Source organism: Alkalibacterium thalassium, from assembly GCF_900101165.1.
Classification (GTDB): Bacteria; Bacillota; Bacilli; order Lactobacillales; family Carnobacteriaceae_A; genus Alkalibacterium; species Alkalibacterium indicireducens.
The window spans coordinates 1-46,177 of sequence record NZ_FNFK01000012.1 but is presented as its reverse complement, the minus strand read 5'-3'; the positions used below and the strand labels follow the sequence as shown (position 1 = coordinate 46,177).

The following is a 46,177-nucleotide window of genomic DNA, read 5'->3' as shown; positions in this document are numbered from 1 at the left end:
TGGTCAAGTGGTTTAGATACGGTCGGAGCACGGGAGTGCGTTGTCCAACGATTACGTTCTTCGATAAGAGAACGGGTCAATTCACGATATTTTTCAAGCATTTCCTGTTGTCTGATATTTTCTTTCAGGCAATAGTAGATAATTTCAAACTGACAGTTTATAATAGGGGTATACAGCACTTGCTCTTCCTTCTTTCTGGGGATAGTTTGGTAGTCGGATACCTACTATTTTACCGATAAATGAGGGAGGGGCAAGTGTTTTTTGTCTTTTCCTTGATAGAACAACGGTTATAGACCTTTAAGAACAAAAAAATTTGACAGTAACGTATAACGAAAAAGGGGGATGTCTATGGGGGAACAAGGAAATAGAGCTGAAGCACATAAAGAACTGACGGATACTTTTTATCTCTTTAACGAGGGTACACTTTTTGACAGCTATCTGACGATGGGCTGTAGTGCCCAGGCTGAAGGCTTCCGCTTCAATGTATGGGCTCCGAATGCTCAAACCGTTTATCTTGTTGGAGATTTCAATGACTGGGCAGAACTGGATGAGATGGAAAAAATAGGAGAAACGGGCGTTTTCTATCTTGATATGCCAAAAGCACAAGAAGGACATCATTACAAGTACAAAATTGTTCAGGCTGACGGCACGACGGTCTACAAAATCGACCCGTATGCCCTGGCTTTTGAAGTTAGACCCAAAGATGCTTCTGTGGTAAAAGGACTTCCAGACAGACAGTGGAAAGACGGATTATGGCTTGCTAATCGTAGACGTCGAGAGATTTACAGTCGACCTCTTAACATATACGAAGTACATCTGAGTTCATGGAAACATCATGAAGATGGATCGTGGTATACGATAAGAGAACTTCAGGATGAACTCATTCCATACGTTAAGGAAATGGGTTATACACATATAGAATTCATGCCATTAATGGAACATCCTCTTGATGCAAGCTGGGGTTATCAGGCTACTGGCTTTTTTGGTCTCTCTTCGAAATTCGGAACGATGGAAGAGTTTCAGGATTTCGTTGAAGCAGCTCATCAGGCAAACCTCGGTGTGCTGATGGACTGGGTACCTGGACACTTTAACCGCAATGCTTATGGCATGGCCTATTATGACGGCACACCTCAATTTGAGTATGCTGATCAGAATCGTGCAGACAATAACAGATGGGGGACGCTTAATTTTGATATCGGAAAAAGTCAGGTCAGAAGCTTTCTCATTTCCAACGCGCTTTTCTGGATCGAACAGTTTCATCTGGATGGGCTGAGAGTGGATGCCGTCAGCAATATGCTTTATCTGGACTATGACTTGGGTGATTGGATACCTAACGATGAAGGGACCAATGTAAACAAAGAAGGTGTCGAATTCCTTCAACTGCTCAACAAAAAAGTCTTTGAACGTCATCCAGATGTGCTGATGATGGCTGAAGAAAGTACAGCCTGGAACAAAGTTACTCATCCGGTTCACGAAGGCGGACTGGGTTTTAACTATAAATGGAATATGGGGTGGATGAATGACACCCTCAAGTTCTTTGAAATGGATCCAATACACAGAAAAGACCACTTTAATCTGATTACATTCTCTTTTATGTACACCTTTAATGAAAACTTCATCCTTCCTTTTTCTCACGACGAAGTGGTACACGGGAAAAAATCTATGATGCATAAAATGCACGGAGACCGCTACAATCAGTTTGCGGGGTTAAGAACGATCGAAACATATCGCATGGTTCATCCGGGTAAAAAGCTGCAGTTCATGGGAGCGGAGTTCGGACAGTTCCTCGAGTGGAGGTTTGATCAGGGATTGGAATGGGACAGCCTGAATGATGATATGAATGCCCGCCATTTAGAGTTCACAAGACAACTGAACGCGTTCTATCAGGAACACCGGGCATTGTGGGAACTTGATCATTCTTCTGAAGGCATCCAGATACTTGATGCCGATAATAAAGCGGAATCTGTGCTTTATTTCATCCGGCAAGGTAAAAATCCAAGAGACTTTCTTATTATCATGTGTAATTTTGTTCCAGTGGAAAGACAGAATGTCCGTATAGGGGTTCCTTATAAAGGACAATATGAAGAAGTATGGAATACAGAATGGGCAGACTTAGGCGGCACATGGACAGAGCCTCAAGGGGTCAAGCGTACACTGGAGGCTGAAGTGCATGGACAACCACACGCACTGGAATTTATCCTCCCTGCATTAAGTATTGTCGTTTTCAAACCTAAGAGAGTATATGGGGTAAATAAAATAACTAAATAAGTACACAATTACATTACCTTAAGGAGGGAAGGAAGGTCTTCTGACACTTCCGAACAATATGAAAACTGAAACAGTTGCAATGATCTTAGCTGGTGGACAGGGATCGCGCCTAGGTAAACTGACCAAGCAGATCGCCAAGCCCGCTGTACCTTTCGGCGGAAACTACCGCATCATCGACTTTGCCTTATCAAACTGTGCAAACTCAGGGATCAATGATGTAGGAGTGGTGACGCAGTACCAGCCGCTTGTCCTGAATGATCATGTAGGAAATGGATCGAGCTGGGGTCTTAACAGACATAACGGAGGAGCCACCATCCTTCAGCCGTATTCAAGCGTCGATGGAGAGAAATTCTTTAAAGGAACAGCACATGCTGTCTTTCAGAATATGGACTTTATCGATCAGAAAAATCCCGATTATGTTGTAATCCTATCAGGAGACCACATCTATAAGATGGACTATGAGAAAATGCTCGATTACCACAAGCAGCAGGCTGCTTCTCTTACAGTAGGGGTCATGCCTGTACCTTGGGAAGATGCCTCACGATTCGGTGTTATGGCTACAGACCGAACAGATCGAATCATCGAGTTCCAGGAGAAACCGGATAATCCAAAATCAAACCTGGCATCTATGGGGATCTACATCTTCAGCTGGCCACGTCTGAAACAGTACCTTGTTGATAATCAGTCTAAAAATAGACAGATGGAAGACTTCGGGCACCACGTGATTCCGGCGTATCTTAGAAACAGTGAAGCCATCTATGCTTACTCGTTTGAAGGATACTGGAAAGATGTTGGGACACTTGAAAGCTTGTGGAGCGCCAATATGGAGTTCCTGGACCCTGAACACGACCTTAATATCCGAAATCGCGACTGGAGAGTCTACTCCAAGAGTCCGAATACGACACCACAGTTTCTGACATCCTCCGCAAAAGTCAAGGATTCCATGATCACTGACGGGTGCTATGTGGCAGGCGAAATCAATCATTCCATTCTGTCGCATAATGTTAAGGTTGGAAAAAACTCAGTTATCACTGATTCTTTTATCATGCCGAATGCAGTGATTGGAGAGAATGTCAGAATCGAAAAAGCGATTGTTGGTGAAGGCGCACATATATTTGATGATGCCGAGCTAATCGGGACTGAAGACGACATTGCCGTTGCTGGATACGGAGAAGAAATAGGAGGGTATTCCGATGAGAAATAGAATCGCACCTATACTGAATTTAGTAGAGTATGAAGATAAGCTGAAACCACTGACTAATAGAAGACCGGTTGCCTCACTGCCTTTCGCATGCCGGTACCGCTTAGTCGATTTTCCGTTTTCCAGCTTATATAATGCCGAAGCAGAATCTGCTGCCTTATTCATTTCCGGTTCAGGCCACTCCTTATATGATCATATCCGTTCCGGATCGACATGGGGACTGGATTCTCTAGCCGGTGGGGGAGTATTTACACATTCTCAAGTAAAACTGAAAGCTGACCGAAGCACGGAATCAAAACACGACCGCTTCTATTATGAAGATCACTATAATTACGTCACTCGTGCCAAAGCAGACTATGTCGTTATGATGGGTTCAGCCTTCCTTTCGAATATTCAGATCGAATCGCTCATGCATTACCATGAAGATAAAGACAGCCAGGTCACAGTTGTCTACAAGAAAGTGAACAGAGACGAACTGAGTAGTGACACGGTCTATTCTGCACTTGATCTAGGCGATGAAGAAGGCTGCGACATTAGTGGTGTTACAGCTATATCCGATGTTAAGGAAGACCGCTTCAACTTAAATATGGAAACAATGATCTTAAGCAAGAAGACTTTCCTTGATTACCTGTACAGAGCAAAACTGGCGGAACTGGATATTAATGTGAACAATTTCATCCAGTTCAGTTTAGATTCAGGTTGTTCTGTGTATGGCTACGAGTATGCTGGTTACCTTAAAGTCGTCGAAGACATCAAGAGTTATTATGATGCCAATATGGATATGCTTCATGAGGACAACTTCAATTCTCTCTTCTATCGTGCTGACCCAGTCAGAACACGGTCTAAGAATTCGGCACCAACTTATTATGGACAAACTGCAATGATAGAAAATGCACAGTTTGCTAATGACTGCGAAGTCTATGGTACAGTTAAGGATTCGCTGATTTTCCGTAAAGTGAAGATAGCTGAAAATGCACATATTGAAGACTCAATAATCATGCAGGATTCCTGTATTGAAGAAGGGGCCTACTTAAAACACGTCATTCTGGATAAGCATGTTTATGTGAAAAAAGGCGTCCGTCTGGAAGGGACAGCCGAGAATCCTATAGTTATCGCCAAAGACGGCGTGATTTATGCAGAAGGAGAGGTCAAGGAGGAGTGAGTAAGACAATGAAACTACTATTTGCTGCTTCAGAGTGTGCCCCTTTCTTTAAAACTGGCGGACTAGGAGACGTCATGGGCTCTCTTCCAAAGGAACTGGCGAAAGAAGGGAACGATGTCCGCGTCGTTCTTCCTTATTTCGTTCAGAAACTGGATGATGAGACTAATGAGGAACTGGAAGATATCTGCTCATTTATCGTCAAGGTAGGGTGGAGAAACCAGCATTGTGGCATCAAGCAGCTGGTCAGAGATAAGGTGACCTATTACTTTATAGATAATCTCTTTTATTTTGACAGGGAAAATCTGTATGACTATGGAGACGATAGTGAACGGTTTGCATTTTTCCAGCAGGCGGCCATTGAAATGCTCGAACAGATAGGCTTCATTCCGGATATCCTTCATGTGAATGACTGGCAGACTGCGATGATGCCTGTGCTGCTTAAAGATAAGTACAGCTGGATCAATACATTAAAAGATATAAAAACTGTCCTGACGATTCATAATATTCTGTTTCAGGGTGTCTATGATCAGTATGTACTGTCCGATCATTTTGATATTGGATATGCTGCTTTTCACGAGAGAGGACTGAAGTACGGTGACAATGCGTGCTGGCTGAAAGGCGGCATCTACTACGCAGATCTGGTTACCACAGTAAGTCCGACATATGCGAATGAAATTCAGACACCCGAGTTCGGTTACGGGCTGGACGGGGACTTGAGAAACATTCAGCACAAGCTTGTCGGGATCGTTAATGGCATCGACTATGATACCTATGATCCCCAGACAGATTCAGTCATACCAGCCACATTTTCAAAAGACAATTTGTCTGGAAAAGTAAAAAGCAAGCTTGCTCTACAGAAAAGAGTGGGTCTTCCGGAAGATAAAGAAGTTGCTTTAGTAGGAATCGTTACTCGTCTGGATGAACAGAAAGGCGTGGAGCTGATCGTCGATGCCATGGAAGAACTGATGAAGCACCGCCATATGCAGATGGTGTTGGTCGGAACGGGCAAGCCGTATTTTGAGGATGCGTTCAGATACTATACTGAAACCTACCCGGACAAGTTCAGCGCTATTATCGATTTCGACAGTGAACTGGCCCAGTGGATCTACGCAGGATCAGATCTGTTCCTGATGCCATCACTGTTTGAACCATGCGGACTATCTCAGCTGAACTCACTTAGATACGGTACCTTGCCGATCGTCCATGAAACCGGAGGACTGGTGGATACGATTCAGCCACATAATGAGTGGACAGATGAAGGAACAGGGTTCAGTTTCCATGATTTTGATGTCCTGACGATGTTGAGCACGATCGACCGTGCCCTGACTGTTTATTATGATAGACCTGACAGTTTTAATACATTGCAGGTCAGAGCAATGGAAACAGATAACAGCTGGAAACAATCGGCTCAAAAGTATCTAGATCAGTACCGCTATCTGATTTATTAATGGTAACTGATTTAGAACTGTATTAGAACGATCATGTTTAAGAGTCGATTTTCTGTCAATTAGAAAAATATTAACAAACGAAAATAGTATGGCTTTAATGAAGTTATACTATTTTCGTTTATTTGTACTTAGATTGTAAAATGAAGACGATGCCTGTATAAACAGATTAGAGATTTCTTTTCAAATTTTAATCTATGGGGTATACTCGGGATAGAGAAGATGGAGGAATGTTTATGGAAATAACAGTTAAACAGTTTGTTAAAGAATTTAAACAGCAGTTTCAAAGCATGTATGCATACAGTTACGAAGAAGGATCAAACGAACAGCTTTACAATGCTTTAGGATTGCTCGTAAAAAATTATATTTCAAGTCACTGGAAAGAGACAAGAGAAAAGTATATTAAAAATAGCGTTAAGCAAGTGTATTATTTTTCTATGGAATTTCTTCCGGGGAGACAATTAAAAAGTAATGCTTACAACCTGGGGCTTTTAGATGTAGTTAAAGAAGGTTTGAGCGAACTGGATTTATCATTTGATCAGTTGGCAGAAGCAGAAGCCGACCCTGCATTAGGTAATGGTGGCTTGGGACGTCTGGCTTCCTGCTTTATGGATTCACTGGCTTCTTTAGGTATGGCAGGTAACGGGAATGGTATTCGTTATCAGTACGGCTTGTTCAGACAAAAGTTTGTCGATGGTTATCAGGTTGAACTGCCTGAAAACTGGTTAAGATACAGAAATGTATGGGAAACGAGAAATGACAAATCTACTTGTATGGTGAGGTTTGGTGGGAATGTCTGGCTTGAAGAAAACCATCAGGGCCATCTGGTTCCGCATTATGAGAATACGTTGAATGTACTGGCAGTGCCTTATGATACGCCTATGGTTGGCTATAGAAACGACACAGTTAATAATCTTCGTCTATGGTCAGCTGAGATCCCGGTAGAGGAAGAAGCGAACTATCATACGATTGAAGAAACAGAGCCAATCAAGGAAATCACTCAAGTCCTATACCCAGATGATTCCAACTATGAAGGCCGTCTGCTTCGTCTAAAACAGGAATACTTCATGGTATCGGCGGGAGTACAGTCCATTATCAGACACTTCCGTAAATATAATGTTCCGCGTAAGAACATTCCGGATAAAGTGGCTATCCATATTAATGATACTCACCCTGCATTAGTTGTGCCTGAATTGATGCGTATCCTTATCGATGAAGAACACTTGTCATGGGAACAGGCTTGGGAAATCACATTCAAGACATGCAGCTATACTAACCATACCATCCTTCGTGAAGCACTGGAAAAATGGCCGATCGATATGATGAAAGAACTGCTGCCTAGAATCTACATGATCATCGAAGAAATCAACAATCGCTTTGTTGAAAATACTATGCCATTATATGGAGAGCGCATCACCTGGCAGACAGCCATTTTGCAGAATGGAGTCGTCAACATGGCTCACCTAGCAGTGATCGGCAGTCACAGTGTGAATGGGGTAGCTAAACTTCATACTGATATTCTCATGAATGATGTGCTGAAAGATTTCTTTGAGTTATATCCTGAACGTTTCAACAATAAAACTAACGGGATTACTCAGCGAAGATGGGTTCACTTAGCCAATCCTGATCTGACTCAACTTATAGACGAAAAAATTGGGGAAAACTGGAAGCTTACTCCATCAGAACTGAAAGTATTTAAAGGCTTCGAGAAAGATAAGGATACATTGAATAAGCTGACGGATGTAAAGCTCAAGAATAAAAAACGTCTGGCTGCTCACATCAAGGAAGTCAAAGGAATTACAGTCGATCCGAATGCTTTGTTCGATGTCCAGATCAAGCGTCTGCATGCTTATAAGCGACAGCATTTGAATCTGCTTCATATCCTGCACCGCTATCTTGAAATCAAAGAGAACCCATCTGTTGACTACGTTCCTAGAGTCTTCATATTCGGCGCAAAGGCTGCACCAAGCTACCATTATGCGAAGCAGATCATTAAAGTGATCAACTCTCTGGCTGATCTGGTGAACAACGATCCTGATGTCGGCGACAAGCTGAAAATTGTCTTCTTTGAAAATTACGGTGTGTCTCTAGCGGAGAAGATTATTCCGGCTGCAGACATCAGTGAACAGATTTCACTGGCAAGTATGGAAGCGTCAGGAACAAGCAATATGAAACTGATGGCTAACGGGGCTTTAACATTGGCTACATTGGATGGAGCCAATATTGAAATTAGAGACTTTGTCGGAGAGGACAATCTGTTTGTCTTTGGTTTATCCAGTAAAGAAGTATACAAATTGAAAGAAAATCAGTCTTATCAGGCAAGAGAACTTTATGAGTCTGATCAGAAACTCAAGAATGTTCTAGATGCACTGACTAATGGAACGATTCCGAATCTACAGGATGAAGGCTACGCATTATTTGATTCACTCGTAAACTTTAATGATGAGTACTTTGTATTAAAAGATTTTGCATCTTACGTAGAAGCTCAAAATAAAGTCGATGATCTTTATAAAGATCAGTCTGAGTGGGCACGCAAATCTCTGCTGAATATTGCTTCTTCAGCTCCATTTTCAGCTGACTATACAATTCAGCGCTATGCAGATGATATCTGGAAAGTGAGATCTTGCGTTGAGGAAGATGAAGGGGTCCACCTAGTGGATGAACCCTTGTATTAAAAGGATTCCTCATTCAGTGATGTGAAGAATTCTAGGTTTGTTTCATCATGTGCTGATTAGTCAAAATAAAAGCCGTCAAATCGAGTCAGGAAATTTCCACTCGATTTGACGGCTTTTTCTATACTCAAATTAGAAATTTAGTGTATGGGTATGGACATTTCAGCTTTTGGATTGGATGAGTAGGCTGTATGATGAGTCTTAGAACACACTCACTTACAATCTCGACTTCGAGTAAGGCGTATCTAGCTGACCGACTCAATGCCACCAGTCTCCTCACTCAGAACACCTCATAATAACGATCACTCAGACCGGCCACTTTTCAATCTCATATGCCATATTCCAGAACATCCATTCCAGCTGACAGCTTTTGACAAAAGCTTCCTTCATGCGGGCTTTCTCAGCGTCTGAAGCTGACTCTGCATATGCGTCAAGTCGTGTTCGAAATGTACTGATAATCGTATCCACTTCGTTTTTTGCATAGAAGGAGACCCATTTAGAAAAAGGATGAGTATCATCTATAGAAAATGTTTCTTTCAAGTGATGGGCAATTTCCAGATAGGTCCATGGACAAGGGAGCAGCACAGCGAGGATTTCGCCGAAACTTCCTCGTTGAGCGACATCAAGCATATGACGGGTATAATGATGTGCAGATGGGGCCAGCGGTTCATACTGTAAATCTTCATATCTGACACCAGCTACCTGACAGAAATTAGTGTGAGGATGTACCTCAGCATCCAGAATAAAAGTGATCTGATTGTTAAAAACTGCCATATCTTCTCTAAGTACACTTTTTGAAATAGCTATACCGTATACTTGATTAAATGTATTTAAATATTCGAAATCCTGTTTGACATAATGTATAAGCTGCTCAGCTTCAAGCTTTCCAGATCCTATTCCTTGTACGAATGGATGTTTGAATATAGCTTGAAAAATTGAATCAGCGTCTTGCCTCAATTCTTGGGTAAATGACATGGGTTAACCTCCAATAGTATGGTAATTACAATTTGCGGACTTTATGGTCTCTGCTTAAAAGAACTATATCTGACGGGCAGACGAACCAAAAGAACAAGACGAACAAGAAGAACACCGACTGAGAAAAGCGGACTGATACAGGAAGTGAAGGGCGCGAAAAGAATGGGAATGGATCTACGCATTTAACCTTAGTTGTATAGTTAAGTTATCTGACTGCAAAAAAGCCGCACTGCTAATTTGCAGGGCGGCTTAACTTAAAAGTCATAATGAACGCTGGAGAGGCATCTAAAACACTCCATACATAATGATCTAAGCTCCACTTCCCTACGCTGGAGTTAACCAGATCAGGTTCCAAGGGTCAAAGCATTGCTTTTCTCAGCCGTCAGCGGCTCCCCTAGTGAAAGAGATATTCAATTATCTTTCAAAGTCATTATGGCATATGTGTCCTCGTATCGCAAGAAAAAAGGAACAGAACTAAATGATTTACCCAATCAGCCAGAAGTATCCGATGACGACGAAACCTACAGCTATCCTGTACCAGCCGAATGAGCTGAAGTCATTTCGACGGATATAGTTCATTAGGAATTTGATTGCAAAGATTGATACCAGGAAAGATACAATACAGCCGACGATCAGAATGAGCAATTCTTCTAATGTAAAAGTAAAGCCGAATCCCAGCAGTTTGATCAGACTTGCACCCATCATCACGGGTATGGACAGGAAGAAAGAATATTCAGCAGCAATCGGACGGGCTGTTCCAATAAGGATGGCCCCGACAATAGTTGCACCTGAACGGGATGTACCTGGTATCAGAGCAAGCACCTGAAAGAATCCAATCATGAGGGCGACTTTATAATTTAAATCTTCCCAAGTTGCTATCGTTGGAACCTTTCCTTCATTACGTTTCTCTATTACGATAAATGCGACCCCATAGATGATGAGGGCTACTGCTACTGTAATCCAGTTATAGAAAAGGTCATGGATGGCATCTTCAAACAGTATGCCGAATACTCCTGCAGGAATGATACCGATAAGTACTTTGTACCAGATATGCCAGGTTTCTTTTTTCTGCAGATCATTTTTACCTGAGTCAAAGGGGTTAAGTTTTTTAAAATAAAGCAGAACTACCGCCATAATGGAAGCCAGCTGAATGACTACAAGGAACATTTCCTTGAATTCGTCAGTAGTATTAAGTATGAGAAACTCGTCTACCAGGATCATGTGTCCGGTGCTGCTGACAGGAAGCCATTCTGTAATTCCTTGTACTACGCCCAGTATGATGGACTTTACTAATTCTAATAACACAGTCATATCTCCTTTTAGTTAAATTCAACTCTTCCATTTTAACAAAAACAGGTGTTAAAAAACCATAAGAATATGAAGAATTCTTTACAAAATCTTTTTAGTTTTTGTTTACACTAGGATGTGTTACTATTATTTATAGAATAAGTATCGGAAATTATGTATACTGTCAGCACAAAATATTAAGAAAGTAGGGAGAAATATGGGAGTATTTGACTTTTTAAAAGGAAAAGGAAATGAACCTAAAGAAACGAAAGTCGTATTGAGCAACCCTGTTAATGGAAAAGTTATTCCAATCGAAGAAGTGGATGATCCAGTCTTTTCACAGAAAATGATGGGAGACGGGTTTGGTGTTGTACCAAGCGATGGCGACATCTATTCACCAGGTTCAGGTAAGGTTGTTAGTGTCTTTCCGACTCAGCACGCAGTTGGACTTGAGTTGGATAACGGTATAGAAGTTCTGATTCACATTGGTATCGACACTGTAGAACTTGAAGGCGGACCATTTGACACTTTAGTCAAAGAAGGCGACACGGTTACACCGGAAACTAAAATTTCTACAGTAGACCTTGAAGGCCTGAAAGCTGCCGGTAAAGAAAATACAGTCATCATCGTTTTCACCAACATGGATCAAGTAGGAGATTATGACCTGTCAACTACTGGAGAAACCCAAAAAGGCGCAGAAATCGGTTCTGTTTCTTCTAAATAACACACTAAAAAGCCTCGGGAAGGATATTCTCGAGGCTTTTTTTTGATCTCTAGTGTGTATAAATACCAGCGTTCATCACATTTGTGCCAGGCAGTTCAGCTGATCGGAAAATTTACAATCAGAATCAGCGAGATAAATCTGACTAATGCTCAATCAGTTCTGTGGCCGAACAATGGTAAATACTTTTCCTATTTCAGAATAGGCATTTCCAGACAATCGAGCCACTGGTTCAAGGTGTTCGGGGAGGATATATTCCTTCTCAGAATCATATACGGCTGGATCGATGTGCACATCGGTCACTTTAAGAAGGAAGTGGTCGGTTACAACCTCTCCAGATTCGTCTACGATGGGAATATGCTGATACAGAGTGGTTTCAAAGCGGATCAGGGCTTCTCTGATTCCAGGGACTTTAACGGACGAACTGTCGACTAATGAGAGATCTGTCCGGTCCAGCTCGCTCTCATCAGAGGCAAGAGGAGCAGATGTCTCATTCATATCTGTAGTTAGTGATTTACTCACGATATGAACGACAGCTTCTTTCTGATCGATGATGTTCAAAGCTGTGTCTTTAGCTTTTCCGTTTGAGCGCAGGATAGAGACAGTAAGAAGTGGGATCTGATTGGACGCTACACTAAAGAAACTGAAGGGGGCAGCATTAACAACGTCATCTTCTTCATTAAGTGATGTAATCCAGGCAATTGGTCTGGGAATTACGCTGCCAGTTAGAAATTTATACTGCTGTTTGGCGGATAAGTCGGGTGTTTTAAAATGATGCATGTAAGAGATACTCCTTTTCATAGTCATAATGTAATGGTACTGAGTTAAGTATATTCTGAATTCAAGATTCTTTCCAGTTTTTACGGTCCTTCAGTTTTGAGATCTATAAATGGAAAGAAGTGATAGAGCCGATTTTTGTATATCAAATTCTGAAGAATAAAATCAATACAATAAAAAAGAGAGGGAACCCCTCTCTTTCAAATGAATTGTTTTGTATCAGGATCAATCGACTTATACGAACTGAACGCAGATGACTTCAGGGGCGTAGACATCTTTTTGAAGCAAGGTCAGGCTTCCATCAGAAGTGTCTCGTTCAAATAAAGTCAGGTTATCAGTATCCTGGTGCCCGACGACGACATAAGATTCCGTTGGGTCCAGATTAAAGTCACGTGGAATCTCTCCTTCAGTCGGTACATAGTCATTCAGCGTCAACGTACCGTCCACATTGATAGAAAATATGGCAATGGAGTCGTGTCCACGGTTTGATGCATAAACGAATCGGCCGTCTGAAGAAACTCTTATCGCTGCTCCACCGTTGAAAGCTGTATGGTCTTCAGGAATAGAAGAAACTGTCTGAAGGTGACTGAAAGAGCCGTTTTCAGAATCGTAAGACAGAGTCAGAACCTCACTGCTAAGTTCTCCAAAAACGTAGGCAACAGCTTGGTCAGGATGAAAGGCTATATGACGCGGCCCAGTGCCGGGAGCTGTTTCAAAAACTGCCACTTCTGTCAGCTTATTATTTTCTGTAAGAGAATAAGTGTAAACTTCGTCTGTTCCGAGATCACAGGCCACCAGATACTTCTTGTCTGGAGTCAGATCGAAGTAGTGAGCATGAGGGCCATCCTGATTTTCATGGGCGGATTGACCTGAATGCACTGATTTATCCAGTAGTTCCAGTTTGCCTTCATCAAAAACTTTGATGACAGCAACTTCTCCTTTATGATAATTGGCAGTATAGAGGAGCCCTTTATCTTCATCATAAGATACGTAGCAGGGAGGAGCGCCTTCTTCGAGCCATTCATCTACAAGCTCATATTCACCAGATTGGGACTGTTTGAATGAAGCAATGCCCCCTGTTCCGTTATCCTTTTTGGTAACAGAAAACAGCAGGCTGTAATCCTCAGATCCGTCAAGATAAGTTGGGCTGCCTAACGAAGCTTCATCCTTGAGGTTCTCAAGCTGTTTTGTTTCAGAGTTGAGTTCTATGCTGTAAATCCCTTTACTTTCTCTTTTGGTATACGTTCCCAGAATTAATTTATCAGTCATTCAGGGACCTCCTTCTTAAATTAGGTTCTTAAATAAGTATAACAAACTATTTACTGACCGTGAAAGAAAAGAGCATGTTGTCTTCGAATAGAATTTTTTCAGTAATTTAGATACCTAAAAATATATAGAATATGCTAAACTGATAGTGTAGACAGAAAGGAGCGTGGGTATGGACAAGGATATGAATGAGAAAAAATCGAACCAGTGGAGTAAGACCTGGTTCTGGAAAAGAGTCATCAACAATAAAATAGTTTCAGGCTTAGTCATAACTTTTCTTCTGTTTGTCAATATTTATATGCTCACCCGTATCTCCTTCATCTTCAGACCTGTAGGCATCATTTTAGGAATCGTAGGTCCACCGCTTATTTTTGCGGTCATTTTCTACTACCTGTTAAATCCAATCGTCGACTGGCTGGAGAAAAAAAGATTTTCAAGAAACACTGCCATAGCCTTCATGTTCAGCATGCTCATCCTGCTGATCGTAGGGGGCATTAACTTCATCGTACCGATCATCAGAGAACAGCTTAATTCTCTGATAACCAACTGGCCCGTTTACTGGAATAACTTGATGCTTCAGCTTGACAGTCTTTTGAATACTCAGGCCTTCACTGATTTTAGGGATCAGCTGAGCGAAACAACGGTACTTGAAACAGTGACTAATCAGACGACGAACTTACTGAATGCAACAATGGGGAGCATAGGTTCATTCATTGGTACAGTTACTCAAGTCTTCATAACTTTGTTTACTATGCCGTTTGTTCTCTATTATCTTCTGAAAGACGGGAAAAAAATACCGCCTTTCGTATCTAAATACATTCCAATTCAGGCTAGAGAAAAAACCAATCAGCTGTTCTCGGAAATCAACAAGCAGGTCAGCTTCTATGTTAGAGGCCAGCTGATCGTAGCTATTTCAGTTGGTTTCATATTCTGGATCGGTTTCACCATCGTGGGACTAGATTTTGCGCTGACACTAGGTGTTTTTGCAGGGTTTCTGAATCTGATTCCTTATCTCGGGTCATTTGTAGCGAGCATTCCTGCACTGATCATCGCTATCGTCGATTCACCTTCTATGTTGTTCAAAGTTCTGATTGTTTTGGGGGTAGAGCAGATTCTGGAAAATCGGATCATCTCGCCTCAGATCATCGGGAACACATTGAATATTCATCCGGTCAACATCATCTTTCTGCTTCTGATTGGTGGAAGGCTATTCGGTCTGATGGGAATCGTATTCGGTATACTGGGATATGCAATCATCAAAATTATCGTGTCCATGGCATTTGATTGGTACCGCGCCACTACAGGATGGTATGACGTAGAAGAAGCACCTGTCAATACACAGGAAGCGCTTGTCAAAGTAAAAAATAGAGAGGATACCTGACAGTTCACTTCTTGAAAAAGTCGTGAACTTTCTTTTTCAGGTTGATTTATGACACCATGTCACATATAATACCATATTATGACAGTATGTCATTTTTACTTCACAATGGAAGGACTGAATAGTGTGCCATCCCAGACATTTTTTAATTTGTCGGAAGAAAAAAGACAACGGCTAATTGCCGGTGCGATGAAGGAATTCTCTGAAAAATCATTGAACGATGCCTCTATTTCAAATATTGTCAAGAACTCAAACATCTCACGAGGAAGTTTTTATCAATATTTTGAAGATAAGAAAGACCTTTACTTTTTTCTGATAAGCAAGTTCAGATATAATTACAGGCAGCTGATGTTTAAAAGCTTTGAGGAAAAAGACGGAGACTTCTTTGAAGGATATAAAGTGTTTGGTGAAAAATACATCAAATATATTATGGAATCAGAAAAGTTCGGATTTTTTGAGAATATGTACATGCACATGAATTATCAGATCAATCAGGAAGCCCGAGTTGATTTTGACAAGACAGGCTATCAGAAACTTCCTGACGGGAAACGGATACTTGATGTCGTTGACCAATCTCAGTTGAAGATGGAAACTGAAAAAGAAGTGATCGATATTTTGAGATATATTCTGAGTATGCTGAACGACACCATTATGGAAGGGTTCTGGAAGGAATTGTCCGTTTCTAGCACACAGGAGCTGTTTATTAAACGGCTGAGCTGGATTACGTATGGTGTGAAAATAAACAATAAAGAAGAGGATTAATTATGTTAAAACTAGCAAGATGGATGAATCCCTGGCGCGTAGCTTTAAGTCTGTTTTTTATGGGACTTCAAGTAGTTGGGATGCTGGCGATGCCGACGATTACTGCAAACATCATCGACTTTGGTGTTGCTGAAGGAGACATTGGCTACATTACCCGAACAGGTCTGCTGATGCTTGGCTTTACTTTTCTAACCATCGTTTCCGCATTACTGAATGTCTATTTCGGGGCGAAAGAATCTCAGGGACTTGGGGATACGATACGTCGTAAAGTCTATAAAATCGTGACGTATTTTACAAATGAAGAGCTGGACCGCTTTGGGACATCCACTCTGATCACCCGAACGACTAATGATGTCATGCAGATTCAATTTGTCATGATGATGGTCATTCGAATCATGACGCTGGCTCCATTTTTAATGGTCGGTGCCGGTATCATGGCCTATTCTAGAGAACCAGATCTGGCTTTTGTATTCCTTATCTCCATGCCGATACTGATTGGTCTGCTGTTTCTTATCTTGAGACTGACCAGTCCGATCTTTAAATCTCTGCAGCTGAAGACAGACAACTTGAACCGTGTCTTCAGAGAAGGACTCACAGGAATTCGTGTCATCCGGGCTTTTAATAAGGATGATTATGAAAAGGAGCGGTTCGATGAAGTCAACTGGGACTTTGCGGCGACATCAATCAAAGCACAGACCATCCTGGCATTCATGATGCCGTCGATGGTGTTTGCTGTCAGCATTACCAACATCATGATCATCTGGTTCGGCGCACAGTTCATCAGTGAAGGAAATATGCAGGTAGGTAACCTTGTGGCTTTCATGACTTACGCCATGCAGATTCTTCTTGGAATCATGATGGTATCATTCGTCCTGTTCTTCCTGCCAAGGGGGCAGATTGCAGCTGCGCGTGTGCTGGAAGTACTGGATACACCTAATATCATTAAAGACCCGGATGACCCGAAAGACTTATCAATAGATAGAGAAGTCTCTCTTCGCTTCAATCACATCAATTATCGTTACCCTGGAGCAGAAAAACTGGCGCTGGATGATATCGACTTTCCCCTTAAAAAAGGGGAAAGACTGGCGATCATTGGAGGAACAGGGTCAGGGAAAACGACTCTGGCCAATCTGATTCCTCGTCTCTACGATGTAGAAGATGGAGCGATCGAAATCAACGGAATCGATATCAGAGAGGTCGAGCAGGGAGCCTTGAGGCGCCTGATCGGTTTTGCTCCTCAGAAAGCTCTCCTTTTCTCTGGAACGATCAGAAGCAATCTTAAGTACGGCAAGCCTGATGCTACAGATGAAGAAATCTGGCATGCTCTGGATATTGCCCAAGGAAAAGACTTTGTTGAGAACTTGCCTAAGGGACTTGATTCGAGAGTCGAGCAGGGCGGCGGAAACTTCTCCGGAGGACAAAGGCAGCGTCTAAGTATTGCCAGAGCACTTGTTACTAAAGCAGACATCCTGGTATTCGATGATTCATTCTCGGCGCTCGACTTCAAGACAGACGCTAAGCTGAGAGAAGCATTGAAGCCGGAAACAAGAGAATCGGCAGTCGTGATTATTGCTCAGCGCATCAGTACAGTAGTGGATGCTGACCAGATCATTGTGCTTGATAGAGGGAAAGTAGTCGGAAAAGGCACACATGACGAACTGAAGCGCTCAAACAAGATTTACAAGGAAATCATGGATTCTCAGATGAAAGGAGAGGACATCTAATGAAAAACCAGACTAAAAGCGCAGCCCATATGAAGGCTAAAAAAGCTAAGGATTTCTGGGGAACGACATTCAGGCTGGTCAAGTACATGTCCACTCGTTTCTGGGGTCTGATTCTGACATTCGTTCTCGTCATGGCTGCTACAATCATGGGAACCATTGCCCCATATATCCTAGGACTGGCAACAACCGAAATATACAGAGGCCTGCAGGAAGGAACGTCCCTTCAGGAAGCTGGCCAGTCGATTCAGCAGTTCCCGATCGACTTTACACTGATTAGAAATATTCTGATTACAGTAGGAATTGTCTACATTACTCAGTCAATCTTTCAGTACTTCCAGTCATTCATAACGGCCCGTATAGCACAGAAAACTGTATATGACTTGCGTAAAGAGTTGAAAGAAAAAATGTCCACTCTACCGATCAAATACTATGATACACATTCCAATGGAGATATCATGTCCCGTGCGATCAATGACATGGACCAGATTGCGAATACTCTTCAGCAGTCTTTGTCTCAGTTCATCATCAGTGTGGTCCAGTTTGTAACAGTGCTGACCGTGATGACTGTCATAGATATTCGTCTTACACTGGTAACCATCGTCACTGTACCAATCAGTTTCCTTCTGATTGCCTGGGTAGCACCTAAGTCGCAAAGACAGTTCGCAAGTCAGCAGAGAGAACTCGGCGTTTTGAATGACCAAGTGGAAGAGACATTTTCTGGACATACGATCGTTAAGACATACAACCGGGAAGAAGATGAAATCGAAAAATTTGTCGTTCAGAGTTCCAAGCTTAATGAAGCATCATGGAAAGCCCAGTTTCTTTCAGGGATCATGATGCCTCTGGTCAGCTTCTCAAGGGACTTAGGCTACTTCGGTGTAGCGATAGTCGGTGGGATCGGTGTAGCTAACGGCACAGTCTCACTCGGTAACGTACAGGCATTTATTCAGTACGTCAATCAGTTCTCACAGCCCGTCAGAGAGATCGCCAACTTGGCCAACACGATTCAAGTGACCATTGCCTCCTGTGAAAGGGTCTTTGAGATCCTGGATGAAGAGGAAATGGAAGAAACAGTATCTGGACTTGAACCTAAAGCAGATTCTCCTTATAAAATTGAGTTTGAACACGTACAGTTCGGTTACGGCGACAGCAGTGAAGATGAGTTGCTAATGACTGATTTCAACCTGACAGTCAATGAGGGAGAAATGGTTGCTGTTGTCGGCCCAACTGGGGCAGGGAAATCGACCCTGATCAATCTGCTTGAACGGTTCTACGATGTCAAAGGAGGTAGCATCCGTTATGAAGGTGTGGATATAAGAGACATCGACCGGGCAGAACTTAGAAGTCGATTTTCAATGGTGCTTCAGGATACCTGGCTCTTCAATGGAACAATCTGGGATAACATTGCATACGGTAGTCAGGATGAAGAGAATTTGACTGACGAGCAGATCCTTGAGGCGTCCAAAGCGGCTCATGTGGATGATTTCGTCAGAAGACTTCCTGATGGATACAACACCGTTCTGAATGAAGAAGGAACGAATATCTCTCAAGGGCAACGTCAGCTGATTACGATCGCAAGGGCTTTTCTAGCTGATCCGGACATCCTGATTCTTGATGAGGCAACATCATCCGTCGATACGCGTACAGAAATACTCATACAGAAAGCGATGGAAAATCTTCTGCAGGACCGGACTAGTTTCGTTGTCGCCCATAGACTTTCCACAATCAGAGATGCTGATAAGATCATTGTCATGAATCATGGTGATGTGATTGAAACTGGAAATCATGATGAGCTGATGGAACAGAACGGCTTTTATGCTGATCTTTACAACTCTCAGTTCCAGTCTCCAGATGAGCAGCTGAAAGCTGTATAATGAAAAATGAATAATTTATCTGACCGTAACTTGAACCTGACATTATGTAAGGGTTCAAGTTACGGTTGTTTTTTTAGGTTCTACGTCTAATAGTTTAGGTCATAGAACCTAAAAAGGACAAGCCACGACTGCATGTCGGTGGTCCGTCCTTTTTGCGTGCTTAAAAATAAGCCGATCTAGGCCTCTTTACCAGGTTGTGATGCAAGGATGTGAAGCTGTCCATTTAGTTCCCAATTTTTTACAGGTTCAGGAAGGATGAAATGGTCGCCTCTTTTGAGTGAATAGGATACATCATCAACAGTCAGATCACCTTCTCCATCGAGCACACTGTAAAGCGAGTAGGGAGCATCAGCTGTAAAAGTCTGGTGCCCATCGATTTTCCAGTTTTCAACTTTGAAGAAAGGATTTTTGACAAGTGTAGTCTGACTGAATCCATCTGTATTTGCTGATTCGAAAGTCAAGTCAGGATCCTGATGAGGGACAGTGGTTACAGCAAGCGAATCGATGATGTGAAGATCGCGTGTTTCGCCGTTGTCCTGCACTCTGTCATAATCGTAGACTCTATAGGTAGTGTCGCTTGACTGCTGAGTTTCGAGAATCATGATACCCGAACCGATCGCGTGGATCGTTCCACTCGGGACATAGAAGAAATCTCCGGCTTTTACTGGAATGCGTCTCAGCAGATCGTCCCACTGTCCATGATTAATCATGTCTACCAGTTCGTCTTTTGTCTGTGCATGGTGGCCGTAGACAATTTCGCTGCCTTCTTCTGCGTCTAGAATGTACCAGCATTCAGTCTTTCCTAGTTCCCCTTCTTTTTCAAGACCATACGTGTCGTCAGGGTGAACCTGGACTGATAAGTCGTCCTGCGCATCGATGATTTTAGTCAGGAGCGGAAAAACTGAATTCCCCTGATGACCAAATAGTTCTTTATGCTCTGTCCACAGATTATCCAGTGTCATCCCTTTATATGTTCCATTCATTACCGTACTTGGCCCGTTTTTATGGGCACTGATTGCCCACAGTTCCCCCGTCTTGTCACTGGGAATAGTGTAGCCAAACAGATCCTTCAATTTTTGCCCGCCCCATATCTTTTCTTTAAACACACCTTGTAAAAAAATCGGTTCCTGCATTGTTAATCTCCTCTCGTTCCATTTCATTCAGTTTAGCATAGAAAAGAGCCCGTGTAATAGAAACCTTTTATTTACTTTTACCTTAAGACCACGCTTGTACTTTTTAGTGTATTCACTTATAATTTATAAGGATTGATACCTTTTCGTTCGATATAATTATGACTAATTCAGTATAATAGAGAAAGTAGGTTTTTTTATGGCGCAGCTGTTTTTTCGATACGGGGCTATGAATAGTGGCAAATCGATCGAGATCTTAAAAGTTGCTCACAACTATGAGGAGCAGAATAAACCGGTAGTATTATTTACCAGTAGTTTGGACGACCGTGATGAAGTGGGGGCAATATCGAGTCGGATCGGCATCAAGCGCAAAGCAATCCCTGTCAATGACGATACTGATATCTTTGAAACGGTGAAGAGTATGGACAAATCCATCGCCTGTGTACTGATTGATGAGGCTCAGTTTCTTAAAAGAGAGCACGTGAATCAGCTGGCTCATATCGTTGATGAACTGTCGATTCCGGTCATGGCATTTGGCCTAAAAAATGATTTCCGGAATCAGCTTTTTGAAGGGTCACAACAGCTGCTGATACTTGCGGACAAAATCGAAGAAATGAAAACAATCTGCTGGTTCTGTCATAAAAAAGCTATAATGAATATGCGCATGCATGGCGGAAAACCCGTTTATACAGGTGAACAGATTGTCATAGGGGGAAATGAATCCTATTATCCGGTCTGCCGGAAACATTACCATAACCCACCGATGATGAAGGAAGAAGACTTAAAATAACCGAATCAAATGAATGATGAAAGGAGCGGACACATATGAGTATGTTCGATCGCTTGGAAGAAGTAGCAATACGCTACGATGAACTGAACGAATTATTAAGTGATCCTCAGGTGATCAGTGATACTGATCGCTTCATGAAATTGAGTAAAGAGGAATCTGACTTGAGAGAAACAGTTGCGTCTTTCAGAAAATATCAGGAAGTCACATCTGAACTGGAAGATACTGAAGAGATGCTGAAAGAATCTCTGGACAGTGAAATGGAAGAACTGGCAAAAGAAGAACGTAAATCTCTGATCCAAGAAAAAGAAAGGCTTGAAGAGCAGCTGAAAATCATGCTGCTGCCAAAAGACGAAAACGACGAACGGAATGTCATCATGGAGATTCGAGGAGCGGCTGGAGGAGACGAAGCTCAGCTTTTTGCAAGTGACTTGTTCGATATGTACCAGAAGTATGCGGACAATGAAGGCTGGAAGACAGAAGTGCTTGATGCCAATTCAAACGGGATCGGCGGGTATAAAGAAATTACCCTGATGATCACAGGGACAAACGTTTACTCGAAGCTAAAATTTGAAAATGGAGCTCACCGTGTACAGCGTGTGCCTCAGACAGAATCCCAGGGACGTATCCATACGTCTACAGCTACAGTCGTTGTCATGCCGGAAGCTGAGGATGTGGAAGTGGATATTGATGAGAACGATATCCGAGTCGACATCTACCATGCAAGTGGAGCCGGAGGACAGCATGTCAACAAAACGGCATCTGCAGTACGTCTAACCCACGAACCAACCGGAATCGTTGTAGCGATGCAGGATGAACGGTCACAACTTAAAAACAGGGAAAAGGCGATGAAAGTTCTGCGTTCAAGGATCTATGACAAAATTACAACAGAAGCACAGGCTGAAGTGGATGCAGAAAGAAAATCTGCAGTCGGAACTGGAGACCGTTCTGAGCGTATCCGTACGTACAATTATCCGCAGAGTCGAGTGACCGATCACCGGATCAATCTGACGATTCAGAAGCTGGATCAGATTTTGTCTGGTAAGTTAGGTGAAATCATTGATGCCCTTCTGATATGGGAACAGTCTCAGAAAATGGAGCAGCTGAAAAATGAGTATTAATGACACTGACCCTAAAAAAACAGTTGGAGAAGTCCTGAAATGGGCTTCTTCTTTTTTAAAAATGAACAGGAGAGAGCCGTATATCGCAGAATGGGTCATGAAAGGGCTGTTCAGCTGGACGATCACTGATCTTTTATCCAGACGACAGACTCATTTAACTGAGGAACAATGGACGGCATATAAGCAGGCGATCGAAGAATGTGCTGATGGACGTCCTCCTCAGCAAGTAGTTGGACATGAATGGTTTTATGGCCGACCGTTCACAGTGACTCCTGACACATTGATTCCCAGACCTGAAACGGAAGAATGGTTTCACCGCTATCTGAAGATGCTTCCAGAAAAAGCTCTAAAGGTTCTGGACATCGGGACCGGGTCTGGTGTGCTGGCAGTCAGTCATAAACTCGAGAGGCCTCAGGATAAAGTGACAGCTGTAGACATCAGTCCAGAAGCATTGGCGGTTGCCCGGAAAAATGCCTGGAACATGGGAGCCGACGTTAATTTTATGGAAAGTGATGTGACTGAAAAAGTGACTGGTTCATTTGATCTGGTCCTGTCGAACCCGCCATATATCAGCCAGAATGAGAGAAGTGAAATGGATGAGTCTGTCCTGAATTTTGAACCTCAGCTGGCCTTGTTTGCTGATGATGAGGGCCTTTACTTCTATAAAAAGATGGCGGAAGCACTGCCTCGACTCATGAACAAAGACGGGCATATTATTCTGGAATACGGCTACAGGCAAGGAGAACAGGTAAAAGCCATATTCGAGCAGGCTTTTCCAGAAGCAGACGTTGTGATCTGGAAAGATATGAGCGGGCACGATCGAGCTTTACACGTCAGTCATATTGATCAAGAAAGGTAGTGACTACCATGAAAACAAATCGCTGGCAGCCGGAAGATATCAAGGAAGCTGCTGAAGCACTCAAAGCAGGAGAAGTTGTGGCCTTTCCGACAGAAACGGTATATGGTCTGGGAGCAGATGCCACGAATGAAACAGCAGTAAGGAAAATTTTCGAAGCTAAAGGGAGACCGAGCGATAACCCTCTGATTATCCATGTATCGAACGTGACTCAGATGAAACAGTTCGTTTCCAGCCTTCCTGAAGAGGCTGAACAGGTGATTGCTCACTTCTGGCCTGGCCCTTGTACGATCGTGCTTAATAAAAAAAGGGCGCTGGCTCCATCCGTTACAGGCGGTCTGAGTACAGTAGGGATTCGGATGCCTGACCATTCGGTAGCTTTGAACTTGATAGAAGCGACAGGTGTCCCTCTCGCAGCACCGAGCGCCAACTCGTCAGGCAGACCGAGTCCGACAACAGCTCGCCATGTTCATGATGACCTGGACGGAAAAATCAGCGGCATCATAGATGGGGGGGCAACCGGTGTAGGACTTGAATCGACAGTCCTGGACTTGACGGATCCCCAAAAACCCACTATTCTCCGGCCGGGAGGCATTTCATATGAAGAACTGACGGATGTGCTAGGGACAGTCTATATCGACACACATTTAAAAGACAAGACTCATGCTCCGAAATCTCCGGGGATGAAGTACCGGCATTATTCACCCGACATACCAGTGTATATACTACCGGAAGATAAAGTGTCAGCAGAAGACGTTTTAAGCAAGCTTCATACGCAGGGAGAAACAATCGGTCTGCTTGCAAGCGACGAGCTGAATGAACATTTTGGCCACAAGGTAGACGTGGTGTTTTCACTAGGAGAGCGAGAAGTCCCACAGCAGGCAGCCAGCCGACTATATGACGGGCTGCGGGAACTCGACCGTTCTCCGGCCACAGTCATTTTAGCAGAATCGTATAAACCTGTTGGTATAGGTCTGGCCTATATGAATCGTCTTGAAAAAGCAGCCGAATGGATCGACAGGTCCTTATAAATTATTATTCTTCTGGAATATTCACCGAGCTTTCTGTACAATAGAATAGGAATTTAATACGGAGAGAGCAAAGGGGTAATAGTATGGGAAAACTTCAAGTAATCGATCATCCACTAATTCAGCATAAATTGACCATAATTAGAGATAAACGTACAGGAACTAAATACTTTAGAGAAGTCGTCAACGAAATTGCACGTCTGCTGGCATATGAAGTATCAAGAGAAATGCCGTTGGAAGATGTTGAAATCGAGACACCTCTGGTTATCTCAACTCAAAAAAGACTGGCTGGTAAAAAAGTAGTTATCGTACCTATTCTAAGAGCTGGTCTGGGAATGGTAGATGGTATGCTGGATCTGATTCCTGCCGCAAAAGTAGGTCATGTGGGCATGTATCGTGACCACGAGACTATGGAACCTGTTGAATACTTTATAAAAATGCCATCTGATTTACCTGAAAGAGAACTGCTGGTGGTCGATCCAATGCTTGCTACTGGAGGATCTGCGGTAGCTGCAATCGATGCTTTGAAAAAACGTGGCGCAACGAATATAAAATTTGTCTGCCTCGTTGCTGCACCTGAAGGGGTCAAAGTGCTTCAGGATGCTCATCCCGACGTGGATATCTACACAGCTTCATTAGATGAGAAGCTGAATGAAAAAGGCTATATTCTCCCAGGACTGGGCGATGCAGGCGACCGATTATTCGGTACATTATAAGCATCAACAGCAAGGAGTAAAAAGAACTTTGATGGATTGACTCATCGGAGTTCTTTTTCTGTTTATACAAGGATTAACACTGTTACAATTGTGTTACAAGCATAATAAATGAAATATAACATATCGTGTGCTATTATAGTTTCGAAAGGATGAAAGGTATGACATTGACGACGTTGCAGTCACTTATTGCACTGGTTTCACATATTTTCTTTATATTAACTGCATTCTGGTCCCTGCAGGCGATACGTACGGACACACTGATCAGGAAATATCATATTCCTCAGGCCAGAACATTATATATTCTTGCAGCCATTGCAATTGGATATACAGTCAGTCAGTTTTTTCTCGAATTTATTCTTTTAATACAACAGCTGTTTTTCTTCTTATAACATCTCAAATAAGAATTGTACAGAACAGGAGTATATGTCACAAACTTGTCATGGATAAAGGGATTTCAATTGGTTCCTTTTTCAACAGGTATCTGGTATACTGTATCAGGCATTTTATATTCTGATTGCTTAATGCATTAAATATCTGACAATTACAATTACAGTAGACAATTCGAAATAAGCTTGGTTTAAATAATGGAGGGCATGGAATGGATAAAATAATAGTTAGTGGAGGACGAAAACTCTCGGGTACAGTAGAAGTGGATGGTGCTAAAAATGCGGCACTACCAATTCTCGCTGCAACAGTTCTGGCTGAAAGCGGACAGAATGTTCTGACAAATGTCCCCTTGTTGTCTGACATTTATACAATGAATCAGGTACTGACACATTTAAATATGCCAGTATCCTTTGATGAAAATAAAAAAGAAATAATCATCGACTCAACAGATGATTTGAACAGTGAAACACCATTCGACTTTATGAGCAAAATGCGTGCATCAATTGTTGTAATGGGCCCTCTTCTGGCACGTACTGGTTATGCTAAAGTCGCGTTGCCAGGCGGATGTGCGATTGGATCACGACCGATCGATCTTCATTTGAAAGGTTTTGAAGCAATGGGTGTCGATATACATATCGGCAATGGTCACATTGAAGCTTCAGTAGATAAGCTGAAAGCCGCACATATTTATCTGGACTTCCCGAGTGTGGGAGCAACTCAGAACATTATGATGGCTGCAACCCTAGCTGAAGGAACGACTACTATAGAAAACGTTGCAAGAGAACCTGAGATAGTTGACTTAGCCAATTTCCTGAACAAAATGGGAGCCAAAGTAGTTGGTGCAGGCACAGAAACGCTCAGAATCGAGGGGGTCTCTTCCTTGCAAGGGATCGAGCACTCTATCCTTCCTGACCGAATCGAGAGCGGAACATTTATGGTGGCAGCTGCGGTTACTCAAGGAGATATCTTGATTAAAGACTGTGTCTCCGAACACAACAAACCCCTTATTTCAAAATTGAAAGAAATGGGTGTAACTTTTGTCGAATCATCTGAAGGTTTGCGCGTGATCGGTCCGGACAAGCTTAAACCAACTGATGTCAAGACGATGCCTCATCCTGGCTTCCCTACGGATCTGCAGTCTCCAATGACTATTGCTCAGCTGGCAGCTGAAGGCACAAGCATCATGAGAGAAACAGTCTTCGAGAATAGATACATGCACATGGAAGAACTGAGAAAAATGAATGCATCTTTCAAAGTCGACAGCCAGAGCCTGATCATTCACGGTGGACAAGAACTACAAGGAGCGGAAGTGGCTTCAAGTGATCTGAGAGCCTCTGCAGCCCTGGTTCTTGCCGGACTTATTGCAAAAGGCTATACTCAAGTGACAAACTTAAGCCATCTGGACAGAGGGTACTCTAATTTCCACGCTAAAATGCAGAAACTGGGTGCTGATCTGGAAAGAGTATCTGATCAGGAAACTGTTTCAGAAAAAAATAAGAGAATCTCAGCAAGCTGAGCCATGATAGTGGAATAATTAAACGGGCAGCCATTGTGCTGTCCGTTTTTGTAGTCTGTAAAGTGGAAGTACATCTTTCTGTCCAGGCTGCTCGACTTCTCCAGCAGGCAGTATGGAGAATACTTATCCAGAATGAATAAGTATAATGTGTTTCTTATATTACTTTTATTTACTACCTTTTATTTACTACGCAGAATTTTCCCAATTTATGGTTGCTCTTTTTTTCTACTTTAAGTATCATAGATAGAGTGAAAACATTTTTAAAGAATCTCGCATTGTAATACAGTAACTGACAGTTGAGAGGAGACAAACGATGGCTAGAGATATTGGCATCGACTTAGGAACAGCAAATGTGCTGGTGCATGTTAAAGGAAAAGGAATCGTCCTGAACGAACCCTCAGTGGTCGCTCTGGATACAAAAACGAATGAAGTACTCGCGGTGGGAGAAGACGCTTATATGATGGTCGGACGTACACCGGGAAACATTAGAGCAATCCGCCCCCTGCAGGGTGGAGTGATTGCAGACTTCGATATAACAGAAGCCATGCTGACATATTTTATTGATAAACTGAATGTGAAAGGGTTTCTATCAAAACCGAATATCCTGATCTGCTGCCCAACTAACATTACAGCAATTGAACAAAAAGCGATCATCGAAGTAGCGGAAAAGAGCGGCGGAAAGAATGTCTATCTTGAAGAAGAGCCTAAAGTTGCGGCTATTGGTGCAGGAATGGATATTTTCCAGCCGAGCGGCAACATGGTCATCGATATCGGTGGTGGAACAAGTGATATTGCAGTCCTTTCTATGGGCGGCATAGTAACCAGCCGTTCCGTAAAAATTGCCGGAGATACTCTGGACAACGATATTACTCAGTATATCAAGAAGAAGCACAATCTTCTGATTGGGGAACGTACGGCAGAGACTGTTAAGAAGGAAATAGGCGTCATATTCGATCATGGTCGCAATGACGAAATGGATGTCAGAGGACGTGACATGGTCACTGGTCTTCCTAGAACGATTACGATATCATCACTGGAAGTTATGGAAGCTACGAAAGAATCCATGGCCGTCGTTGTCGAGCAGGCAAAATCTGTTCTGGAACAGACCCCACCTGAACTTTCAGCTGACATTATCGACCGGGGCATTATTCTCACCGGTGGCGGAGCCATGCTTGACGGCATTGAACTGCTTTTCGCTGAAGAATTGAAAGTGCCAGTGTTCAAGGCGGAAGATCCATTGGATAGTGTAGCTCTTGGAACAGGAATACTTCTTGAAAACCTTAAGCAGAGAAATAAACTGTATTAAATATAGTAAGTCGATAAGTCTGGAATGTGAGTATTGGAGTGTTCGCTGATGACGTGGAAAACAATCTTAAAAGACATAGCATTTTATGTAATAAAAGTTCTAGTTGTTCTATTGCTTATAGCAGCAGCTTTTATAGGAGGAGCAATGTTAGGATACAGCGTCATTGGAGGAGCTGGGGATCCTATGGATGTTTTTAATCCGGAACTTTGGCAGCATGTATTGGACTTTATATTCTGATTTTTAGCTGTTTTGACGTTTATCTTCGGATAAGCGTCTTTTTTTTCGTGACTTTCTGATTCTTTTAACAATATGTAATAGTAGGGAAAGAGAAATCTTTCTACTTTAATTAGAAGAGAGGAAAAAACATGAACGCCATTTCATTGATAGGAAGGCTGACCAAGGATATAGAGTTGAAAGATATTGGGGAAGGACGGCTTGTCACCAGTAATACCTTAGCTGTAAGAAAGACCTACAAGAAAGATGGAAGCAGTGATGCGGACTTTATTCCTTTTGTTGCCTGGGGAAAGCGAGCCGAACTCCTTGAAGAGTATTGTTCAAAAGGAGATCTTATTGGACTGACGGGGCGGATGCAGTCCAGGTCTTATAAAACAGAATCAGAAGATATGAGATATGTCGTTGAAATGCTTGTCGAAGATCTGGAGTTTCTCCAGAAAAAGAGCCCCGACAAAGTTGCTGCTAACCCCAGCTGAATCACTTGAAAAGAAACCGGCAGGATGACTAAGTCATCCTACCGGTTTCTGCTGTCTAAACAGCAGTAGGTGATATGAACCAAATTTGACGCCGGGCATGTCATACAAGGAAATTCTTCACTATTTACATTGATTTACATAGAAAATTCAACTATGGTAGGTATAATAACAGGAGCACGTATTATAGAAAGAAGGATTGTTATGCATATTTTAATGGTTGAAGACAATGAATCAGTCTGTGAAATGATCGAAATGTTTTTTCTAAAAGAAGAATGGGAGGCTACCTTTGCTCATAACGGTAAAGAAGGACTTTCACTATTTCAGGAGAATGAAAACAGCTATGATCTTGTCGTTCTTGATCTCATGCTGCCTGAAATGGACGGCATAACAATTTGCAGAGAAATAAGAAAACAGTCCAGGACAGTTCCTGTAATTATGCTGACTGCCAAGGACTCGGAAAGTGATGAAGTGATCGGTCTTGAAGTTGGGGCGGATGACTATGTCACTAAACCGTTCAGTCCGCTTACTCTCGTCGCACGCATTAAGTCGCTTCTGCGCAGAGCCAATGTGAATGCCTCCGATTCAGCCAATGCTGAATATGAAATAGAAACAGAGCACTTGAAAATGGACCGGACGACTAGAGAAGTTCTACTATACAATCAAGCTCTGGATAATCTGACACCTAAAGAATTTGACTTGCTTTACACTTTAGCCAACAGCCCAAGACGAGTTTTTTCGCGTGAGCAGCTTCTTCAGCTGGTATGGGATTATGAATACTTCGGAGATGAGCGGACAGTTGATGCACATATAAAAAAATTACGTCAGAAACTGTCGGAGAATGGTCCCCAGGTAATTCAGACTGTATGGGGAGTGGGATATAAATTTGATGATACGGGATCGATCGATTAAGATGAAACTGCCGTACTTCTACCAGCTTTTTCTTGGTTTTCTGGCAGTTATCATTATTTTAATGACTGTGACGGTAGTGTCACTTGTTCATTTTGGACGGAATACTGCGGTGAAAAGCATCGAGACTCGCTTATTTCGTTATGCTGAATCGATTACAGATGAATCGCTGGACGGCGATGACCTCAGTACCATTCAGGAGCTCCTTTATGCTCAGGGGGTATCGTTTTTTGTCTTTGACGAGACAGGCTCTCTAATTTTTCCAGAGCTTCCTCCCGATATGGAGGCGAGAGTGGTTCCCGAAGAAATAGACCGGCTGCGCAGAGGTGAGCGTCTGTCGCTGACTACAAATCAGGAAGACATGCTGGGAAACCCACGTGAAACGGCTCTGATCTATCTTCCTTATTTTGACAATCAGCAGGGAGACTATTCTGGTTTTGTTACAGTTAGTGCACCGGTCAGTCATATTGATGAACAAATGGAAGAACTGGAAGGGAACCTCTTTCAGGCATTTCTGATTTCAACAATATTAGCTGTACTGATGAGCTTTATCTTCGCTCATAATCAGGTTAAGAGGGTAAACCGATTAAGAAAAGCAGCACATCAAGTAGCTGAAGGCGAGTACAGTATACGTTTGGGCCATAAGGAAAGAGACGAAATCGACTATCTCTCAAGAGATTTCAATCGTATGGTCAGCGCGCTCAAGTTATCCCAGGAAGAAGTGAATCGCCAGGAGGAGCGAAGGAAGACATTTATGCAGGATGCGGCTCATGAGATGAGGACCCCCTTGACTACAATCAATGGCCTGCTGGAAGGACTCGAGTATGGGGTTATTCCTGAACAGCAGAAACTGAGAAGTATTCAGCTGATGCGCAAGGAGACACGCCGTCTGATCAGACTGGTCAATGAAAACATGGATTATGAAAATATCCGTTCCAATCGGATTGTTCTGAATAAGCATTATGTGCCTCTTGGTGATATACTTGAGGAAATTAAGGAACAGATGAAAGAGATAGTTGTGGAATCAACTAACACACTGATAATAAAAGATGTTGAAGGACTTTTTGTATATTCGGACTACGACCGGCTGAAGCAGATACTGGTGAACCTCATAAAGAATGCCATGCAGTTTACTAGTGAAGGAACGATTATTGTCAGTGGAACAAAAACTGACGAAGGAGTCAGTATCAGCATAGAGGATACCGGGATAGGCATGTCTGAGGAAGAGCTGCGCTTTATCTGGGAACGGTACTTCAAAGCGGATTCTTCAAGAGTCAATACGAAGTATGGAGAGTCTGGTCTGGGACTTGCTATTGTTCAGCAGCTTGTCCAGCTTCATCAGGCTAGCATAGATGTTGAAAGTCAACCAGGCGAAGGAACCATCTTCACAGTTCACTTTCCTGATAAAGAGGAAGGGTATAGTGAAGAAGAATGAGAAAAACTTTTGAGAAATTCATTAAATCTTGAGAATATCTGACCTGTAAGGGCTTGTATGGTGGATGGAGTTAAAAGATCGTTCATTTTCATGTAAAGTTCTTTACAGGTCTGATTTTTTGGTCTATATTTATTAGTTGAAAGAGGCGTGTTAAGTACTGAATTAAATTTGTACTAACGGGCCGTCATGTCTAACAGAGATAAAGAAGGGACTTATATGTCTAAAATAAAACAAATCTTCATGAAACAAACTGATCTATTCAGTGTACTTATCGTTCTATTCTGGCTGAAAACTTATGTTGCCTACCTAATTGAATTTGAACTGGGGGTAACTGGGTGGCTTCAGCATGTCATTTTACTGATCAACCCTTTAGGGCTGGGTATCATTCTCTTTTCTGTGGCACTTTTCAGCAAAAACAAGAAACGTCGTACCTGGATACTGATGGGGATTCTGCTGGCGGCTACGCTGCTTCTCTATTCAAATATTTTATACTACAGAGAGTTTACTGACTTTCTGACAATGAACATTTTAGTAGGATCCAACAACGTATCCGGTGCACTGATAGCGTCCACGATAGCCATGATGAGGCCTTGGGATGTTTTGTACTGGATCGATGTTATAGTCTTTTTGGCTTTGATGTATAAGGTTAAAAAGGGCCAGTCATTAATTGGAAGCAGACTGGATATCAGCAGGAAAGCAGCTGGTACACTTCTCTTAGGTATTCTTATGCTCGTCGGGAACCTGCTGCTGGCAGAAATCAGTCGACCGCAGCTGCTTACACGGACATTTGACCGGAATTATATTGTTAAATATTTGGGAATCAACTTTTTTACAGGATACGATGTCTATCAAACAGCTAAGAATTCTCATATTAAAGCCAGCGCTGACGAATCTCATCTTGAAGAAATCGTCAGTTATGCAAAAGCTAACCGTGCTGAACCCAATCCTCAATATTTTGGAATGGCAGAAGGCCGTAATGTCATTGTGATCGCTATGGAAAGTATTCAGCAGTTTCTGATCGATTATGAGCTGGAAGATGAAAACGGCGAGACACACGAAGTCATGCCTTTTGTAAACAGTCTTTATAATAGTGAAGAGTCCTTCAGCTTCAGTAATTTCTATCATCAGACTGGACAAGGAAAATCTTCAGATGCTGAAATTCTCACTGAAACGTCTCTATATGGACTTCCTCAGGGCAGTGCATTTCAGACTCTTGGGTCATCCAATACATTTCATGCAACACCGGGGATACTGAAAAGTAAAGCTAATTATACATCAGCAGCCTTTCACGGCAATGTCGGTTCTTTCTGGAATCGTTCAGATACTTATCGGCAGTTCGGTTATGATTATTTTTTTGATGCCGCATTTTATGATCTGTCAGGAGATCGGGCGCTTGAGTATGGATTGAAAGACAAGCTGTTCTTCAGAGATTCTGTTGAGTATCTTGAGCAGCTTCCACAGCCATTCTACACCAAGTTTCTTACAGTCACACACCATTTCCCGTATCCTCTGGACGACCAGAATTCTGGGTTTCCGATTGCACAGACAGATGATTCTACAGTGAATGACTTCTTTGCCACTGCTAATTATGCTGACGAAGCGATGGAGGAATTTTTCACTTATCTGAAAAAAACAGGGTTATATGAAAACTCTATTTTTGTCATGTATGGGGATCACTACGGTATTTCCAATATGAGAAACCCTCACGTGGCTCCACTTATTGGAAAAGATCCTGAAGAGTGGGGAGAATTTCAGAATGCCGAGATGCAGAAGGTTCCGTTTATACTTCACATTCCTGGAATGGATGAAGGGGAAGTGTTCGACATGCCGAGCGGGCAGATTGATGTGCTGCCAACCCTGCTCCATCTTCTTGGTATAGAAACGGATGATTATCTGTTTATGGGACAGGATCTACTCTCTCCGGGACATGACAGCAGCGTACCGTTGAGGAATGGACGAGTGATCACAACTGACTACACCTTCATTTCTGACCGGATCTACGACAACCAGACTGGGGAAGAATTATCCGAGCAGTTTACTGAAGCAGAACGTCTTGAACTTCTCGCAGAACGAGACCGTGCTCGAATGGAAATGAATCATTCGGACAGACTGATGTCCATGGACTTGCTCAGATTCTATCAGCCGGAAAGTCTGACACAACTTGAACCATTGGATTATACGTATTCCAATCAGATGGACATTCTTCAGAACCATCCAGAAAAACATACGAGTGTAATTGAGAAGAACGACGGTCATTCCACACTTGAACTTTATGAAACAGATGCTCCTGAAATCAGAGAAAAGATGGATTATATCTATCGTCCGAAACCTGGACTGATGGAAAGAATCAGGAACTAATAGAATGAAGAATGATAAGAAGAGAGATGAACAGACTGTTTGTCTCTCTTCTTTTCTTCTCGATTAAACTGTAAGTATCATGTATGGTATAATTATAAAATGAAAGCAACAATGAAAAAGAAATCAAAGGGGCACATTATGAAGAATTTACAAGTAAAAAAACTGGCAGCCAGTCGGATACAAAAAGGGTATCCGGCTTTAGAAGACTATGATTTCAAAGATAAGGACCAAGTTGTAGAAGGCGACTTTGTGAGACTGGTAGACAGCTCCCGCAAGTTTGTCGGGCTTGGCTATATTGGAGACGAGAAAAAAACTGCCGGATGGGTACTGTCTCTAGACGATACTGATAAGCTTGACATATCTTTTTTCGATCGTCAGTTCAGAATTGCACGTAAGAAACGGACCCCATTTTATGCAGATAAACTGACGACTGCTTTCCGATTCTTTAATGGAGAAGGCGATGGAATCGGTGGGATAACGGTGGACTATTATGATGGGTATTATGTCTTTACATGGTACAGCGAAGGGATTTACCAGCATAGAGACATGATTCTGGATGCATTCAGAATGGCTGTGCCCGACTACAAGGGAATCTATGAAAAGCTGCGCTACCCATCAGCTTCATTCAAGTCAAAATTTGTAGACGGAAAACAGGCAGACGAGCCAATGACTATTTTAGAGAATGGGGTTCGCTACAATGTCTACCTGGATGAAGGATGGATGACAGGGATCTTCCTGGATCAGCGAAATGTCAGAAGAAAAATCATGGAAGATCTGGGTATGGGCCGTAAAGTACTCAACGCCTTCAGTTATACTGGTGCCTTTTCAGTCGCAGCCGCAATGGGAGGTGCATCAAAAACAGTCAATGTTGATGTAGCAAACAGAAGTAAGGAAAGAACTAGAGAACAGTTTGAATTGAATGGGTTGAATCCGGATGATCATGAAATCCGAGTAATGGATGTTTTTGATTATTTTGACTATGCCAAGAAGCATCAACTGCGCTTTGATCTGATTGTTCTTGATCCACCAACTTTTGCAAGAACTAAAAAACGAACGTTCAGCGTAGATAAGGATTATACTGAACTCGTAAAAGATGCAGTAGAGGTACTGGCTCAGAACGGTGTACTCATTACTTCTACAAATGCCTGGAGCGTCAGTAGAGATGACTTTTTTGAAATGGTCAACGATGCACTGGAAGAGCTTCAAGTAGACGCGTATCTGATGGATGAACATGATCTGCCAGATGACTTTGCCGTCAGCAGAGCGTATCCCGAGGGCCACTATCTTAAAGTGTTTGTGCTTGAACGGACAAACTAAATTAACTATATAAGTGTAGACGTTCTGCAGGTTGACCCGAGAGGATAAACTGCAGGGCGTTTTCTTGTAGTGCAGGAAAGGCTGAGTCTAAGTGATTATCGAGGCTTAACGGTAAAATGAACGGTCCATGTAGTTATGATTTTTTTCATGAAAAATTATGTTCTTTAAGCTAACTTATACTGAAGGGCTCTATAGGTATGCTAAAATAGTAGGGCATATGTAGAAAGGAAGATCGTGATGACCGCTTATATCAGTGTTAAAGACGAAGTAAAGAAATACAAATCTGGAGAAACAGAAGTGATTGCAAACGACAAAATCACTTTCGATATTGAAAAAAATGAATTTGCTGTAATCGTCGGTCCTAGTGGTGCAGGAAAAACAACTGTTCTGAATATTCTAGGTGGGATGGATGCTGCAGATGGAGGAGAAGTCATTATAGACGGAACCGATATTGTGGGCTTCGACCAGAAACAACTGACTGAATACAGGCGCAACGATGTCGGATTCATCTTTCAGAATTACAATCTGATTCCTAACCTGACTGCGAAGGAGAATGTTGAATTGGCAGCTGAGATCTCACCTGATGCTCTTGATGCGGAGGAAGTGCTCATAAGTGTCGGACTGGAACATCGGATGGACAACTTTCCGGCTCAGCTATCAGGAGGAGAACAGCAGAGGGTGGCTATTGCCCGGGCCCTAGCTAAGCAGCCTAAGTTGCTTTTATGTGACGAACCCACCGGAGCACTGGACTACGAAACTGGAAAGAAAGTTCTCGACCTTCTCAGCCGTTCAAAAGAAGAATATGGAGCAACGGTTGTCGTCATCACTCATAATCGTGCCATTGCTCCAATGGCTAATCGAGTGATCGACATCAATAATGCGAAAGTCAGAGAAGTCACCATCAATGAACAGCCTCAGTCGGTTGAAAGCATTGAGTGGTAAGTAGATGTCGAATAGAAATGAGGGTATAAGATGAAATATAGAACGGTTTGGAAAGACACTTTAAGAGAAATCTGGCGGACAAAGACCCGCTTTCTGTCTATTTTCGCCATCATTATGCTGGGCGTTGCCTTTTTCGCTGGCTTGAGTGCAACGGGGCCAGTCATGGTCCATACGGCCGATGAGTATTTCGATGACCAGCGGCTCAGCGATCTGCATGTGTTTTCAACCATGGGGCTCGAAGATGAGGATATCGATCTGCTGGAAACACTAGAAGACACACGTGTTCAAATTACGTACAGCATGGATGTGGTGTTTGAAAAGTCCGGGCAGTCATCAAAAATTATGGGCCTCCCTGATGATTATGAGGAAGTCAATCAGCCTTTCGTCGTGGAAGGAAGACTGCCGGAGACGGTCAATGAAATTGCACTGGATAACACGAACAGCTATGTGGGCGACTATAAAATCGGGGATACAGTTCAGATCGAAGAAGGTACACCGGACGAATATGAAGAAAATTTTTCTGAAACAACTTTCGAAGTAGTGGGATTTGTCAATCATCCTCGCTATATTGAGCGGATGGAACGTGGCAACACCCAAGTCGGGACAGGTTCTCTGGATGGATTCGCATTGGTACTTGAAGAAGTGTTTGATATGGAAGTACATACAGATGCCTATTTACTTTTTGAAAACGCACGCGAGTATGAGGTGTATTCAGAAGACTATAATCAGTATATTGATGAGCGCACAGAAGAAGTCGAAGCATTGCTGGCAGATCGTCCTTCCGAACGCTATGAGGCACTCGTTGAGGAAATCGAAGAAGAAATCAGTGACGGCTATTATGAAATCGAGGAAGCGCGACAGGAGCTGGAGAATGCCGAGCAGGAACTGGAAGACGCCCGAATTGAAATTGAAGAAGGGCTTGAAGACTACGAAGAAGGACTTGCTGAACTGGAGCAGGAAGAAGTAGACGCCAGAAGCGAAATCGAAGATCAGCGTGCTCAGCTGCAGTCCGCTCTTGCTGAAGTGGAATCAAATAGACAACAGCTTGAAGCAGCTCAGATAGAAGATCCACAGACCTCCATTGAACTTAATGCTCAGGAAGAACAGATCCAGCAGGGTCTGGCTGAACTGGCACAGGCAGAAAATGAGCTTGATACTGAAATTCAGAAAGCGAGTGCTGAATTGGAAGATGCCCGCGTTGAGCTTGAAGAGGCACAGGAAGAGTATGAAGAGGGGCTTGCCGAGTTCGAAGAAGAACAGGAGAGTGCAGAAGAAGAGATAGCAGAAGCAGAAGCAGACCTGGCAGAAGCCGAAGAGGAACTTGCTGATCTGGAAGAGCCGGAATACTTTATACAGGATCGGACGTCCTTTCAGGGCTACGAAGAGTTTGATGAAAATGCAGAACGGATCACAGCAATTGCGCAGATTTTTCCTGTCTTCTTCTTCCTGCTTGCGGCACTGATATCGCTCACAACAATGACTAGAATGGTCGATGAGGGAAGAAATCAGATTGGAACACTAAAAGCTTTAGGTTATGGAAACTTTCCTATTGCGATGAAGTATTTCGTTTATGCCTTTATCGCAACAGTTGTAGGTGGAATTATAGGTCTGCTACTAGGTTACTGGATCTTCCCAACTGTAGTAATGGATGCCTACAGTTCAATGTATAATCTGCCATCCGCAGATACACAGTTCTACTGGAGTTACGCCGTCATTTCAATTACAGGTGCACTCATTGCAACAGGTTTATCGACACTCGTATCCGTTCGTCTATCATTGAGGAGCAACGCAGCTGCCTTGTTGAAGCCAAAAGCACCTAAAAAAGGGAAACGGATCTTCTTGGAATACATGCCATTTATCTGGAATCGGTTCACCTTTACTCAAAAGGTTGCGTCGAGAAATCTGTTCAGATATAAGCGCCGCATGCTCATGACTTTATTTGGAGTGGCTGGTGGAACTGCACTGCTTCTTACTGGGTATGGACTTTCCGACTCGATTGGAGATATCGGAGAGATACAGTTTGGAGAAATCAATCTGTACCAGGCTATTGTCTCAGAGAACACTGATGCCAGTGAAATTCAGCTCGAAGAGTATATAGAGACACTTGAATCCTTAGAAGGGCTGGAAGGGCACCTACACGTCAGTCAAGATAATGCCTACGCAGAAAGAGACGGGGAATCTCACGATATCAATCTATTTGTCCCAAGCGAACCGGGTCGGATGGAAGAGTTTGTTGACCTTCGCGATCTGGATGATGAATCGGTTACCTTTGATTTACCTGAAGAAGGAGCCATCATCACTGACAAACTGGCCGACCTGCTGAATGCTGATGTCGGAGATATCATTACTGTAAAAACTAATGATTCAGATGTGTTTGATATCGAAGTTGAAGAAATAGTTGAACACTACGTTCAACATTATGTTTATCTGTCACCTTCAGCCTATGAAGAACTCATGGGAGAAGAAGCTGAATACGATACACGCTTATTGAGGTATGATACAGAGGCAGTCGACGACGATCAGCTGGGACAGCAGCTGACAGCTGAAGATGCTGTTCAAGGTGTGGCATTCGCCGCCGCGATCGAAGACGCGTTCCAGGATTCGATGGATAGTCTGGATGTAGTGACCATTGTCCTGATCGTTTCCGCAGCTTCACTGGCCTTTGTTGTCCTATACAATCTGACAAACATCAACGTTTCTGAACGGATACGCGAACTGTCTACCATTAAAGTGCTCGGGTTCTTTGATAAAGAAGTGACGATGTATGTCTATAGAGAGAATCTGGTGCTCACTGTCTTAGGAATCCTTACTGGTTTCGGACTAGGATTCATCATGCACCGGTTTGTTCTGCAGACTGCAGAAATCGACATTATGCGTTTCGCAAGACAGATCAGTTTAACCAGTTATCTGTACTCGTTTCTGCTGATGTTCTTCTTCTCAAGCTTGGTCATGCTAGTCATGCACTTTAAGCTGAAAAGAGTGGATATGGTAGAAGCGCTCAAAACACAAGACTGATGCGCACACGTTTATTGAGTGTGGGGGGAGGTAAGCTATGGATGGATTTAAAGAAGCCGAGAGTGTTGGAGAATTAAGGAAGCTGATTGACAATGAAAAACTGGTTTTCGTCTTCCTCTACGGCGAACATTGTTCCGTTTGTCATGGAGTGATGCCTCAGATTAGACCGATGATCGATAGCTATAATGACCTGACGTCTATTCAGGCCGATATAGAAAAGCTCCCCATCTTATCTGGAGAGTTTATAGTCTTTACCGTCCCTGTTGTACTTCTTTTCCTTGAAGGAAAAGAAGTGCTTCGTATTGCGCGTTTCATACGTACGGAAGAGCTCAAGGACAAGATCGACAGGATACTGGAATCGGTTTAGGTGAATCATTGAGTCATTAGGATTCTTGATTAAAACTGCAATGCTAAAAAAATAAGCTTATAACGAACGGCAACAGTACTTTATTCTGAAACGGAAGAGGATAACTGCCCTGTCTCAACAGATAGACTCCGATGTGTTTTCAGATCAGTATTGTCGCCGTTTTTTGTTAGATAAAGGCTGCAGCGGCAGCCATAATTAATAGATAATTTAAGAAAGAGACTCGTTTTCTCGAGTCACCACAGCATCTAAGTGACCGGGTACAAAAGCAAGTATTATTGCTCACTCATATTGAAAAGAGGCGTGGGAGGATATAAATCACGAGAGTATCGCCCACTCGATTAGAAAAGATGGTTGGACAGGCAATAGCTGTTAGTAAAGCGAGCGCCCGAATGAAGGAATCGATCGAGCGGGAATTAAAGCATAAAAAGAGGAATTCTCGAGAGAATTCCCCATCTTAATTACTTAACGATCAGCTGATCAGCCAGTCCATTTTCCATTCTCGTGCTGCCCAGTCCATCAGTTCGTTGACATCCTTAGTCAGGTCGATCGACGTCAGATCTTTACCAGTCGATAACGTGTCTGAAAGGTTTTCTATTTCATAAGTCAATGCCCGGCCATGCTCACCGGCCGTTACTTCCTCCGTCTGACCATCTGAATAAGTGATAAGTGCTGAATCAGCTCTTGGATAATTCATGACTGTGATATAAGCTCCTTCGCATACAATCACACCTTGTTTTGGCATTTTGGAACGGAAACTGAGTGAGACTGTACTCATTTCACCCTCTTTATTACTGAACTGGAAGGAACTGCGCTCATCCACACCACTGTCATGTAATGAGACAGTGGTCCTACGTTCATCAGGCTGGCTGGAAAGGAAATACCTCATGAAGGAAAGAGCATAGACGCCAATATCAAGAAGTGCGCCTCCGCCTAGATCAGGATTAAAGAAGCGGTTTGTCGGGTCATTGGGTTTCAGGCTGCCGAAGAAAGCATGAACCATTTTCAAAGGACCGAATTCTCCTCCAGTAATGCGTTCCTTCAGCTGAGAGAAAATTGGCATATGATAAATCGTCATGGCCTCAGCTACAATGAGATTCTTCTCTTCGGCCAGCGCCAGCACATCGTCGAGTTCGTTCTTATTCATCGTGATGGCCTTCTCACACAAAATATGTTTATTGGCTTTAAGAAGCATCATCATATTATCCTTGTGCAGGCTGTTGGGCGTAGCCAGATAGACAATATCTATTTCAGGGTCATAAGCCAGCTGCTCGTAGCTGCCGTATGCTTTGGGGACCTTGTACATACTGGAAAAGTCAAAGGCTTTCTGTAAGGTACGCGAGGCTACAGCCGTAAGTTCCGCTTTGTCTGTATCGAATGACTGGGCGAACTGGTGAGCAATGTCTCCTAATCCGATCATGCCCCATTTTATCTTAGTCATAATTATCCTTCTTTCTGATTGCACATTGATGATAATAGTGTAACAAACTATTCATTTAATGAGGAGGACAATCTTCTGCACTTACTATCGACTTAAAACAACTTATGGTAAAATAAACTGGAAGTATTGAGGGGACGAGTATTGGCAGTAAATTTGATACAAGCCCAACTCACGACGTGATGGAGACTTATGTATTCGATTGCTGAAAAACAGGATCTGGAAGCAGAATGAGATAAAGGAGAAGCGATTGTGGTAAAGAAAAAAAGTAAACGCAAGCGAACCAGTTTGCTTCAACGGTCGGTTCTGATTATTCTGGCCTTTACAGGTACTCTAGCTTTACTAGCTTCTTCGATCGAGAGCAGTCAGACTGATGAACAGAGCGAAGGATTTGCTGGAGACAGAACAGAGTTTATTCAAACAGTGGCAGCATATGCTGTGCCGCTGCAGGAAACTCACGGGATCTGGCCCAGTATCACCATTGCTCAGGCCATAGTTGAATCAAACTGGGGACAAAGCGGACTGGCTTTAAACGAACAGAATTATTTCGGTATCAAAGGGTCTTCAAGCCAGCCAGCTTATGCCACACTTGAGTATGAAGATGACTGGGTAGAAATCCAGGCCTCATTCAGAAGTTACGACTCACTTCAGGAATCAGTGGAGGATTACGCGGAACTTATTGCCGGGGGTACAAGCTGGAACCCGGATCTCTACAGGCCTGTGATCGAAGCAGACACATACAGAGAAGCTGCATATGCGCTGAAAAAATCAGGGTATGCGACCGATCCGACCTATCCTGACAAACTGATAGAAATTGTCGAATTATACAATCTTGATCAGTATGATCGTTAAAATTATATAGTAAAGAGGGAATACTATGACAGACAAAAAATATCCGCAAGTTCGTACGCACTTATTCAAAGATTATATCGCAGTACCGGAAGTCATCAGAAAATCGAGCGGTATCCTGATCAACGGGAAACGATTCAAGGCTCTGCTGTTCACTACAGACATTGCCCTGATCATGAACAACGATGCTGATGCGATCATGGCAGTCTATCCGTTTACACCGCATCCGGCGATTATTGAAGCTATTACATCTGTTTCAACCATACCCGTCATGGCAGGCATAGCCGGTGGAACTACCCAAGGGATCCGATCAGCTAATATGGCTCTCTTTGCCGAGTCTCATGGATGTAAAGCGGTCGTCATCAATGCTCCGACACCGACTGATACGATTGAGAAAATCAACGAAGTGATCGACATTCCAATCATACTTACAGTTGTATCTGAGTATACGGACATTGAAGAGAAAATCAAGGCTGGAGTGGACATCATCAATGTATCCGGTGCGTCAAAAACAAGCAAGATAGTAAGAAAATTAAGAGAAGCTTATCCGGACATTCCGATCATTGCGACAGGCGGTCCGACAAATGAAAGTATCCTCGAAACCATCGATGCCGGAGCTAATGCAATAACCTATACGCCACCATCAAATGGTGAGCTGTTCAGCCGCAAGATGATGGATTACAGAGAAAGAGAAAAAGACCGATTTGAAGAAGAATAACTAATCTGATTTGAAGGAGTTGCTGAGTTGAATAATAGCAGAAGAACACCAAAGAACAGGAATACCAGACGATGGATCTGGATTGCAGTCGGAACCGTTATGGCTGTCGGAGGATGGATCGTCTATACAAACTGGCGAGAAGAGCAGCGGGCGATACAGCGTCAGGAAGACGTGGAGGCTGCAGTCGACTCTTACCTGACAGCAAAAACAGCATCCGACTTTGATACTTTTGTTTCCACATTATCAATTCAATCGGTATCTGAATTTGATTATACTGAAGAAGAACTTGCCGAGCGCTATGAAACGATTTTTCAGGGGATCGGTGCAAATGATCTGGCTGTTATGGATCAGGAGATTCTCCTAGATGAAGAAGCAGATCAGTATAGACTGACTTACACGCTTCGCATGGACACCGTCTTAGGGCGTCTGGATGACTTGAGATATGAGACAGTCATTAAGGAAACGGAAGACGACATAACACTTGAGTGGGCCCCCTCGCTTATACTGCCCGGCATGGAAGAAGGGGACAGCGTACGTGTGTCCTTTACAGAACCTGATAGAGGATCGATCTATGACCGGCATGGCAATCTTCTTGCTGGAGAAGGAGATGTCTATCAGGCTGGCTTGTATCCGGCATCTCTTGGAGAAGGGGACCAGCGAGCGACTAATCTCGACATAATCAGCGAGACATTCGATGTCAGTGTCGACCATCTTGAGAACCTGCTGAATCAGGCATGGGTGACAGATGAAAGTCTAGTGCCGTTCACAGTAGTTGAGGAAGGTGAGACTCCGGAAGTGACTGGGGTAAGGTATCAGCGTACCAGTGAAAGAGTCTATCCTTTAAATGAAGCAGCTGCGCACCTCGTTGGTTATATCGGTGAAGTGACGGCTGAAGACATTCAGGAAGATCCGACCCTGGCATCCGGACAGATCGTAGGGAAAGCCGGCCTTGAAGCCGTCTTTGACTCTCAGCTCAGAGGACATACTGGAGGCAAGATTTCAATAGTAGATGCCAGTGACGAAGTAAAAGAAGTCATCATAGAAAACGAGCGACAAAATGGACAGTCCGTTCGTCTGACAATAGACAGTGATGTTCAAAGAGACCTCTTCGATTCATTTGAGAATGAACCGGGTGCAGGAGCGGTTATGCATCCATTGACAGGTGAGCTGCTGGCTCTAGTCAGTGCACCATCATACAGTCCGCAGTCCTTCACGAGAGGTATTTCTGCTGAAGAATTTTCTGGCTACATGGATGATGAAAATACTCCTTTTGTAAATCGCTATACAAGTCGATACGCTCCCGGATCGACCTTTAAAATCCTGTCCTCTCTTATTCTTCTGGATGACGGCGGAATCGATCCTGATGAAACAAACCGGATCGAAGGCCTGCAGTGGTCACCTGATCTTCCAGGTTTTGGAAATCACAGCATTACGAGAGTCAGTGAAAGTGTGAGCGATGTCGACCTCGCAACAGCTCTAATTTATTCTGATAACATTTACTTTGCCATGGAAGCTCTGGATATGGGGGAAGAGGCCTTCACTGAGTCACTAAATCAACTCCCCTTTGGAGATAACCTTGATCTTCCTTTTGACATGACACCAGCACAGTTTGCTAACAATGATACCATTGACGGTGAAACGCTTCTTGCTGACACAGCATATGGACAGGGACAAGTCCTGATGAACCTCATTCATCAGCTGGTATTCTATTCACCGGTCGTCAACAACGGGCGGCTGACCTATCCGACAGTTCTGTTAAATGAACAGAGAGAAAATAGTGATCAGCTGTTCACTGATGAATCTGTCAGTATTGTAAGGGATGGTCTGATAGAGAGTGTAATGCATCCTAATGGAACAGCTCGTGGACTTCAGAATGTGAGCCACTCTACAGGAGCAAAAACAGGGACAGCAGAAGTCGCTGGAGAAGAAGGAAACGATACAAACGGCTTTTTATATGTGTTTGATGCAGATGATCAGACCTACTCGTTCGTTGGTTTTCTTGAAGGACAGAGAAGTGGAGATGTCATTGACCGGTTTGACACATTCCTTGATAATCTCAAACCCTCTATATCAGATTATGCCGTCAATTAAGGCAGTTCCGTGACAAGATGAAATACTTGTTGTATCCCTGATGTGTATATGATATATTGACTGTGTTTTTTGTATGAAAGGTTTTTAATAATAAAGGAGAAAGTTATGAATAGTGACCCTTGGAGTATACAGCCCTTTATTGGGCCGATAATAATCATCATCAGTCTGATTGCAGTTCACGGCATACTGTCTGCAGCTGAAATAGCAATTGTTTCAATCAATCCAAATAAAATGATTGAGCGTTCTTTAGAAGGCAATAAAAAAGCAAATCGCGTCCTTAAAATATTGGATCAGGCGGATGCTTTTCTGACTACTATTCAGGTGGGCCTGATGCTCTCATCTTTACTGATCAGTGGAGCAGCTGTCTACTTTGTGAGTCTGATTTTCACAGCAGCAGATTTTCCATTTACTGAGAATCTGGCTACTGGAGTCCTGTTCAGTTCTCTGATCATGACTCCAATCGTCATTCTTCTGGGAGACAAGCTGCCAAAAGCGATTGCTGTTCAGAATCCTGACCAGACAGCCATGGCACTATCGGGTATGGTCTATGTCCTGCGTACAGTGACGCGACCTGTTGTATGGGTGATGGATCTTATCTTGAGAGGCCTTAAACGCTTCCTGCCTATTGACTTCAAAATGAACGAGAAAGCTATCACCAGAGACGAATTCCGATCATTTCTTGAACACAGTCATCAGCATGAAGTCATCGATATTGATGAGTTTTCAATGCTGAAGGGTGTTCTGTCACTGGATAATAAAATCGCCCGCGAGGTAATGGTGCCAAGAACGGATGCATTCATGCTTGATTATGATGATCCGAACGAGGAGAATATTCAGGAAATGCTTGAAACCCCTCATTCGCGGGTCCCGTTGTACTTTAAAGACAAAGACAACATATTGGGCATAGTTCACGTTAAGAATCTGCTTAAGGAATCGAAAAACCAGCCCCTCTATTCGATCGACTTAAAGTCCATCAGTAACGAGCCGCTGTTTGTTCCTGAAACGATTTACATTGACGATCTTATTTTTCAGATGAAACGCACACAGAATCAGATGGCAATATTGAACGATGAATATGGTGGTGTTGTCGGGATTGTTACTCTTGAAGATCTGCTGGAAGAAATCGTTGGAGAAATTGATGATGAGTATGATGAGTCAAACAATTTAATTGAAGAAATAGACGAGAATCATTATAGTGTAGATGGAGCTACTCCACTTGATGAATTTAATGAGTTCTTTGACACTACCATCGACTCTGAGGATGTAGACACGATTGCAGGATATTTCATCACAGAGTACGGCAGTATTCCAGATGAAGAAGAGTCGGCTTATATCGAAGTACAGCAGCTCCGTCTGACTGTAGATAAGATGGAAGGATCAAGGATCAGTAGTCTGATCATTGAAAAATTAACTGAAACAGAAGATGCTCAACATTCAAATGGAGCAGAAGAAGAGTCATAAGGGGATCGTTCACCTGTACTCTTGAAACAGGCTGAGACAGATTCGCTGTCTTGGCCTCTATTCTTATTAATTAGTAAAGGTTAAGATTAATTGCGTGTCTAGCTTAAAGTGCCAGCCTCTCGAGAAAAAGATAAATTTACCCATTGCGCAGGATGCTCTTCTTCCGCATACTCTGTCTCTACGCATTGAAATGCTAGAGTCACAGCAATTCGGG

Annotated in this window: 37 protein-coding genes and 1 riboswitch; of the genes, 31 read left to right on the top strand and 6 right to left on the bottom strand. The window is 42.9% G+C overall.

Features of this window, described 5'->3' with window-relative positions; genetic code table 11:
• Positions 1 to 342 precede the first annotated feature (342 nt).
• The 5 genes from glgB to BLR76_RS04565 all read left to right on the top strand — a co-directional run bounded on the left by glgB (position 343) and on the right by BLR76_RS04565 (position 8,751).
• Positions 343 to 2,268: a 1,4-alpha-glucan branching protein GlgB gene (glgB, locus tag BLR76_RS04585; protein WP_425425697.1), complete on the top strand. Its 1,926-nt coding sequence runs from the start codon at positions 343 to 345 to the stop codon at positions 2,266 to 2,268.
• A gap of 58 nt (positions 2,269 to 2,326) precedes the next feature.
• The gene (locus BLR76_RS04580) at positions 2,327 to 3,472 is read left to right on the top strand and encodes a glucose-1-phosphate adenylyltransferase (protein WP_091266051.1); all 1,146 of its coding nucleotides are present in this window, start codon (positions 2,327 to 2,329) and stop codon (positions 3,470 to 3,472) included.
• Positions 3,462 to 4,631, top strand: coding sequence for a glucose-1-phosphate adenylyltransferase subunit GlgD (glgD, locus tag BLR76_RS04575; RefSeq protein ID WP_091266048.1), 1,170 nt, complete (start codon positions 3,462 to 3,464; stop codon positions 4,629 to 4,631). The genes BLR76_RS04580 and glgD overlap by 11 nt, the downstream gene beginning before the upstream one ends.
• 8 nt (positions 4,632 to 4,639) lie before the next feature.
• Positions 4,640 to 6,079, top strand: a complete 1,440-nt coding sequence (gene glgA, locus BLR76_RS04570; protein ID WP_091266046.1) for a glycogen synthase GlgA — start codon at positions 4,640 to 4,642, stop codon at positions 6,077 to 6,079.
• 233 nt (positions 6,080 to 6,312) lie between these two features.
• On the top strand, positions 6,313 to 8,751 hold the full coding sequence (locus BLR76_RS04565; protein ID WP_091266043.1) for a glycogen/starch/alpha-glucan phosphorylase: 2,439 nt from the start codon (positions 6,313 to 6,315) through the stop codon (positions 8,749 to 8,751).
• A 303-nt stretch (positions 8,752 to 9,054) separates the two neighbouring features.
• On the opposite strand, the gene tenA is transcribed toward BLR76_RS04565, so the two are convergent.
• Positions 9,055 to 9,723 carry a thiaminase II gene (gene tenA, locus BLR76_RS04560; protein WP_091266040.1) on the bottom strand — a complete coding sequence of 223 codons (669 nt, stop codon included), beginning with the start codon at positions 9,721 to 9,723 and terminating at the stop codon, positions 9,055 to 9,057.
• Between the two features lie 304 nt (positions 9,724 to 10,027).
• A riboswitch (TPP riboswitch) is annotated at positions 10,028 to 10,129 on the bottom strand.
• A gap of 77 nt (positions 10,130 to 10,206) precedes the next feature.
• The gene (locus BLR76_RS04555; RefSeq protein ID WP_091266038.1) at positions 10,207 to 11,034 is read right to left on the bottom strand and encodes an undecaprenyl-diphosphate phosphatase; all 828 of its coding nucleotides are present in this window, start codon (positions 11,032 to 11,034) and stop codon (positions 10,207 to 10,209) included.
• Positions 11,035 to 11,227: 193 nt separating this feature from the next.
• Here BLR76_RS04555 and BLR76_RS04550 point away from each other — a divergent pair, with 193 nt between their 5' ends.
• Entirely contained in the window at positions 11,228 to 11,734 is a 507-nt protein-coding gene (locus BLR76_RS04550; protein WP_091266035.1) for a PTS sugar transporter subunit IIA, read from the top strand.
• 153 nt (positions 11,735 to 11,887) lie between these two features.
• On the opposite strand, the gene BLR76_RS04545 is transcribed toward BLR76_RS04550, so the two are convergent.
• Positions 11,888 to 12,511, bottom strand: coding sequence for a flavin reductase family protein (locus BLR76_RS04545; protein ID WP_091266031.1), 624 nt, complete (start codon positions 12,509 to 12,511; stop codon positions 11,888 to 11,890).
• Positions 12,512 to 12,742: 231 nt separating this feature from the next.
• Positions 12,743 to 13,777, bottom strand: coding sequence for a lactonase family protein (locus BLR76_RS04540; RefSeq protein ID WP_091266028.1), 1,035 nt, complete (start codon positions 13,775 to 13,777; stop codon positions 12,743 to 12,745).
• 169 nt (positions 13,778 to 13,946) lie between these two features.
• Between BLR76_RS04540 and BLR76_RS04535 the strand changes: the two genes are divergently transcribed.
• The 4 genes from BLR76_RS04535 to BLR76_RS04520 all read left to right on the top strand — a co-directional run bounded on the left by BLR76_RS04535 (position 13,947) and on the right by BLR76_RS04520 (position 19,512).
• Positions 13,947 to 15,155 (top strand): AI-2E family transporter, encoded by a 1,209-nt coding sequence (locus BLR76_RS04535; protein ID WP_091266024.1) that lies wholly within the window; start codon positions 13,947 to 13,949, stop codon positions 15,153 to 15,155.
• A gap of 78 nt (positions 15,156 to 15,233) precedes the next feature.
• On the top strand, positions 15,234 to 15,914 hold the full coding sequence (locus BLR76_RS04530; RefSeq protein WP_245683029.1) for a TetR/AcrR family transcriptional regulator: 681 nt from the start codon (positions 15,234 to 15,236) through the stop codon (positions 15,912 to 15,914).
• Between the two features lie 2 nt (positions 15,915 to 15,916).
• Positions 15,917 to 17,638, top strand: a complete 1,722-nt coding sequence (locus BLR76_RS04525) for an ABC transporter ATP-binding protein (protein ID WP_091266018.1) — start codon at positions 15,917 to 15,919, stop codon at positions 17,636 to 17,638.
• Entirely contained in the window at positions 17,638 to 19,512 is a 1,875-nt protein-coding gene (locus tag BLR76_RS04520) for an ABC transporter ATP-binding protein (RefSeq protein ID WP_091266015.1), read from the top strand. The genes BLR76_RS04525 and BLR76_RS04520 overlap by 1 nt, the downstream gene beginning before the upstream one ends.
• Positions 19,513 to 19,688: 176 nt before the next feature.
• Here the strand turns inward: BLR76_RS04520 and manA are convergent, their stop codons facing one another.
• Positions 19,689 to 20,645 (bottom strand): mannose-6-phosphate isomerase, class I, encoded by a 957-nt coding sequence (manA, locus tag BLR76_RS04515; protein WP_091266012.1) that lies wholly within the window; start codon positions 20,643 to 20,645, stop codon positions 19,689 to 19,691.
• Positions 20,646 to 20,841: 196 nt separating this feature from the next.
• On the opposite strand from manA, the gene BLR76_RS04510 reads away from it, so the two are divergent.
• The 17 genes from BLR76_RS04510 (at position 20,842) to BLR76_RS04430 (ending at position 39,409) form a co-directional block, all read left to right on the top strand.
• Positions 20,842 to 21,432 (top strand): thymidine kinase, encoded by a 591-nt coding sequence (locus tag BLR76_RS04510; RefSeq protein WP_091266009.1) that lies wholly within the window; start codon positions 20,842 to 20,844, stop codon positions 21,430 to 21,432.
• 41 nt (positions 21,433 to 21,473) lie between these two features.
• A complete protein-coding gene (gene prfA / locus BLR76_RS04505) occupies positions 21,474 to 22,550 on the top strand; it encodes a peptide chain release factor 1 (protein WP_091266055.1) in 1,077 nt (358 codons plus the stop codon).
• On the top strand, positions 22,540 to 23,409 hold the full coding sequence (gene prmC, locus BLR76_RS04500; RefSeq protein WP_091266006.1) for a peptide chain release factor N(5)-glutamine methyltransferase: 870 nt from the start codon (positions 22,540 to 22,542) through the stop codon (positions 23,407 to 23,409). Before prfA ends, prmC begins: the two co-directional genes overlap by 11 nt.
• A gap of 8 nt (positions 23,410 to 23,417) precedes the next feature.
• The gene (locus tag BLR76_RS04495) at positions 23,418 to 24,437 is read left to right on the top strand and encodes an L-threonylcarbamoyladenylate synthase (protein ID WP_091266002.1); all 1,020 of its coding nucleotides are present in this window, start codon (positions 23,418 to 23,420) and stop codon (positions 24,435 to 24,437) included.
• A gap of 83 nt (positions 24,438 to 24,520) precedes the next feature.
• The gene (upp, locus tag BLR76_RS04490) at positions 24,521 to 25,150 is read left to right on the top strand and encodes a uracil phosphoribosyltransferase (RefSeq protein WP_091265999.1); all 630 of its coding nucleotides are present in this window, start codon (positions 24,521 to 24,523) and stop codon (positions 25,148 to 25,150) included.
• Between the two features lie 158 nt (positions 25,151 to 25,308).
• Positions 25,309 to 25,539 (top strand): DUF1146 family protein, encoded by a 231-nt coding sequence (locus tag BLR76_RS04485; protein ID WP_091265997.1) that lies wholly within the window; start codon positions 25,309 to 25,311, stop codon positions 25,537 to 25,539.
• 209 nt (positions 25,540 to 25,748) lie between these two features.
• Complete coding sequence (gene murA / locus BLR76_RS04480; RefSeq protein WP_091265995.1) at positions 25,749 to 27,053, top strand: UDP-N-acetylglucosamine 1-carboxyvinyltransferase; 1,305 nt, start codon at positions 25,749 to 25,751, stop codon at positions 27,051 to 27,053.
• A 313-nt stretch (positions 27,054 to 27,366) separates the two neighbouring features.
• Positions 27,367 to 28,359, top strand: coding sequence for a rod shape-determining protein MreB (gene mreB, locus BLR76_RS04475; RefSeq protein WP_091265992.1), 993 nt, complete (start codon positions 27,367 to 27,369; stop codon positions 28,357 to 28,359).
• 48 nt (positions 28,360 to 28,407) lie between these two features.
• Positions 28,408 to 28,596 (top strand): DNA-directed RNA polymerase subunit beta, encoded by a 189-nt coding sequence (locus BLR76_RS04470; protein ID WP_091265989.1) that lies wholly within the window; start codon positions 28,408 to 28,410, stop codon positions 28,594 to 28,596.
• Between the two features lie 128 nt (positions 28,597 to 28,724).
• Positions 28,725 to 29,069, top strand: coding sequence for a single-stranded DNA-binding protein (locus BLR76_RS04465; protein WP_091265986.1), 345 nt, complete (start codon positions 28,725 to 28,727; stop codon positions 29,067 to 29,069).
• Between the two features lie 201 nt (positions 29,070 to 29,270).
• Positions 29,271 to 29,978, top strand: a complete 708-nt coding sequence (locus BLR76_RS04460) for a response regulator transcription factor (protein WP_091265984.1) — start codon at positions 29,271 to 29,273, stop codon at positions 29,976 to 29,978.
• Positions 29,956 to 31,410 carry a sensor histidine kinase gene (locus tag BLR76_RS04455; protein WP_245683030.1) on the top strand — a complete coding sequence of 485 codons (1,455 nt, stop codon included), beginning with the start codon at positions 29,956 to 29,958 and terminating at the stop codon, positions 31,408 to 31,410. Before BLR76_RS04460 ends, BLR76_RS04455 begins: the two co-directional genes overlap by 23 nt.
• Before the next feature lie 216 nt (positions 31,411 to 31,626).
• Positions 31,627 to 33,768: an LTA synthase family protein gene (locus BLR76_RS04450; protein ID WP_091265979.1), complete on the top strand. Its 2,142-nt coding sequence runs from the start codon at positions 31,627 to 31,629 to the stop codon at positions 33,766 to 33,768.
• Positions 33,769 to 33,906: 138 nt separating this feature from the next.
• Positions 33,907 to 35,085 carry a class I SAM-dependent rRNA methyltransferase gene (locus BLR76_RS04445; RefSeq protein ID WP_091265977.1) on the top strand — a complete coding sequence of 393 codons (1,179 nt, stop codon included), beginning with the start codon at positions 33,907 to 33,909 and terminating at the stop codon, positions 35,083 to 35,085.
• A gap of 237 nt (positions 35,086 to 35,322) precedes the next feature.
• Positions 35,323 to 36,027, top strand: a complete 705-nt coding sequence (locus BLR76_RS04440; RefSeq protein WP_091265974.1) for an ABC transporter ATP-binding protein — start codon at positions 35,323 to 35,325, stop codon at positions 36,025 to 36,027.
• A gap of 30 nt (positions 36,028 to 36,057) precedes the next feature.
• Complete coding sequence (locus tag BLR76_RS04435) at positions 36,058 to 39,042, top strand: ABC transporter permease (RefSeq protein ID WP_091265971.1); 2,985 nt, start codon at positions 36,058 to 36,060, stop codon at positions 39,040 to 39,042.
• A 37-nt stretch (positions 39,043 to 39,079) separates the two neighbouring features.
• Positions 39,080 to 39,409 (top strand): thioredoxin family protein, encoded by a 330-nt coding sequence (locus BLR76_RS04430; protein ID WP_091265967.1) that lies wholly within the window; start codon positions 39,080 to 39,082, stop codon positions 39,407 to 39,409.
• Positions 39,410 to 39,878: 469 nt separating this feature from the next.
• On the opposite strand, the gene BLR76_RS04425 is transcribed toward BLR76_RS04430, so the two are convergent.
• On the bottom strand, positions 39,879 to 40,847 hold the full coding sequence (locus tag BLR76_RS04425; RefSeq protein WP_091265964.1) for a Gfo/Idh/MocA family protein: 969 nt from the start codon (positions 40,845 to 40,847) through the stop codon (positions 39,879 to 39,881).
• A 249-nt stretch (positions 40,848 to 41,096) separates the two neighbouring features.
• Between BLR76_RS04425 and BLR76_RS04420 the strand changes: the two genes are divergently transcribed.
• From BLR76_RS04420 to BLR76_RS04405, 4 genes are all read left to right on the top strand, one after another.
• Complete coding sequence (locus BLR76_RS04420; protein ID WP_176759608.1) at positions 41,097 to 41,696, top strand: glycoside hydrolase family 73 protein; 600 nt, start codon at positions 41,097 to 41,099, stop codon at positions 41,694 to 41,696.
• Between the two features lie 25 nt (positions 41,697 to 41,721).
• On the top strand, positions 41,722 to 42,411 hold the full coding sequence (locus BLR76_RS04415; protein WP_091265959.1) for a beta/alpha barrel domain-containing protein: 690 nt from the start codon (positions 41,722 to 41,724) through the stop codon (positions 42,409 to 42,411).
• Positions 42,412 to 42,438: 27 nt separating this feature from the next.
• Positions 42,439 to 44,502, top strand: a complete 2,064-nt coding sequence (gene pbp4, locus BLR76_RS04410) for a penicillin-binding protein PBP4(5) (RefSeq protein ID WP_091265956.1) — start codon at positions 42,439 to 42,441, stop codon at positions 44,500 to 44,502.
• A 105-nt stretch (positions 44,503 to 44,607) separates the two neighbouring features.
• Positions 44,608 to 45,963 carry a hemolysin family protein gene (locus tag BLR76_RS04405; RefSeq protein WP_091265954.1) on the top strand — a complete coding sequence of 452 codons (1,356 nt, stop codon included), beginning with the start codon at positions 44,608 to 44,610 and terminating at the stop codon, positions 45,961 to 45,963.
• Positions 45,964 to 46,177: the final 214 nt, after the last annotated feature.

What these genes read in the sequence shown, in the direction of transcription:
- glgB (WP_425425697.1), top strand. Translation starts at nt 343, where the DNA reads ATGTCTATGGGGGAACAAGGAAATAGAGCTGAAGCACATAAAGAACTG.
- BLR76_RS04580 (WP_091266051.1), top strand. Translation starts at nt 2,327, where the DNA reads ATGAAAACTGAAACAGTTGCAATGATCTTAGCTGGTGGACAGGGATCG.
- glgD (WP_091266048.1), top strand. Translation starts at nt 3,462, where the DNA reads ATGAGAAATAGAATCGCACCTATACTGAATTTAGTAGAGTATGAAGAT.
- glgA (WP_091266046.1), top strand. Translation starts at nt 4,640, where the DNA reads ATGAAACTACTATTTGCTGCTTCAGAGTGTGCCCCTTTCTTTAAAACT.
- BLR76_RS04565 (WP_091266043.1), top strand. Translation starts at nt 6,313, where the DNA reads ATGGAAATAACAGTTAAACAGTTTGTTAAAGAATTTAAACAGCAGTTT.
- tenA (WP_091266040.1), bottom strand. Translation starts at nt 9,723, where the DNA reads ATGTCATTTACCCAAGAATTGAGGCAAGACGCTGATTCAATTTTTCAA.
- BLR76_RS04555 (WP_091266038.1), bottom strand. Translation starts at nt 11,034, where the DNA reads ATGACTGTGTTATTAGAATTAGTAAAGTCCATCATACTGGGCGTAGTA.
- BLR76_RS04550 (WP_091266035.1), top strand. Translation starts at nt 11,228, where the DNA reads ATGGGAGTATTTGACTTTTTAAAAGGAAAAGGAAATGAACCTAAAGAA.
- BLR76_RS04545 (WP_091266031.1), bottom strand. Translation starts at nt 12,511, where the DNA reads ATGCATCATTTTAAAACACCCGACTTATCCGCCAAACAGCAGTATAAA.
- BLR76_RS04540 (WP_091266028.1), bottom strand. Translation starts at nt 13,777, where the DNA reads ATGACTGATAAATTAATTCTGGGAACGTATACCAAAAGAGAAAGTAAA.
- BLR76_RS04535 (WP_091266024.1), top strand. Translation starts at nt 13,947, where the DNA reads ATGGACAAGGATATGAATGAGAAAAAATCGAACCAGTGGAGTAAGACC.
- BLR76_RS04530 (WP_245683029.1), top strand. Translation starts at nt 15,234, where the DNA reads ATGACAGTATGTCATTTTTACTTCACAATGGAAGGACTGAATAGTGTG.
- BLR76_RS04525 (WP_091266018.1), top strand. Translation starts at nt 15,917, where the DNA reads ATGTTAAAACTAGCAAGATGGATGAATCCCTGGCGCGTAGCTTTAAGT.
- BLR76_RS04520 (WP_091266015.1), top strand. Translation starts at nt 17,638, where the DNA reads ATGAAAAACCAGACTAAAAGCGCAGCCCATATGAAGGCTAAAAAAGCT.
- manA (WP_091266012.1), bottom strand. Translation starts at nt 20,645, where the DNA reads ATGCAGGAACCGATTTTTTTACAAGGTGTGTTTAAAGAAAAGATATGG.
- BLR76_RS04510 (WP_091266009.1), top strand. Translation starts at nt 20,842, where the DNA reads ATGGCGCAGCTGTTTTTTCGATACGGGGCTATGAATAGTGGCAAATCG.
- prfA (WP_091266055.1), top strand. Translation starts at nt 21,474, where the DNA reads ATGTTCGATCGCTTGGAAGAAGTAGCAATACGCTACGATGAACTGAAC.
- prmC (WP_091266006.1), top strand. Translation starts at nt 22,540, where the DNA reads ATGAGTATTAATGACACTGACCCTAAAAAAACAGTTGGAGAAGTCCTG.
- BLR76_RS04495 (WP_091266002.1), top strand. Translation starts at nt 23,418, where the DNA reads ATGAAAACAAATCGCTGGCAGCCGGAAGATATCAAGGAAGCTGCTGAA.
- upp (WP_091265999.1), top strand. Translation starts at nt 24,521, where the DNA reads ATGGGAAAACTTCAAGTAATCGATCATCCACTAATTCAGCATAAATTG.
- BLR76_RS04485 (WP_091265997.1), top strand. Translation starts at nt 25,309, where the DNA reads ATGACATTGACGACGTTGCAGTCACTTATTGCACTGGTTTCACATATT.
- murA (WP_091265995.1), top strand. Translation starts at nt 25,749, where the DNA reads ATGGATAAAATAATAGTTAGTGGAGGACGAAAACTCTCGGGTACAGTA.
- mreB (WP_091265992.1), top strand. Translation starts at nt 27,367, where the DNA reads ATGGCTAGAGATATTGGCATCGACTTAGGAACAGCAAATGTGCTGGTG.
- BLR76_RS04470 (WP_091265989.1), top strand. Translation starts at nt 28,408, where the DNA reads ATGACGTGGAAAACAATCTTAAAAGACATAGCATTTTATGTAATAAAA.
- BLR76_RS04465 (WP_091265986.1), top strand. Translation starts at nt 28,725, where the DNA reads ATGAACGCCATTTCATTGATAGGAAGGCTGACCAAGGATATAGAGTTG.
- BLR76_RS04460 (WP_091265984.1), top strand. Translation starts at nt 29,271, where the DNA reads ATGCATATTTTAATGGTTGAAGACAATGAATCAGTCTGTGAAATGATC.
- BLR76_RS04455 (WP_245683030.1), top strand. Translation starts at nt 29,956, where the DNA reads ATGATACGGGATCGATCGATTAAGATGAAACTGCCGTACTTCTACCAG.
- BLR76_RS04450 (WP_091265979.1), top strand. Translation starts at nt 31,627, where the DNA reads ATGTCTAAAATAAAACAAATCTTCATGAAACAAACTGATCTATTCAGT.
- BLR76_RS04445 (WP_091265977.1), top strand. Translation starts at nt 33,907, where the DNA reads ATGAAGAATTTACAAGTAAAAAAACTGGCAGCCAGTCGGATACAAAAA.
- BLR76_RS04440 (WP_091265974.1), top strand. Translation starts at nt 35,323, where the DNA reads ATGACCGCTTATATCAGTGTTAAAGACGAAGTAAAGAAATACAAATCT.
- BLR76_RS04435 (WP_091265971.1), top strand. Translation starts at nt 36,058, where the DNA reads ATGAAATATAGAACGGTTTGGAAAGACACTTTAAGAGAAATCTGGCGG.
- BLR76_RS04430 (WP_091265967.1), top strand. Translation starts at nt 39,080, where the DNA reads ATGGATGGATTTAAAGAAGCCGAGAGTGTTGGAGAATTAAGGAAGCTG.
- BLR76_RS04425 (WP_091265964.1), bottom strand. Translation starts at nt 40,847, where the DNA reads ATGACTAAGATAAAATGGGGCATGATCGGATTAGGAGACATTGCTCAC.
- BLR76_RS04415 (WP_091265959.1), top strand. Translation starts at nt 41,722, where the DNA reads ATGACAGACAAAAAATATCCGCAAGTTCGTACGCACTTATTCAAAGAT.
- BLR76_RS04405 (WP_091265954.1), top strand. Translation starts at nt 44,608, where the DNA reads ATGAATAGTGACCCTTGGAGTATACAGCCCTTTATTGGGCCGATAATA.